Genomic DNA, 54,280 nt, shown 5'->3' with positions numbered 1-54,280 from the left:
CTTCGCCTTCTTCTGGGCCCTGGGCCTGCTGGTCTTCGGCCTTCCGGTCGGCGCCGTGCTGCACCGGCGCGGCCTGCGATCGCGGCGGGCGGGAGCGATCGCCGGCGCGATCCTGGTCGCGGTCGTCGTGGGTCTCTTCCGCCTCCTGGTCATGCTGTACGCGCCCAGCGGCCCCATCACCGCTCGCCACATCGCGGACGCCGTCCAGGGCGTGCTCCTGATGGGCCTGGCCGGCGCCGTCGTCGGCTGGGTCGTGGTCCGCGTCGCCTACGGAAAGGACGCCCCGCGATGAGCGACCATCACGACGATCCCTACGCCGTCCATTCCATCGCGCCGGACGCGGGCGGCGACGCGGCGAGCGGCCGCGTGGTCTGGGCGCCGGCGACCTCGCTCTGGCAGGGCGCAATGCTGACCGGGACCCTGGCCGCGCCGTTCTTCTTCAGCTGGAGCGCCCTGGCCGTCTTCGTGCTGACCACCGGCGCCACCCTGCTGGTCGGGCACTCGGTCGGCTTTCACCGGCGGCTGATCCACGGCAGTTTCGAGAGCCCGCGCTGGCTGGACTATCCGATGATGTGGCTGGGCACGCTGGTGGGCATGAGCGGGCCGCTGGGCATGATCGCCGCCCACGACCTGCGCGACTGGGGTCAGCGGCAGGCCGCCTGCCACCCCTACCTCTCCAACCGCGCCGGCTTCTGGACCGACTACGCCTGGAACCTGCACGGCCGGCTGGTGCTCGACGCGCCGCCGCGCCAGGAGATCCCGCCCCGCATCGCCGGCGACCGGTTCTACCGCTTCCTGGAGCGCACCTGGATGCTGCAGCAGGTTCCGGTCGCGCTCGTGCTGTTCGCCCTGGGCGGCTGGCCGTGGCTGCTGTGGGGCGTGGCGGCGCGGGTCTGCGTGTCGGTGACCGGCCACTGGTACGTCGGCCGCCTGGCCCATCGCACCGGGCCGCAGAGCTGGCTGGTCGAGACCTCGGGCGTCCAGGCCCACGACGTGCCCTGGGCGGCGATCCCGACCATGGGCGAGGCCTGGCACAACAACCACCATGCCTGGCCCGGCTCGGCCCGCATCGGCCTCTATCCCGGCCAGGCCGACTGGGGCTTTGCGCTGATCCGCCTGCTGGAGCGGCTGGGCCTGGCCTGGAACGTGCGGACGCCGGAGACCCTGCCGGAAAGGCCGGAGCTGGCGCGGGTGTAGGGGTCAGCGCCCCGCCGCGACGATGGCTTTCCAGACCGCCAGGGCCTGGCTCATCTCGCGGACGTCGTGGACGCGGACGGCCTCGACGCCGCAGTCGGCGCCGTGCAGGTGGACGGCGAGCGAGCCGCCCAGGCGGTCGCGGGCGTCCTGGGCGCGGGGGTCGATGGCGGCGATGAAGCGCTTGCGGCTGGCGCCCAGCAGCACGCGGTAGCCCAGGCCCACGAAGCGCGGCAGGGCCGACAGCAGGGCGAGGTTATGCGCCAGCGTCTTGCCGAAGCCGATGCCGGGATCGAGCCAGATCTTCTCACGCTCGACGCCGGCGGCCATGGCGGTCAGGGCGCGGGCCAGCAGGAAAGCCTCGACCTCGGCGACCACGTCGTCATAGCGCGGCTCGTCCTGCATGGTGCCCGGCTCGCCGCGCATGTGCATGAGGATCACCTCGCAGCCCAGCTCGGCGGCGACCTCGGGGGCGTCGGGCGCGAAGCGCAGGGCGGCGACGTCGTTCCAGATGTCGGCCCCGGCGGCGACGGCGGCGCGGGCCACGCCCGGCTTCATGGTGTCGATCGAGATCGCCGCGTCGCTCTCGGCGCGGATGGCGCGGATCAGCGGGACGACGCGGGCGATCTCCTCGGCCTCGGACACCGGGTCCGCGCCCGGCCGGGTACTCTCGCCGCCGATGTCGAGGATGGTCGCGCCGTCGTCGATCAGCCGGCGGGCGTGGGACAGGGCGGCGGCGGGATCGAAGAACCGGCCGCCGTCCGAGAAGCTGTCGGGCGTGACGTTGACCACGCCCATGACGCGCGGGACGGCATGGATCATGGGCGTGGGTTTAGACCCGTGGGTCGTTGTCGTCACCAGCCGATGAAGGTGGTGAAGTCGTCGATCATCGAGGTCCAGACGCCGAAGTCGTCTTCGAGCACGGCCGTGCTGCGGCCGGCGTTGATGTTGACGTCGTACTGGACGTAGGGGTCGCCTTCGTCGTCGATATAGGCCTTCAGATAGCGGTTCTGGCGGTTCCACTCGTTGATCTTGGCCGCCGACATCGGCTGCTTCAGGTCGAAGCTGGCGGCGAACTGCAGGGCCTTGCAGCGCGGCTTGGCGGTGCAGTCGTAGAAATAGACCGTGAAGTTCACGCCGCCGGCGGCGCTCTTGATCATCGGGTCGCCGGTCTCGTCCTTGGTCAGCTCGGCCTTGTAGCCGGCGTCCTGCAGCCACTTGGCGACCTCGGGGCCGGTCATGCCGTCGACATGGATGTCGCCCGGCGCCGCCAAAGCCGCCCCAGGGATGAGGAGAGGGGTGGTCGCGACCAGGGCTCCGGCCATCAGGCCCAGCATCGACGTCTTCATGCGCGTTCCCTTGCGTTTCAACTCCGAAGGGAAGCTGTACCACCCCCTCGCCCGGGAAGACCAGAACGGGGCCGCAGGAAGCGGTGGACGACCGGTGGAGCAAAACAAAAGCCGGACCCGACGAGCGGATCCGGCTTTCGCGGTCTTACAAAGGCTGGTTCGCGCCTTAGGCGGTGACGCCCGTGGGCGAGACCGGCACCGAAGCGACGGGACCCGTCGGCTTCTTCTCCTCGGTCTCCTCGCGGATCGGCGTGACGCCCTTGGTGACGCCGATGATCTCGTCGCCGCTCAGGGTCTCGAACTCCAGCAGGGCCTTGGCGACCGAGTGCAGGTCTTCCAGCTTCTCGGTCAGGATCCGGCGGGCGTCGTCCTCGCCGCCCTTCACCAGGCGACGGACCTCGGCGTCGATCTTGACCATGGTGTCAGGCGAGACGTTCTGGGTGCGCGCCACCGAGTGGCCCAGGAACACCTCTTCCTGGTTGTCGCCATAGGCCACGGTGCCCAGGTCGTCGGAGAAGCCCCAGCGGGTGACCATGTTGCGGGCCAGGTTGGTGGCCGCGCTGATGTCGCTCGACGCGCCCGAGGTGATCTTCTCCTTGCCGAAGATCAGTTCCTCGGCCACGCGGCCGGCCATCATGATGGCCAGACGCGAGGTCATCATGTCGTAGCTCATCGAGTAGCGGTCGCCTTCCGGCAGCTGCATGACCATGCCCAGGGCGCGGCCGCGCGGCACGATGGTGGCCTTGTGGACCGGGTCGGCGACCGGGACGTTCAGGGCCACCAGGGCGTGGCCGCCCTCGTGATAGGCCGTCAGCTTCTTCTCGTCCTCGCTCATGGCCATCGAGCGGCGCTCGGCGCCCATCATGACCTTGTCCTTGGCGTGCTCGAAGTCGTGCATGGTGACCATGCGGCGGTTCTTGCGCGCGGCGGTCAGGGCGCCTTCGTTGACCAGGTTGGCCAGGTCCGCGCCCGAGAAGCCGGGGGTGCCGCGGGCCAGGGTCTTGACGTCGACGTCGGCGGCCAGCGGCACGTTCTTCATGTGCACGCGCAGGATCTTCTCGCGACCGGCGACGTCCGGGTTCGGCACCACGACCTGGCGGTCGAAGCGGCCCGGACGCAGCAGGGCCGGGTCCAGAACGTCGGGACGGTTGGTGGCGGCGATCAGGATGATGCCTTCGTTGGCCTCGAAGCCGTCCATCTCGACCAGCAGCTGGTTGAGGGTCTGCTCGCGCTCGTCGTTACCGCCGCCCAGGCCGGCGCCGCGGTGGCGACCGACGGCGTCGATTTCGTCGATGAAGATGATGCAGGGGGCGTTCTTCTTGGCCTGCTCGAACATGTCGCGCACGCGGCTGGCGCCGACGCCGACGAACATCTCGACGAAGTCCGAACCGGAGATGGTGAAGAACGGCACGCCGGCTTCACCGGCCACGGCGCGGGCGATCAGGGTTTTACCCGTACCCGGAGGGCCGACCAGCAGGGCGCCCTTGGGGATCTTGCCGCCCAGGCGCTGGAACTTGGCCGGGTCCTTCAGGAAGTCGACGACCTCCTGCAGCTCTTCCTTGGCCTCGTCCACGCCGGCGACGTCGTCGAACAGCACGCGGTTCTTGTTCTCGGTCAGCAGGCGGGCCTTGGACTTGCCGAAGCCCATGGCGCCCTTGGTGCCGCCCTGCATCTGGCGCATGAAGAAGATCCACACGCCGATCAGCAGCAGGATCGGCAGCATGTTCAGGAACAGGCCGAGCACGTTGAACTTGTTCGGGTCCTGGATCTGGATGTCGGCGTTGCGCGCCTCCAGCCGCTTGATCAGGTCCTCGTTGTTCGACGGCGCGTTGACGACATAGACCGTCTTGCCGTCGGCGGCCGTGACCTTGACCTGCTGACCATTGATCTCGGCCTTCTTGACCTGGCCGTTATCGATGTTCTTCAGCAGCTGCGAATAGCTGGCGCCGCCTTCGCGGTGCACCGGGTTGCCCTGTCGCATCACGGTCCAAGCCATGATCAGGACGAACACGATGGCCAGCCAGATGCCCACGTTCCTCAGATTCATACGCGTCGTCTTCCCAAAGCTATCGCTCGTCGACCCAAGATAGGACGACTGACGGCGTTTCGCCACGCGCGCGATATCAGGTCGCGGGTTCTTGATCGATGAAGCCGCACGCGGCTTCGAACCTTTCCCGGATCAGCACGCTCGCACCGAACGCGCTATCCCTTGCAAGGATCGGGCTAGAGGCCTGTCCGGAAGCGTCGAGCGCCGCCGGCAGCACCGCGCGGACGGCGGCCGGAAAATTCTTCAGAACTAGGCGTTCGGAGGCCGGCAGACGGGCCGAAAGACCGCCGAGCGCGCGGATCGTCACCGGCTCGCGCGCCGTGACGAGATAGCGGCCGTCCCAGACGGCGGTCTCGCCGGCGGCCAGAACGAGGCTTTCCAGCCCCCCTCGCCTCGCCTCGCCGGCCTCGCGGACGAAGAGGACGCCAGCCTCGTCGGCGACGATGCGGGCGCCGGCCAGGGTGGCGGTGAAGGTCTCGCCCCCCGCCAGCCGCTCGACCAGCCGCGCCAGGCGATCGCCGCGCGGCGGCGTGGTGGAGCCGGCGGCGCACAGGCAGGCGGCGGCGACCTGGGCGGCGCAGGCCCCGCGCGGCAGGCGCAGGGCGTGCTCGCCCTCGACGGCGATCGGAGCCGGAAGGTCCTCGGCAAGGATGGGCGGCTCGCCCGCCGCCTCCTCGGCCAGGGCGGCGCGGGCCCGGGCGCGGGCGAAGCGGGGATCGGCGTTGGCGGGATCCTCCAGCCAGGCCTCGCCGTGCTCGGCCAGGAAGGCGCGCAGGGCCTGTCGGCGGATGTCGAGCAGCGGCCGCAGCAGGAAGACCCCTCGCCCCTGCGGCCAGACCGGCGACGGCGCCCATTGGCGCGGATCGGGCGTGGTCGAGCCCTCGGCCCGCATGCGCGCGGCCTCGGCCCGGTCGTCGGCGGTGTGGCCCAGCAGCAGGACCCTGGCCCCGGCCTCGCGGGCGGCCTGCGCCAGCAGGGCGTGGCGGGCGGCGCGGGCGGCGGCGGGCAGACCCGTCGAGGGCTTGTCGCCAGTCCAGTGCAGAGCGCGGGCGTCGGCTCCCAGCGCCTGGGCCTTGGCCACGGCGTCGGCGGTCCAGGCGACGCTGGCGGGATTGAGGCCGTGGTCGACGGTCAGGGCCAGCACCGGCCGTCCGCGTGGGATCGCCCAGTCGAGCGTCAGCCGTAGCAGGGCCAGGCTGTCGCTGCCGCCGGAAAAGCCGACGGCCAGGGGCGTGGTCGCCCCCGGCCGCAGACGCCGCTCCAGGACGGCGGCGAAGACGCTGGAAAGGTCGCGCTCTGCGGTCAGGCCGCGCACTTGGCCTGGACGCGGGTGCTCTTGGCCTTGCTGACCACGTCGGCCGGAGCCTTCGGATAGCGCTTGGTCAGCTCGTCCAGCGTGCGGCAGGCGTCAGCCGGCTTCTTCAGCGCGATCAGCGAGCGCGACAGCTTCAGCACGGCGTTGGGCGCCCAGCTGGTCTGCGGCCAGCCGCGCACCGCGCCCAGATAGGAACCGGCCGCGTCGCCATAGGCTTCGCGCACGAACTGGGTCTCGCCCAGCCAGTATCGGGCCTCGGGGGCCTTGGCGTCGTCGGGATAGCTGGCCACGAAGCCGCCGAAGGCGTTCTCGGCGCCGGTGTAGTCGCCATCCAGCAGCAACTGGCGGGCCTGCTTGAAGGCGGTCGCCGGATCGGCCGGGGGCGGCGGAGGCGGCGGCGGGATCTGGGCCGCGGCGGCCGTGGCGGCGGCGGTCTCCAGCGTGGTGATCTTGCCTTCCAGGGCGGCCAGGCGCTGCTCCAGCTGGTCGGCGCGGGCCTTCTGACCGTCCGAGGCGCGGCGGGCCACGTCGATGTCGTGGGTCAGGGTCTCGTTCTGGCCGTTCATCCGCTGGATGGTCTGCTCCAGGTCGGTGATGCGGTCATTGAGCGCGGCGATCTGGGCGTCGGTCTCGGCGGTCTGCACGACCACTGGCTTGCCGGTGTCGCGCCCCTGGAAGACGATCGCCCGCAGTTCGCGAACGACCTTCTCCATCTTCTCGATGCGCTTGGCCGAACGGTCGTCCAGCGGATCGGGCATCGGCGTCTGGGCCAGGGCCGGCGCGGCGGCGGCGATGGCCAGGGCGACGGGCAAGACGGAGGCGAGGAGCGCGGATTTCAGCTTCATGTCGACGATTATGCCCTGGTTGCGGACAAAAGTGCGGCCGGATAGTGGGGCCAGACGGAAAGAAGGCCCTCCCCCGGCGTGCGGAGAAGGGCCTTCGATCGGTCAGCCGAGAGGCTTAGCGCGCGCCGTCGGTGATGGCGGTGCGGCCGTTACGGTTCTTGGCCCAGGCGTTTTCGTCCGTGCCCGGATCCAGCGGACGCTCCTTGCCGAACGAGATCGTCTCGATGCGCGAGGCGGCGACGCCCTGGCCGATCAGGAACTCGCGGATGGCGTTGGCGCGACGGGCGCCCAGAGCCAGGTTGTATTCGCGGGTGCCGCGTTCGTCGGCGTTGCCTTCGATGCGGACGCGAACCGACTGGTAGCGGTTCAGCCACTGGGCCTGACCGGCCAGGACCGGCTGGGCGTCGGCGCGGACCGAGTATTCGTCGGTGTCGAAATAGACGCGGTCGCCGACATTGACGACGAAGTCCTGGATGGTGCCCGGCAGCGGACCTTGCGGGGTCGGATCCGGAACCGGAGCCGGCGGGGTGTAGGGCTGCTGCGGCGCCTGCGGCTGGGCCGGCGGCGTCGGCTCGACCGGACCCGTCGGCTTCGGCCGCGAGGTACAGGCGGCCAGCGAGGCCACGGCCAGGCCGATCAGCGCCAGTCGGGCGGCGCCCTTGGTGTCGAAGCTCATCCAGTATCTCCTCAAGTCTAGGTACGGCCTGGGTTCAAAACTCTTACCGGCGCTGCTCTTGCTCCGCCCCGCAAAAACGTTCCCTGGACCTCACAATGGCGTCAGTGTGATGCCGTTCCACCTCGTTTCACCTATCGGGTGAATGGCGGATGAACAGCCACGCTCCAACGCGCCGGGCCTGTGGAAAGTTGCGAAACCTTCGCGTTTCTCAGCTCCGAACGGGTAAAATCAGTCCAGAAGCGGCGACCAGGCGGGGTCGGACGCCGCGCCCGGATAGGCGGCCGGACGCAGGATTCGGCCGGTGATGTCGACGGTCCAGAGACGCGGATTGCCGGCGCTGCCCTCGCGGAAGAACATCAGCACGCGGCCGTTCGGCGCCCAGGTCGGGCCCTCGTCCAGATAGCTGGTGGTCAGCAGGCGCTCGCCGCCGCCGTCCACGGCCATGACGCCGATGTGGAACTGGCCGCCGGTCTGCTTGGTGAAGGCGATGTAGTCGCCGCGCGGGCTCCAGACAGGCGTGGTGTAGCGGCCGCCGCCGTAGGAGATGCGGCGCACGCCCGATCCGTCGGCGTTCATCACATAGAGCTGGGCCTGGCCGCCGCGGTCGGAGTTGAAGACGATCTTCGTGCCGTCCGGCGAGAACGACGGCGAGGTGTCGATGGCCGGGTCGGTGGTGATGCGGGTCGACTGGCGGGTGCGCAGGTCGAGCACGTAGATGTCGCTGTTGCCGCCCTTCTCGACCGAGAAGGCCACCTTCTTGCCGTCGGGCGAGAAGCGCGGGGCGAACACCATGCCGGGGAAGCGGCCGACCGTCTCCTGGCGGTTGGTCTGCAGGTTCAGCAGGTAGATGCTCGACCCCGTCGGCCGCAGGGCCATGTAGGTCAGCTCCTGGCTGGTGGCCGAGAAGCGCGGGGTCATCACGATCGACGAGCCGTCGGTGATGTACTGCGGGTTGGCGCCGTCCTGGTCCATGATGCCCAGGCGCTTGACGCGGGCGAGCTTGGGGCCGCTCTCGGCGACGAAGGCCACGCGGGTGTCGAAATAGCCCTTCTCGCCGGTCAGCCGCTCATAGACCGCGTCGCTGATCTTGTGGGCCACGCGGCGCCAGTTCTCGGCCGTCGAAGTGAATTGCAGGCCAAGAAGCTGCTGCTGGCTGAAGGTGTCCCACAGGCGGAAGTCGACGCGCAGCGAGCCGTCGGCGCCGACCGTCACCTGGCCGTTGATCAGGGCCTGGGCGCCGGTGGCCTGCCAGTCGGGAAAGCGCGGCTGGACGTTCACGTCGGCCAGCTTGTCGGTCACGCCGCCGACGTTCAGCGGCTGGAACAGGCCCGAGCGCTCGAGATTGCCGCTGATGACCTGGGCGATGTCGGCCCCGCGCTGGGCGCCGGCGAAAGCCGGGATGGCCACCGGCATCGGCTTGACCGCGCCCTTGTCGATGTCGATCTCGATCTGGGCGGCGGCGACGCCTGGCAGGGCGGCGGTCGCGGCGAAGCCGGCCAGGGCCAGGCTCATGGCCAGGAGCGGCGTGGCGAGGCGATGCTTGCGCTTGGTCATCGTCGGGCTTCCTTCCATCTCGTCTCTTCGGCGTCGTTCGACGTCTAACGCGCGGCGCAGGCGTCGCGCGCCTTGAAGTTCAGCGTGAGCTGCTGGTTGTAGTAGTCGGGCGGCAGGCCCTCGAACGGCGCCGACTGGAACACCGCGCGGATCGCCCGCTCGGCCTCGGTGCGCACGATGGTGTCGCCGGAGTTTTCGGCGCCGCCGGCGGTGACCTGGCCGGCCACGCGGCCGTTGGCGGCCAGCTTGAAGCTCAGCTTGATCTGCATCGAACCACCGCCCACGACCTCGCAGTTGGGGTTCCAGCGCCGCTGGATCTCGTCCTTCATGCCGCTGATGGCCGCCGCCTGCAGGGCCGTCATCTGGCCCGCGCCCGGACGGGCCTGGGTCGCGGTCTCGGCGCGGTTGGTCTGGCCCTGCTGCGCCGACGAGGTCGGCTTGCCGGCCGGCTTGGCCGTCTTCGACAGGGTCTTTTCCAGAGACGAGAAGAAGTCGGGCTCGGCCTTGGCCGGGGTCGGCTTCTGCGGCGTCGGCTTGGGCTGCGGCTGGGGCGGCTTGGGCGCGGGGCTGGGAACCGGCTTGGGCGGCGTCGGCTGCGGCTTCGGCGTGGGGGCCGGCTGCGGCTTGGGCGGCGCGGGCTGGGGCGTCGGCGCGGGCGTCGGGGCCGGCGGCTCGGGCGTGGCGTCGGGCGCGGGCTCGACGGTCTCGGCCAGCTGCTCGACGGGGTCCTCGATGGCCGGGCGCACGTTGGTGGGGCCCTCGGTGACGATGGTCACCGGCACGCTCTCGCCGATGACGATCGGCTTGGAGGTCTTCCACGGCCAGCCGATCATCACCGCCGCCACGACCAGGCCGTGGAGGACGACGGAGCCGATCAGCGCCGGCGACAGGTTGTTGCGTTCCTCGCGCATCAGCCTCGGATAGTCCTCATTGCGCCGGACGCAGGTCGCCGGCGCCGACCGGCTGGGCGTCCTGCGGCGCGGCGCCCGAATCGGGTCCGCCGGTGTCGGTGAGCAGGTTGATCTTGGTGAAGCCGGCCTTCGACAGGGCGGCCATCACCTGGGCGACCACCTCGTAGGGAGCCTTGCCGTCGGCGCGGACATAGATCGGCTTGTCGGTGGCGTCGCCGGCCTTGGCCGTGACCACGCTGGCGAAGTCGGCGAACGGGGCCTGGTCCTCGCCGATGAACACCGCGCCGTCGTGGCGGACCGACACGGTGATCGGCTCCTGCTCGTTCTTCAGCGCGCCGGCCTCGGTCTTGGGCAGCTCCAGCTCGACGCCCGAGGTCAGCAGCGGGGCGCTGATCATGAAGATGATCAGCAGCACCAGCATCACGTCGACCAGCGGGGTGACGTTGATCTCGGACAGGGCCCCCTTGCCGCGCCGGCGGCGACGGCGGCCCCGGCCGCCGCCCGAGGTGGCGAAGGCGTCGTTCGAAGACATCGCCATGGATCAGACCCGCTCGCTCAGGCGACGCTGGATGGCGGTGGACAGGTCGTCGGCGAAGTTCTCCAGGCGGCCGGCGTACTTGCCCGCGTCGGTCGAGAACTTGTTGTAGGCGATGTAGGCCGGGATGGCGGCGATCAGGCCGATGGCGGTGGCGAACAGGGCTTCGGCGATCGACGGGGCGACCACGGTCAGCGAGGTGTTCTTGGCCGCGGCGATGCTCTGGAAGGCGTGCATGATGCCCCAGACCGTGCCGAACAGGCCGACGAACGGCGAGGCGGTGGCGACGATGGCCAGGCTGCCCAGACCCTCTTCGGCCTTGGCGCTCTCGCGGGCGATCTGGGTGTCGAGCACGCGGTCGATGCGCTGGCTCAGCAGGGCCACCTGCCCCTCGCTCTGCACGCCTTTGGCTTTCGCTTCGCGCCATTCCTTCAGCGCCGCCTGCAGCATGCGCGGCAGGGCGTGGCGCGGGTTCGACCCGGCTTCGCCGGCGACGTCCTCCAGCGAGCGGCCCGAACCGACCTGCTCCTCGAAGCGATCGGCGGCGCGGTTGAGGGCGGAGAAGCGGAACAGCTTGTCGAGAATGACGGCCCACGAACCCAGCGAGGCCAGGATCAGCCCGATCATCACCAGCTTGACCACCCAGTCGGCGTTCATGAACAGCGTGATGAAGGAGAAGCTTTGCGCGCTGGCGGCGGCGTCCATGCGGTATCCTGCGTCAGTCTAGAAGTGATTGGTCAGCGCCTTACTGCATGAAGCGGCGCAATGTTGAAACTATGACGTCGCTACAGACGGCCCATTTTTCGACGATCGGCGATCTGCATTTGCGCGATGGGCGCCGTCAGCCTTCTTCCGGCGCGAGCCAGGGGGTCACCTTGGCGGTCATCTCGGCCGAGGGCTTGCGGGGACGGCCGTCCAGCGTGATGCAGACGGCCTCGACATTGGCGGCGCAGACCAGATCCTCCCCCCGCGTGATCCATTGCCGAGCCAGAAGGCGCACGCCCTTGATCCGGTTCCACACCGTGTGCACCACCAGGGCGTCGTCGACCCTTGCCGCGCGCTTGAAGTCGATCTCCATGCGGGTGATGGCGAAGGCCGTGTCGATGGCCGCCAGCTCGGTGTGCGACACCCCGATCATCCGGAAGAAGTCGCTGCGCCCGCGCTCGAAGTAGCGCAGGTAGTTGGCGTGATAGACGATCCCCGAGAAGTCGGTGTCCTCGTAGTAGATCCGGACGGGCAGCTGGTGCTCGCGTTCGACGAAGACGCCGGCGGTGGGTTCGGGTTTCTGACTCATCGTCCCCTCTTTTAACGGGTCTCGCCAATCGCGCGAGAGCGCCCGTCGAAGATCACGCAGTCACCTCTTCCACCGCCCCGCCCTTCAACACCTGCTGGGCGTGGGCGAGCAGGAGCACACGCTCGTCGCGATAGGCGTAGTTGGAGAAGACCACCGCATAGAGGCCCCATCCGCCCAGGAACAGGCACCACAGCACGAACAGGATCACATGGACGGCGGTCAGGCCGCCGGCCGCCGCCGCCATCGGGCCGAACACCAACCAGGCCGACAGGGCGGCCATGAGCGCGAGGCCGATGCTCAGCACCTGTGGGAAGCGCTTGCTTGGCGACCGCATCCGGCAGGTCAGCCGCGCTCCGTCGCCGTCGGCGACCCAGTCGATCCGCAGCGGGATCGGCGCGTATCCCTGGCCCTGGAAGTGATAGATCCTGGCCCAGTCCAGGCCGACCTGGCCGAGCACCGTTCCGATCCGGGTCTCTTCCGGACCGCCGACGCTGGCCGCCAGGCGCTCACGCGCCAGGCTTGGCGGGAACGGCGCGCGGAAACGCCAGGCGACCTCGCCAGAACTCTTACTCATCCCCGAACATCACCTATTGCCCCCGTCGCCAGCCTCGGCCTCAGGCGACGGCTTGATCATGGCGTGTCCGACGCGGTTGGGCCAAGGTCGTTGTAGTGATAGGCTGGCGGAATGAAAATCGAGCCGTCCCTGTTCGATGAGATCGACGAAGAGGTCGAGGCCGCCGCGGACGCGCGGGCCGAGGCCGACGTCGCCGCCGCTCGCCTGATCAGCCACGAGGCCGTCAGCCGCTGGCTGACTTCGTGGGCGGACGGCGCGCCGACGCCCAAACCCAAGCCCGGCGACTGATGTCGCGTGTCGTCTGGACGGCTGAAGCCGTCGACAACCTCGACAGCATCTTCACCTATGTGGCGTCCTTCAACGCTTCGGCGGCCATGCGGCTCGCCCAGCGCCTACAGGCGGCGGCGAACAGTCTCGACGCCAATCCCGAACGCGGCCGGCCGATCGCGAGAGGATTGCGCGAACTGGCGGTGATCTATCCCTATCTGATCCGCTACCGGATGACCGCAGACGCCGTGATCATCCTGCGCATTCGCCATGGAATGCGCCAACCCGACTAGGCCCTATTCATCCCCAAACAGTCCGCCCTGCGCCGCCGACGGCGGGGCGGCGGGCGGGGTGAGGCCCAGGTGCAGATAGGCCTTGCCGCAGGCCATGCGGCCGCGCGGCGTGCGCTGGATGAAGCCCTGCTGCATCAGGTAGGGCTCGATGACGTCTTCCACCGCGTCACGGGCCTCGGCGATGGCGTAGGCGATGGTCTCCACGCCTACCGGCCCGCCGCCGTAGTGCTCGATCATGGCCCGCAGGTAGCGGCGGTCCAGGCTGTCGAGGCCGCTCTCGTCGACTTCCAGCCTCGCCAGGGCCATGGCCGCGGCCTTGCGGTCGATGACCTCGGCGGCGTCGGCGGTGGCGAAGTCGCGCACGCGGCGCAGCAGGCGGCCGGCGACGCGGGGCGTGCCGCGCGCCCGCTTGGCGATCTCGTCGGCGCCATCTTCGGACAGCGGCGCGCCCATCTTGCGGGCGGCGTGCAGCAGCACGTGGCGCAGCTCGCGCGGGGTGTAGAACTCCAGCCGCACCGGAATGCCGAAGCGGTCGCGCAGAGGGGTGGCCAGCATGCCCGCTCGGGTCGTGGCGGCGACGAGCGTGAACGGCGCCAGGTCGATGCGGATCGAGCGGGCCGACGGCCCCTCGCCGATCACCAGGTCGAGCACGTGGTCCTCCATCGCCGGATAGAGGATCTCCTCGACGTTGGACGACAGCCGGTGGATCTCGTCGATGAACAGGACGTCGTTGGGCTCGAGATTGGTCAGGATGGCGGCCAGGTCGCCGGGCTTGTTCAGCACCGGGCCGGAGGTGGCGCGGAAGTTCACGCCCAACTCGCGGGCGACGATCTGGGCCAGGGTGGTCTTGCCCAGGCCGGGCGGGCCGAACAGCAGCACGTGGTCGAGCGACTCGCCCCGGCCCTTGGCCGCCTCGATGAAGATCCGCAGATTGGCCTTGGCCTGCTCCTGGCCGACAAACTCGGCCAGGGTTTGCGGCCGCATGGCGCGATCGGTCGCGCCGGGGATCTGCTCGCCGTGCTGGGCTTCGCCGGAGATGATGCGGGTCATTGGGCGCAGACCCCCTCAGTCGCTCCGCGACAGCTCCCCCAGAGGGGGAGCATCTTGGCGCCAGCGCCGAACGCGATCCTCCCCCCCTGGGGGAGGTGGCCCGGAGGGCCGGAGGGGGTGACGCAGGCTCTCATCGCCCAAGCTCCTGCAGACCCGCCTTGATCAGCGCCTGCACGGACGCCTCTTCACCGAGCTTCGCCGCGGCGGCCTCGACCACGCGGCGGGCGTTCACCTCGGCGACGCCCAGGCCCATCAGGGCGGCGACGGCGTCGCCAGTGGCGGCGGGCTTGGCGGGGGCGGACGGCGCGGCGGTCGCTGAGGGCGCGGCCATCAGCACCGGCCCGTCGGTGATCGGCTTGCCCTTCAGCTCGGTGACGATGCGCAGAGCGAGCTTGGGACCCACGCCGTTGGCGCGGCCGACGGCGGCCTTGTCTTCACGGGCGACCGCCGAGGCCAGCTCGGCCGGCGACAGCACGTCGAGCACGGCCATCGCGGCCTTGGGGCCGACGCCCTGGATCGCCTGCAGCAGCACGAAGGCGCGGCGGTCGTCGCGGGTGAGGAAGCCGTAGAGCCGCAGGCCCTGGCTTTCGCTCCACTGGCTCTCGATGTGGAGCAGCGTCTCCTCGCCCAGGGCCGGCAGGCGCTGGAGGGCGCGCTGGCCGCAGCGGACGAGGTAGCCGACGCCCATGACGTCGATCAGGGCCTCTTCCTCGCCGACCTCGGCGACGGCGCCGCGCAGGCGACCAATCATGCAACCCTCCGGGCGGTGCGGGCGTGGGCGTGGGCGATGGCGACGGCCAGCGCGTCGGCGGCGTCGGCCGTGGGCGAGCCGGCGGTCGGCAGCAGGCGGGCGATCATGAAGGCGACCTGGGCCTTGTCGGCCGCGCCGGTGCCGACCACCGCCTTCTTGACCACGGGGGCGGAATATTCGGCCACCAGCAGCCCGGCGCGGGCCGGAGCGATCATCGAGGCGGCGCGGGCGTGGCCCAGCTTCAGCGTCGACTGGGCGTTGGTGTTGACGAAGGTCTCTTCCACCGCCGCCTCGTCGGGGGCGTGCTGGTCGATCACCGCGCAGACGCCCTCGAACAGGGTCAGCAGGCGGTCGGAGAAGGCGGCCTTCTCGTCGGGGACGATGACGCCGTGGGCGATGTGAGTGATGCGCGAGCCGGCCACGCCGATCACGCCCCAGCCGGTTCGGCGGAGGCCCGGATCGAGGCCGAGGATGCGCAAGGGGCGATTCGCGTTCATCATGTGTTCTCGCAGTGTCGCCGGTTCCTGTCGCCAGGAAAAGCCGCGTCATCCTTAAGCACGGGTTAACGCCAGGCCCCGGTTTTCGCGCATGTGGCTTGCGCGCGGACGCGAAGCCCGCTCCTGTTCCGGCCACGTTTTACGACACTTGAAGGTCGGACCATGCGCCTGAAGGCCCTTTTCGCCACCACTGCGGCCCTCGCCGCCCTTCCCGTCCTGGCCAACGCCCAGCCGACGCCGGGCCCGCAGGTCACGCCGCGCCCCGACCAGAGCGCCTTCCGGGCGCTCTACAAGGAGCTGGTCGAGATCGACACCACGCTCTCCAAGGGCAGCTGCACCGCCGCCGCCGAGGCGATGGGCGCGCGCCTGAAGGCGGCCGGCTACGCCGACGCCGACGTGCAGGTGGTGGTCGAGCCCAAGCATCCGCGCGAGGGTAGCCTGGTCGCCGTGCTGCGCGGAACCGATCCGAAGTCCAAGCCGATCCTGCTGCTGGCCCACATCGACGTGGTCGAGGCCAAGCGCGAGGACTGGACGCGCGATCCCTTCACCCTGGTCGAGGAGAACGGCTACTTCTACGGACGCGGCACCTCGGACGACAAGGCCCAGGCCGCGATCTGGGCCGACACCCTGGTCCGCCTGAAGCAGAGCGGCTTCAAGCCCAAGCGCGACATCAAGATGGCCCTGACCTGCGGCGAGGAGAGCGAGGGCTACAACGGCATCGAGGACCTGGTGAAGAACCACCGTCCGCTGGTCGACGCCGAGTTCGCGCTCAACGAGGGCGCCGACGGCATGCTGGACGAGACCGGCAAGGCCGTGGTGCTCGAGGTGCAGGCCGGCGAGAAGGTCTATCAGGACTTCACCCTGACCGTGACCAACCCCGGCGGCCACTCCAGCCGCCCCGGCCCGGCCAACGCCATCTACCAGCTGTCGGCGGCGCTGGACCGCATCGGCGCCTATCAGTTCCCGACCCGCTTCAACGACGCCACGCGCGGCTACTTCACCCAGATGCAGGGGCGCGTGCCGGCCGAGCAGGCCGCGGCGATGAAGGCCCTGGTGGCCGATGTCGCCGATCCCGAGGCGCTGAAGGTGATCACCAAGGACGCCGGCTGGAACTCGATGCTGCGCACCACCTGCGTGGCCACCATGGTCAGCGCCGGCCACGCGCCCAACGCCCTGCCCCAGCGGGCCACGGCCAACGTCAACTGCCGCATCCTGCCGGGCACGCCGGTCGACGAAGTGAAGGCCAAGCTGACCGAGCTGGCCGCCGATCCGGCCGTCGCCGTCACCCTGGCCCACGAGGCCAAGCCCGCCTCGCCGCCCCCGGCCCTGACGCCGGCCATCATGGGCCCGATCCAGAAGGAAGCCGCCAAGCTGTGGCCCGGCGTGCCGATCGTCCCGATCCTGCTGACCGGCGCCACCGACGGCGTGCACACCAACGCCGCCGGCATCCCGACCTACGGCGTCAGCGGCCTGTTCGGAAACTCCGACGGCGACGGCGTCCACGGCCTCAACGAGCGCATGCGCGTGAAGTCGCTCTATGACGGGCGGGACTTCCTCTACGCGCTGGTCAAGGACTACGCGGGCGGGAAGTGATCTCGCTCTTCCACCCGTAAAACCCCCGCGAAAGCGGGGGCCCAGGTGTTTTATCGTTGAGCGCCGCGCGTTTCAGAAAAAGCCTGGGTCCCCGCTTTCGCGGGGATTTTACGGGGTGGAGGCGGCCCTCAGTGCATCGGCGCGGCCTTGAAGGCCTCGGTCGCCTCCGCCCGCGCCGACAACGCCGCCAGTTTCGGGCAGGCGAGCGGATCGGCGGCGTCGGGCAGGATGTGGCGCGCGAAGCTCCAGGCCACGGCGGCCGTGACGTCGGCCTGCATCGGCCGCGCGCCCAGCAGCCAGCTGTCCGCGACCATCTCGGCCTCCAGCAGGCGCCAGGCATGGGCAAGTTGGCCACGCACCCGATCGATCCACGGCGCGTGCTGCTTGTCGGCCGGCCGCAGATTGAACTCGTAGACCAGCTGCACGGTCTTCTCGCAGGCGGCCAGGGCCAGGCCGACGATGCGCAGCGAGCGGACCTGCTCGGCCAGGCCTCGCGGCTCCAGGCTGCGCCCGGCCGGCGCCAGCCGCTCCAGATGCTGCAGGATCAGGGTGGAGTCCATCAGCACCGCCCCCTCGTCCGTGACCAGGGTCGGCGCCTTGACCACCGGATTGACGGCCGCGAAGGCGTCGTAGTCGCGGAACACCGACACAGGCTCATGCGCATAGGGCAGGCCCAGCAACTCCAGCGACACGGCTGTCCGCCGCACATAGGGCGAATCCAGCATTCCGATCAGGCGCATCCGGCGGTCTCCAAAGCGATAGGCGCAGATTGCCGCCGACAGCTCCGAAAGGGCATGGCAAGTCATCGGCCAAAGCGCGATCCTACCGATGACTTCAAGGCGATGGAGCGATTGCCCGATGACCGCAGCGCTGGACGCCAAGGACCTGGCCATAGTCGAGGCCCTGCAGGCCGACGGCCGGGCCTCGCTGTCCGACCTCGGTCGCCGGATCGGCCTGTCGCAGCCGGCCATGTCCGAACGGGTCCGGCGGCTGGAGGAGCGCGGCGTCATCACCGGCTACGGCGCGCGCATCGACCCGCAGGCCCTGGGCCTGGTGATGAGCGCCTTCATCCGGCTGAAGACCACGCACGAGCACATCCGCGCCTGCCTCGAGCAGTTCGCCCGCCTGCCGCAGATCGTCGAGGTCCACCGCGTCACCGGCGACGACTGCTTCGTGCTCAAGGCGCTGGTCGCCGCGCCGGGCGACCTGGCCGTGATCGTCGATTCCATCGGCCGCTTCGGGCCGGTGACCACTTCGGTGGTGCTGAAGAGCGAACCACCGCGACCTCTGGACAGGGCGCTGATCGCCAGCGCCAGGCCCTAGGCCCCCGCCATCTCCACCCAGCCGAACAGGGCCTTGAGGATCAGGGCCCGCACGGCCGGGGCGTCCACCGAGACGCAGACCTCGGCGTTGGGTTCGCCCTCGACGCGTTCGATGCGGCCCTGGCGGTCGCCGTCGAGGATCACGCGCAGGCGGGCGGGTTCGAAGGTGAAGGCTTCGGGGGAAACCAGGCTGGCGGCGGCGACGGCGTCGTGGGGGTGGCAGCCTTCCGCGCCCCAGGCCTTCTGGTGGAAGGCGATATAGGGACCGGCCGCGCGGGTCAGGCGCGCAGACAGGGGACTGCCGCAACAGCGCGCGCCGCTGTCGAGTTCGGTGGCGGTGATCGTCACCAGGCTGGTGACGTCCAGCGGCACCAGGCGCGGCTTGACGCCGGCCTCCAGGATCCGGGCCAGGGCTTCGGGATCGCTCCAGCTGTTGAAGTCGGCGCCGCCGGCGGCCTTGCCCTGTACGGAAAAGGCCCCGGCCATGATCGTCGGCGACCAGCTCCGGAAGGCGGCCGGATCGTCCAGCAGGCCCAGGGCCAGGTTGGTCAGCGGCCCCAGAAACAGACCCTTCACCCGCCGGCGCGCCAGAAAGGCCAGCAGGCTGACCCCATGGCCGCGATCCAGCTCCGGCAGCTTCCAGCGTTGGGAGAAGCCCGCGCCGTTCAGGCCGTCGGGGCCGTGGGCCGGCCGCATCCGCTCGACCCGCCGCCGGGCCAGGCCCGCGCCGGCGCCGATATAGACCTCGGCCGGACAGCCCGCGAGGCGCAGCACCCCGCGCGCATTGGCGGCGGCCTGGTCGACATAGGTGTTGCCGAAGACGGCCGAGACCGTGCCCACCTCGACGACGTCGCGGGCCCGCGCCAGCAACGCCAGGGCCAGGGCGTCGTCCACGCCGCAGTCGGTGTCGATGTGCAGACGAAGCGCCATGTCGGGATCATAGCGCATGCACGTGACGCGGGAAGTCGTCGGCGAGCGCCGTTCGGCACTTTCGCGGCAGGATTTCCACCGCCGCCGCCACCCAAGGCCCTTCCGCCTCCAACGGGGGGAAGAGGCGGAAGGAACCCCGGCTCGCCCGCCTCCTGGCGGGGGACGGATCCGGCGGGCGCGCGGCTGGACGGTCCGGAGGACAGACCGTCGCCATGCGCGTAGCTACGAAGGCGATCGCGGACCGGATGCGCGCCGCGCGGAAAACCTAGCCCAGCCCGTTGACCATCGCGCGCAGGCGGCGGGCGACGTCCTGGGGGCGGTCGGCGATCTGGTCGAACAGGGCCTGGACCTCGGCCTCCTCGAAGCCGGCGGCGCGCAGGGTGCGCCAGGCGCCGAGCAGCACACTCAAGGCCACTTCCTGGCGGTCGGGAATGGTGACGGCGGCGGACATGGCGGAGGCCTCCTGGACAGCGGGGACGGCCACAATGTTCATTTTTTGTTCTCAATGGCAAGCCCCGGCGCCGAGGGGACGGCGCCGGGGCTACGTCATGCCCTAGCGGCAGACGGTGCGTTCGTAGACCGAACCGCTGCGACGGTCGTATTCGCGGGTGGTCCAGCAGTCGTCGCGGCGATAGCGCGGGCCGTCGTCATAGCCGTAGCCGTAGTAGCGCGGCGGCGGGGGCGGCGGATAATCGTAGCCATAGCCGTAGGCCGGGCGGCGATAGCGCGGGCGGTCGTTGTTGATCGACGAACCGATCGCCAGGCCGACGATGCCGCCGATCACGGCGGCGGCGGCCACGTCGCCGCTGTCGCGGCCGTGGTTGCGGTGGCGGCGCCAGTCGTCGGCCGAGGCCTGGGTGCTGGCGGCGATCATAGTCAGGGCGGCGAGGCCGGCTGCCACGCCTCCGACGGTCTTGAGCGGCTTGAAAGCCATGTCGGCCTCCTTCGAAAAAGCTTGTCCCAAGCCTGATCCCCCGCGCCTGAACCTCACCTGAACGCGGCTGTCAGACAGACGCAGCCGCACGAGGTGGGCCATTTCGTCGCAGGCCCGCCATGCGGCCAGCCGCGCGGGAACGCCTTTTTTGTTCACCTTTCCGCGCGATCATGGCTTCCGAACGCGGCCAGAAGGCCGTCGACGCGACGAAGGCGGACGAAAGCGATGTCGAACAACAACACGGCCTACACCCCCGGCGAAGCCCTGCAGGTTCTGTCGTTCGAAGTGGGCGCCCAGACCTACTGCGTGCCGGTCGGCACGGTTCGCGAGATCCGCGGCGTCACGCCCCCCACCCCGCTGCCCGACGCCCCGCCGCACGTGCGCGGCGTCATCAACCTGCGCGGCCAGGTGATGCCGGTCATCGACCTGTCGGCCCGCCTCGGCAAGGGTCCGGCCCAGGATGGCCCGCGCCAGGTGATCATCGTCGTCGAGAACGGCCGCGACGTCGCCGGCCTGCTGGTCGACGCGGTGTGCGACAGCTTCATCGTAGAAGCCAGCCAGATCAGCCCCCCGCCGTCGGTCGGCGACGAGGCCTCGGCCCTGGTCTCGGCCGTGATCACCACCGACACCACCATGGTGGTGCTGTTGACCGTCGACGCCATCCTGCCCGAGCGCCCGATCGCCATCGCGGCGTAGGCGACACTTCAAACAAATGTTTCGATAGCCTCTTCCGCTCGCCCCTCCGCCGGGGCTAGGGTCTCCGCAACCATAAGGCGGGAGACGAGCGGATGAAGGCGGCGGTGCTGCGCGAGGTGGGCAAGCCCCTCGTCATCGAGGACGTGGCGATCGGCAAGCCGGGCCCACGCGAGGTGCTGATCCGCACCAAGGCCGCGGGCGTCTGTCACTCCGACCTGCACTTCGTCGAAGGCTCCTACCCCCACCCCCTGCCCGCCGTGCTGGGCCACGAGAGCGCCGGGATCGTCGAGGCGGTCGGCGACGAGGTGCGCACGGTCAAGGTCGGCGACCACGTCATCACCTGCCTGTCGGTCTATTGCGGCCACTGCGAGGTCTGCCTCACCGGCCACATGAGCCTGTGCACCAGCTCGGAGACCAAGCGGCCAAAGGGCGGCGAGCCGCGCCTGTTCAAGGAAGACCTGAGCGGGGGCCGCGGGCCGATGGCCCAGTTCCTGAACCTGTCGTCCTTCGCCGAGCTGATGCTGGTGCACGAGCATGCGTGCGTGGCCATCCGCAAGGACATGCCGTTCGACCGCGCCGCCCTGATCGGCTGCTCGGTGACCACCGGCATCGGCGCCGTGATCCATACGTCCAAGGTGCAGCCGGGCGAGACCGTGGCCGTGATCGGCTGCGGCGGGGTGGGCCTGGCGACGATCAACGGCGCGGCCATCGCCGGCGCCGGCCGCATCATCGCCATCGACCGCCAGCCCTCTAAGCTGGCCCTGGCCAAGACCTTCGGCGCGACCGACGTGATCGACGCCAACGACGGCGACGTGGTCAAGCAGGTGCAGGAGCTGACCGGCGGCGGCGTGCACCACAGCTTCGAGGCCATCGGCCTGAAGGTCACCGCCGAGCAGTCGTTCAAGATGCTGCGCCGGGGCGGCACGGCCAACATCATCGGCATGATCCCGGTCGGCACCATGATCGAGCTGCACGGCCCCGACTTCCTCGGCGAGAAGAAGATCCAGGGCAGCTACATGGGCTCCAACCGCTTCCCGGTCGACATGCCGCGCTTCGTCGACTTCTACATGAACGGCAAGCTGAAGCTGGACGAACTGATCGCCCGCCGCATCAAGCTTGAAGACGTCAACGACGCCTTCGAGGAGCTCAAGCGCGGCGAGTTGGCGCGATCGGTGATCGTGTTCGATTGATCATGGCAAACCCTCTCTCTGAGAGAGAGGGAGGGGCCCATGGCGGAGCCATGGGAGGGTGAGAGGTTTCACCCTGTCCGATTGAAGCGCGACGATCGGGACTCTCAGTCCGCAGGGTCAGCTTGAGGCGTTAGGGCATAGGGGTTTCGAGGTTTCCCGGCCAGCGGTGAAACCTCTCACCCTCCCACCGCTTCGCGGCGGGCCCCTCCCTCTCTCTAAGAGAGAGGGTTTTTCAAGCCCGCCGCCCCTTGCGCGTCACCAGCCAGATGCCGGCGCAGACCAGGGCCAGGGCGGCGGCGTTCTTCCAGGCCAGCACGGGCTCGTGCAGGAACAGCGCCGACAGCAGCACCCCGAACACCGGGATCAGGAAGTTGAACACCGCCAGCATGCCCACCGGGTTGTGCTTGAGCAGCAGGCTCCACAGGGCAAACGCGGCCGCCGACAGGCCGGCCATGTAGGCCAGCAGGGCCAGGGAGCGAACGTCGAAGCCTTCCAGCCGGCCGCCGAACGCGAAGCCGATGGCCAGCAGCACCGCCCCGCCCACGCCCAGCTGCCAGCCGGTCATGACCATGGCGTCCATCTTCTGCGAGATCGACTTGCCCCAGATCGAGGCGGCGGCCAGCACGAAGGCGGCGATGACCACGAAGCCCTCGCCCAGCAGGGTGAACTCGAAGTCGAAGCCCTTCCCGCCGAGGTTCACCGCCAGCACGCCCATGAAGCCCAGCAGGCAGCCCAGCGCCTTGCGCGGGGTCAGGCGGTCGTTGCGGAACAGGAAGTGGGCCAGGATCACGCCGAAGAAGGCGCCCGTGGAATTCATGATCGACGACTTCACGCCGGTCGCGTGGGCCAGGCCGATATAGAAGAACACGTACTGCAGGGTGGTCTGGCCGACGCCGAGCATGGCGACCTTGGCGATCTGGTCGCGCGGCGGGACCAGGGATTTCCGCGACAGGGCCGCCAGCACCAGCAGGATCGATCCGGCCGCCACGAACCGCCAGCCGGCGAACAGCATCTGGGTCGCCGTGTCGGTCTTGGCCACGTGCAGCAGGGCGTAGCCGGCCTTCACCGCCGGAAAGGCGCTGCCCCACAGCAGGCAGCACAGCACCGCCATGCCGATGACGAAGCGCTTGTCGCGGTAAAGGTCGGTGCGGGGGGACGTCACGGAACGGGCCTTGTCGAAAAAAGCATCGCCGCCCCACGGGAAGCGGGACGGCGATCGGATGCTGTGGCGCGCTTCTAGGCTTCCGGCCGCCCGGCTTCAACCGCCTCGCCGACTGTCATGAGCGCGCCGCGCGACGCATGCTATCGGCCGCGTTGCAAACCGGAGGGATTCGCTTGTCCGTCATCGATCGTCGCGGCCTGCTTATGGGCGCGGCCGCCCTGCCCGCGGCCCTCGCCTCGTCGCTGGCCCGCGCCGCCGCCATCGACGCCGACGTCCGCAAGGGCACGATCGAGGACGTCCAGCACGTGGTGATCCTGATGCAGGAGAACCGCAGCTTCGATCACTATTTCGGAACGATGGGCGGGGTGCGGGGCTTCGGCGACCGCTTTCCGGTTCCGGTGCGCGACGCCAAGGGCCGCAAGGACGGTTCGGTCTTCCTGCAGGCCTATGGCCAGGACGGCGGCCCGGACGTCATCGCCCCCTTCGCGCTGAACACCACCCAGACCTTCGCCCACATGCGGGTGGAGGGTACGCCGCACAGCTGGGCCGACGCCCAGGACGCCTGGGACGAGGGCCGGATGGACCGCTGGCCGGTCGCCAAGCATCCCCATTCCATGGGCTTCTACACGCGGGCCGACATCCCCTTCCAGCACGCCCTGGCCAGCGCCTTCACCCTCTGCGACGCCTATCACTGCTCGACCCAGACCGGCACCAACACCAACCGCCTGTTCCTGTGGACCGGGACCAACGACGGCCTGGGCCAGGCCGGCGGGCCGTCGATCTCCAACTCGCACGACGACTTCGCCGACAAGGGCGGGGCGGCTGAATCCTACGGCTGGACGACCTATCCCGAGCGCCTACTCGAGGCGGGGGTCAGCTGGCGCATCTACCAGGACATGGCCGACAACTTCACCGACAACCCGCTGGCCGGGTTCAAGGCCTATCGCGACGCCCGGGCCGGGGCGCCGGGCTCGGACGCACGGCTGAAGGATCTCGCCCTGACCACCTGGCATCTCGACGGCCTGCGCAAGGACGTGCTGTCCCGCCAGCTGCCCTCGGTGTCGTGGATCATCGCTCCGGCCGCCGATTCCGAGCACCCCGGGCCGTCCAGCCCCGCCCAGGGCGCGCACTACCTCGCCCGGGTGATCGACACCCTGACCATCGACCCGGAGGCCTGGGCCAGGACGGTGCTGCTGGTGATGTTCGACGAGAACGACGGCTTCTTCGACCACATGCCGCCGCCGGCCCCGCCCTCCAAGACCGCGAACGGCGCCCTGCTGGGCGGCTCGACGGTCGACACGGCCGGCGAATACCACCTGGTGCGCAATCCGACCGAGGCCAAGGCCGAGCGCGACCACCTGATGGGCCGGCCCTACGGTCTTGGGCCGCGCGTGCCGATGTACGTGATCTCGCCGTGGAGCCGGGGCGGCTTCGTCAACAGCCAAGTCTTCGACCACGGCTCGGTGATCCGCTTCCTGGAGGCGCGGTTCGGCGTGGCCGAGCCCAACATCTCGCCCTGGCGGCGGGCGGTGTGCGGCGACCTGACCTCGTGCTTCGACTTCAAGACCCCCAACACGCGACCGCAGGCGCCGCTGCCGGAGACGGCGCGGACGGCCCGGCTGGCCGCCAGCCTCAAGAAGACGACAATCCCGCCGACGCCGACGACGCCCTTGGCGCCGATCCAGGAGCCGGGCTTCCGGCCCTCGCGCGCCCTGCCCTACCGCCTGGAGGTCGAGATCGCGATCCGCGACGGCGCCGCCAGCCTGGTGCTGACCAATCCCGGCGCGGCCGGGGCCGTGCTGCACGTCTATGACCGCCTGCGCCTGGACCAGCCCCCGCGCCGCTACACCCTGGGCGCCGGCGGACGGCTGGAGGACGCCTGGCTGGCGGGTCCCTACGACCTGTGGCTGCTGGGTCCGAACGGCTTCCATCGCGGCTTCGCCGGCGATCCGGCCGACGGGCTGGCGCTGCGGATCACGCCCGCGCCCCACGGCCGCTCGGTCACGGCGACCCTGACCAACACTGGCCCCGCTCCCCGCACGGTCACCGTCGAGGCGACCAGCATCGTCCCGACCAAGCCCTGGCGCGTAACGCTTACGGCCGGCGAGACCCAGACGCGCGACTGGCGCACTGATTCCGACTGGTACGACCTGTCGGCCCGCTGCGACGAGGCGCCGGCGTGGTTCCGGCGCGCGGCCGGACGGGCGGAGACGGGGCGGGACTCGATCAGCGATCCGCTGATGGGCCGGGCGGCGCGGCTGTCGCGGTGACCCTGCCCTAACCTCCCGTCATTCCCGCCCTTGTGGCGGGAAACCCTGGTTCCGCTTCCGCGTGAGGCGCAAGCGGACTGCTCAGCAGTCCGCTCCATCCGCCCTTGCGGCTGACAGAGGGGTTCCCGCCACAAGGGCGGGAATGACGGGATATTGGGGAAGAGCCGCAGCCCTTGGAACGGCCCTGAAAACTACCGCAGCCGGCCGTCGCCGCCGGCCTTCAGCTCGGCGAGAGCCAGGCGGCCGTTGTCCTTGCCGGAGGCCGGGACCACGGCCTGAGCGTAATTGCCGTCGGCGCGGCCGGCCTGGGCCAGCAGGGTGTCGAGGCGGGCGCGCTTGGCCTTGAAGGCCGCCAGCTCGCTGCCCGACAGCACCGTGCCCTGGGGCACCTTGGCGCCGATCGGGTTGATGCGCTGGCCGTTCAGCCAGACTTCGTAGTGAAGGTGAGGACCGGTCGCCAGGCCCGTGGAGCCGACATAGGCCACCACCTGGCCCTGCTGCACGTGAACGCCCGGACGGATGCCCTTGGCGTAGCGCGAGATGTGGCCGTAGCCGGTGTCCCACTGGCCCGAGTGGCGGATGCGCAGCCAGTTGCCGTAGCCCGACCAGCGGCGGGCCTCCAGCACCACGCCGTCGCCGGCCGCCAGGATCGGCGTGCCGGTGCCGGCGCCGAAGTCGATGCCCTTGTGGCCGCGGTTGTAGCCCAGCACCGGGTGGCGGCGCATGCCGAAGGTCGAGGTGATGCGGGCCCCGTCGACCGGGGTGCGCAGCAGGAAGCCTTTGATATTCTTGCCGGTCTCGTCGAAGAACTGGGTCTTGCCGCCGCGCTCGAAGGCGTAGAAGCGCTGGCCCTTGACCTCGGCGTATTCCAGATCGCCGGCCTCGATGGTGCGGCCGCTTTCGGTGACCTTGCGGTCGAACACCAGGCAGAACGGGTCGCCGTCCTTGATGTCGCGCGAGAAGTCGATCTTGTGCGAGAACAGCTTGGCGGCCTGGCTGACCACGGCCGGGCTGCCGCCGACGGCCGCAACGCTCTCGTAGAACGAGCCGTTCATGGCCCCGCACGAGACCTTGGTCTCGTCGCGGACCTCTTCCTCGATCTCGCGCAGCTTCAGGGCGCCGTCGAAGGTGCGCGAGACGGTGACGGTCGAGGACGGGCTGGTGCGCATCGACAGGCCGACCAGGCGGGCCGGACCGCGGTCGTTGTCGCGGCGGCGGGCGATGGCCGCCTCGAAGGCCATGCCGGCCTTGATGTTGACGGTGTCCATGGCGCTTTGCAGCGTGCTGACCACCTGCTGGGCCTCGTCGGCGCCGACGCCGGCGCGCTCGACGGCCCCCTGCAGGGTCTCGCCGGGCTTGACCTTGACGGGAACGGTCTCGGGACGGTCGAAGCCGGGCTGGGCCTCGGCCTGGGCGAAGGCGACATGCTGCAACGCCACCATGGCGGCCGCGTCGAGCGGCGCATGGGCGGCGACCACGGTCGAAGGCTGGTCCCCCGCCGTCAGCTTCCAGCCCAGGGCCAGGGCGGCCAGGCCGGCGACGGCGGTGAAAAGCCGCGGCGCGAGACGCATGGTCGGGCGTCGCGGATCAAATTCCTGCATCGGTCCCCCGTTAGGTAGCGATGCCGTTTTCGTACAGGAACGGCACGGCCGGGAAGCCCCCCAGCAATCGTCGGGCCGGAACATGACGGCGCGGCCGCCGTCGATCAAGGACTATCCGGTGCTTCGGACCTTTTGTCACGGACATGGTTAACGCCTTGAAACGCAAAGAAAAACGCCCGCTGCAAGCAGCGGGCGCTTTCTGTCGAATCTTGGGTTTCGCGCGGGCGAAATTTAGGCGGCGTTGACCTGCTCGTTCGGGTCGCGCAGCACGTAGCCGCGGCCCCAGACAGTTTCGATGTGGTGCTTGCCTTGAGCGGAGGCCGCCAGCTTCTTGCGCAGCTTGCAGATGAAGACGTCGATGATCTTCAGTTCCGGCTCGTCCATGCCGCCGTACAGGTGGTTCAGGAACATCTCCTTGGTCAGGGTCGTGCCCTTGCGCAGGGAGAGCAGTTCCAGCATCTGGTATTCCTTGCCGGTCAGGTGAACGCGGTTGCCGTTCACTTCCACCGTCTTGGCGTCCAGGTTGACGATGATGTCACCGGTCTTGATGACCGACTGGGCGTGACCCTTCGAACGACGGACCACCGCATGGATGCGGGCGATCATCTCGTCCTTGTGGAAGGGCTTGGTCATGTAGTCGTCGGCGCCGCCGGCGAAGGTCTTCACCTTGGTGTCGATCTCGGCCGTGCCCGACAGGATCATGATCGGCGTGTTGACCTTGGCCACGCGCAGGGTGCGCAGCACGTCGATGCCGCTCATGTCCGGCAGGTTCAGGTCGAGCAGGATCAGGTCGTAGTCGTAGATCTTGCCCAGATCGACGCCTTCTTCGCCCAGGTCGGTCGTGTAGACGTTGAAGCCTTCCGACTTCAGCATCAGCTCGATCGTCTGCGCGGTGGCGCTGTCGTCCTCAATCAGCAGTACCCGCATGGAACCCTCCCCGCCAATCGGCGGCGCTTAATTCGACAGTGGCGGGCATGCCGCCGATGAAACCCGTCCCCCAGTCTGGCGGACAGTTAATTTAAGACTGGTTAATGGTGAACGCGTCGTCTGGCGAAATGGTTAATATGATTTGCGAATCGGGTGCAAGCGGTCGGAAATCCGTTGCGCACATTGGTCGCAGCCCCATTTCAAGCGCTGCTTTAGACCTATGAAAATGCAGCAAACCCAAGGGTTAACAGGGCCTCGCGCACTACGGCCGCGTTAACAGGGTGCAAGCTCACGTTCTTACTTGCGGCGAGATTGCGGCGTTCTGTCGCGAGAATTCCGGGGATGTTTTTTCGCCTCGTGCGTGCGCGGCCAAGCGTGGCCAGGGGCGATCCGCGTCACCCGGTCGCGGCGGCGTCTTCCTCGGCCAGCCAGCCGGCGGCGCGCAGACGGGCCACTGAGGCCCGCGCGATGGGCGCGGCCTCGCCATCGGCCAGCCTCAGACGCAGATTTCGGCCGTCGCGCTCGACCCCGACCACCGCCCGCCGGGCCACCCACCACGAGCGATGCACCTGAAGGCCGTCGAGCCCGGAGAGATTCGCCAGCACCCGCGCCATGGGCCCGACCTCGAGTCGCGAGCCGGTCTCGGTGCGCACCCGAACATAGTGATCCTCCATCTTCAGATAGAGCACCGTGGCGGCGGCGAGGGGCGCGGGCGGCGGCGGCGCAATTGGCCCGTCGACGACCAGCGGCGCGGCGGCGGCGCGCTGGGCGGCGAGCCTGGCCCGCAGGATCGTGAAACCCACGGCCAGCGGCCCGGAGAAGGCCAAGCACTGGCCATACCAGTCCAGCGGCGACAGCTTGCTCAGGAACGGCCACAGCCCGGTCGCCGCCGGCGCGACCACCGCCGCCTGCAGGGCGCTGCCGACCAGGATCGCCGCGGCCACCAGGATCGGGGCCGGGATCCTCGCCCGCTCGGCGGCCACGGCGGCCAGCCGGATCAGCAGGCCGAAGATCAGGGTCCCGGCCCAGAAACAGCCGATCCAATAGATCGCGCGCACGAGGAAGGGGCCGTTGAAGTAGCTGCCGAAGGGCCCGACCATGCCCAGGAACGCCCCCATCGCCGTGGCGACGGAAAGGTCGATCGCCCATTCGCGGGCGGTTCCGAGCAGGGGGCGCGGGCCGGTCATGCCCGATCTATAGCGCCGTTCGCCGCTTCGCGAACCCGTTCGCCCGTTCACGCATGAGGCGTGGCGGCGCAAGGGCCGGGGCCGCATCGGAGGGTCATCGCCAACCGGAGCCTTCCATGTCGCCTCTTCGCCTTCTCCCTTTGCTCGCCGCCCTGGCCGTCGCCGGCGCGGCCCACGCCGCCGAGCCTCATGTCGGCTTCATGCGCGTCGAGGCGCCCGATCCGCAGGGCGCGCTAATCGAGGTCGGCATCTGGTACCCGACCGACGCCCCCGAGACCGGCCCGATCGGCGGCATGGAGAGCCTGTCCGTCGCCAAGGGCGCGCCGGCAGCCGGCGAGCGCCTGCCGCTGGTCGTCATGTCGCACGGCAATGGCGGCTGGTTCGGCGGCCACTACGACACCGCCGCCGCCCTGGTGAAGAAGGGCTTCGTGGTCGCCGCCCTGACCCACACCGGCGACAACTACCGCGACCAGAGCCGCGCCCTGGAAATGACCGAGCGCCCGCGCCAGCTGTCCGTCCTCATCGGCTACATGCTGGACGCCTCGCCGATGCACGCCCAGATCGACGCCGCGAAGGTCGGGGCCTTCGGCTTCTCGTCGGGCGGGTTCACGGTGCTGGCGGCGGCCGGCGGCGAGCCGCGCCTGGCGGCGACCTTCCCCGGACACTGCCTCAAGCATCCCACCAACTACGACTGCCGCCTGAGCGCCGGAAAGCCGCTGCCGGCCAGCACCCTGTCGCCGACCTGGACCCACGACGCGCGGATCAGGGCCGTGGTCTCGGCCGCCCCAGCGCTGGGCTTCACCTTCGGCCGCCAGGGCCTGAAGGGCGTGACCCAGCCGGTTCAGCTGTGGAAGGCCGGCGACGACGAGATCCTGCCCGATCCGGACTACGCCGAGGCCGTGCACCGCGCCCTGCCCCGCGCCCACGATTACCGCGTCGTCGCAGGGGCGCGACATTTCGACTTTCTGGTCCCCTGCGGTCCGCAGGCGGCCCAACGCCTGCCCAGCCCCTTGTGCGCAAGCGCTCCGAGCTTCGATCGGGCCGCTTTCCACGCCGATTTCAACGCCCGGGTTGCGACATTCTTCGCCACCCAACTGGGCGTCGGAGAACGCTGAATTTCATGTGCGATTAACCATGATGGCCGAGTCTGCGCGGGTCGCTTCCAGGAGCCGTCTTGCGCAGTCTCATCGCCGCCGTCGAACGTCTTGATCCCCTGACCATCTTCGGGCGCGTCGCGGCCGTGAACGGTCTGCTGATCGAGGCCCGGGGCGGGCTGACCCGTCTGGCCGTCGGCGCGCGCGTCGAGATCGAGCGCCTGAACCTGCCGACCCTGCCGGCCGAGGTCGTCGGCTTCCGCGAAACCCGCGCCCTGCTGATGCCCTTCGGCCCCGTAGAGGGCGTGGCCCCCGGCGCCGAGATCAAGATCATGCCGGAAGGCGCCGTGGTGCGCCCGACCAAGGCGTGGCTCGGCCGCATCATCAACGCCTTCGGCGAGCCGATCGACGGGCTCGGCCCCCTCCCGCAAGGCGAAGTGCCCTATCCCCTGAAGACCCCACCGCCGCCGGCCCACGCCCGCGGCCGGGTGGGCGAGCGCCTGGACCTGGGCGTGCGCTCGATGAACGTCTTCACCACCACCTGCCGCGGCCAGCGCCTGGGTATCTTCGCCGGTTCGGGCGTCGGCAAGTCGGTGCTGCTGTCGATGCTGGCGAAAGAGGCCACCTGCGACGCCGTCGTCGTCGGCCTGATCGGCGAACGGGGCCGCGAGGTGCGCGAGTTCATCGAGGAGACCCTCGGCGAGGAAGGCCTGCGCCGCGCCATCGTCGTGGTCGCCACCTCGGACGAGCCGGCCCTGACCCGCCGTCAGGCCGCCTACATGACCCTGGCCGTCGCCGAATTCCTGCGCGACCAGGACCAAGAGGTCCTCTGCCTGATGGACTCGGTGACCCGCTTCGCCATGGCCCAGCGCGAGATCGGCCTGGCCGCTGGCGAACCGCCGACCACCAAGGGCTATACGCCCACCGTCTTCACCGAACTGCCCAAGCTGCTCGAGCGCGCCGGCCCCGGCCCGATCCGCGCCGACGGCACCACCGCCGCCCCGATCACCGCCCTGTTCACAGTGCTGGTGGACGGCGACGACCACAACGAGCCGATCGCCGACGCCGCCCGAGGCATTCTCGACGGCCACATCGTCATGGAGCGCTCGATCGCCGAGCGCGGCCGCTTCCCGGCCATCAACGTGCTGAAGTCGATCAGCCGGACCATGCCGGGCTGCCAGCTGCCGCACGAGCGTGACATCGTCAAATCCGCCCGCCAGGTGCTGTCGGCCTATTCCAACATGGAAGAGCTGATCAAGATCGGGGCCTACCGCGCCGGCGCCGACCCGACGGTCGACCGCGCCATCCAGCTCAATCCCGCAGTCGAGGCTTTTCTCAGCCAGAACCCCGACGAAGCCACGAGTCTTGACGATTCGTTCAACTTCCTCGGCCAGATTCTCCAAAGCGCCGCTTAGACGCTTCGTACCGAGTAACCCGACATGACCAAGTGGGCCGCCTCCCTGATCCGCATCTCGAACCACGAGGTCGAGACGCTGCAGAAGCGCCTCTCCGAGGTGGTCGACCGTCGCGAAGCCGCCGAGATGCGGGTGGTGATGATGGACGCCGAGGCCGAGGCCGAGATCAAGCGCGCCGAGGGCGATGCGTCGGCCGGCTGGTACATGATCGGCTATCGCAAGGGCGTGCAGGTGCGCCGCGCCGAGGCGATGCTGGAAATCGACCAGATCAAGATCGAGGAAACCGGCGCCCGAGACGCGCTGTCGGTGGCCTTCGAGAACCTCAAGAAATACGAGCACGTCGCCGACGCCGCCAAGGCCGCCCTGGCCAAGAAGGTCGGCAAGATGGAAATGGCCGCGCTGGACGAGCTGGGCCTGCGCCGCGCGGCGATGGGCGGGCGCTGACCCCCTCCGGCCCTCTGGGCCACCTCCCCCAGAGGGGGAGGATCTAAAGGCGCCGCGCCACAAGATGCTCCCCCTCTGGGGGAGCTGTCGGCGAAGCCGACTGAGGGGGCCGCCGCAGGCGGCCTTCACCCTTCCGCAAACTCCCCGTGCTTCTCTCGCGACAGATCGCCGCGAGGGTTCCATGTCCGACGTCTCACGCCGCGCCGTGCTCGGCTCCAGCCTGGCGCTGGCCGCCTGCGGGCAGACGGCGCAGGGCCAGCCGGTTCCGGCCAACCTGCCGCAGCTGAAGAGCGTCGCCCCGTTCCGGATCGGCTCGTCGGTGCAGGCCCTGCACCTCGATGACCCGGCGCTCGCAGACCTGCTGCGCCGCCAGGTCAGCCAGCTGACGCCCGAGTGGCAGATGAAGATGGAATACATCGTCCAGCCGGACGGCTCGTTCCGCTTCGACGCCCCCGACAAAATCGCCGCCTTCGCCGCCGAGAGCGGCATGGCGCTGCTGGGTCACACCCTGGTCTGGTACGCCCAGGCGCCGGAGGCCTTCGAGCGGCTGGACGAGAACCGGGTCAGCTTCGAGCAGGCCTATCGCAACTACATCCTGGCCGTGGCCGGGCGCTATCGCGGCAAGGTGGTGGGCTGGGACGTGGTCAACGAGGCCGTCGCGGAGGATGGCGACGGCTGGCGCACGAGCCTGTGGTCCAAGCGCCTGGGCGACTTCGAGCATATCGCCCTGGCCTATCGCACCGCCCGCGAGGCCGATCCCGGCGCTGTCCTGCTGCTCAACGACTACAATCTCGAATACATGCCGAGGAAGCGGGCGACGTTCCTGAAGCTGGCCGAGCGCCTGCTGGCCTCCGGCGCGCCGCTGACCGGCATCGGGACCCAGATGCACGTCGCCGCCGACATCCGGCCCGGCGAGATCACCACCATGATGAAGGACCTGGCGAGTCTCGGCCTGCCGATCCACCTTTCGGAATTGGACGTCTCGCTGGTCCGCGCCCAGAACAAGTTCCTGTCGCGCGCCGACCTGGAACATCGCCAGGCCCGCACCTACGGCGAGGCCGCCGAGGCCTTCATGGCCCTGCCCGCCCGCCAGCGCTTCGCCTTCACCTTGTGGGGCCTGCGCGACGGCGATTCCTGGCTGAAAAAGGAAAACGCCTCCGACGCCCCCGCGCCGTTCGACGACGCGGGGCGGGCGAAGGCCGGCGCGGCGGCGCTGGTGGAGGCGTTCAGAAGGGCTTAGGCGTCCGCAGGCCGATACACAGGCCTATTTTCTCCGAGCATCCCCGCGCAGGCGGGGATCCACGCGGCGTCGGAGAAGGCCCCTTAGACCGCGCCAGATTCTGGAAATCAGCTTGGGTCCCCGCCTTCGCGGGGATCTTACGGTTGGAAATGGCCTCGCGACTTCACGCGAGGCGCGGTCCCAGACCTCAGGCGCCCGGACCACGCACGCTGGTGGCCACGGCGTGGTCGGCGTCGTTGGCCTGGCGCAGGGCGCGCAGGTCTTCGCTGATGCGGAAGACGGCGACGTAGAACTCGCAGAAGGCGCGCCACAGCAGCACCATGCCGGCGGCGACCAGCAGGCCGGCGATCAGCACCGGGAAGGCCAGCAGCAGCGAGGCGACGCCGCGTTCCTTCAGCGCCAGGCCCACGGCCGCGCCGACGACGGAAAAGGCGAACAGGGCCACGACGCCCAGGCCAGCCCAGTAGATCAGGTGGATGACCGGCCCCGTCACCAGTCGGTCGAAGGTCAACAGATCCCAGAACAGCGCGCTCGAACCGCGCCCCTTGGATTTCCTGGCCGGAGCCATCCGACGCACCTCATATCAGCGGACTGGCGGAGACCGCCTAAGTTTACGCTGCATCGCTAGCAGCGTGAGGCCCGCTCGGCAATGCCGGGCGGGCCTCGTGCGTGTTCGGAAGAAGGGACGCTGTTACTTCGGCCCCGTTACTTGGGCGCGGCCGCGCCGGCCAGGGCCGCATCGATCTGGGCCTTGGTGGCCGTGGTGCTGATGCTGCCGTCGGCGCCGGCGCTCAGGCTGGCCTTGGGCAGGGCGAACTTCTTCTCGCCGCTGCTGACCACGACATTGGCCGAACCGTCGGCGCCGGTCGCGGTGTCGCTGATCGTGCCGACCACGGCGCCGGACGGATCCTTGATCTCGGAGCCGACCTTGAAGTCGCCCGAGACGGTGGCCGAGGACGGGGTGCCGGCCGCGTCGGCGCCGGCGGCGGCCGAGGTGTCAGCCGGAGGCGTGGTCGTGGTGGTGGTCGAGGTGGTGCTGGTCGTCGAGGACGGCGGCTGCGCGGCGGCGGCCGGATCGGCCGGAGCCGTGGTGTTGGTGTCCTGCGCGGTGCTCTGCGCATAAGCGGCGCCGGCCATCGAAAGGGTCGCGGCGGCGGCGAGATAGGCGAACTTGGTCTTCATATTTACGCTCCGTCGGAGGGCCCCTGCCCGATCAACCAACGCAAGCTCGTTTGTAACGGTTCCGAAACAGCGCGTGATCAGCTCCTAGGAAAAACCCTAGCTTCGACCTACGGCGCGCCTCATGAGGAACCTTAGCCGCGCCTCAGGGCGCGCCTCATGGAAACCTTAGCCGCGCCTCAAGGCGCGGCGGGCGTGACCGGCGGCGCTTCCTGGATCGGGGCCTCGTCGTCCTTCAGCCCGGCCGCCTTCATCGCCGTCTTCAGGGTGTAGACCGAGGTGGCGGTATTGGTGGTGAAGGCCAGTTGGGCGGTCAGGGCCGGGTTCTCGGCCTCGTTGGCGAAACCGCCCTCGCGCACGGCGTTGAAGCTGATCGCATAGCTCTTGCCGGGCTTGGTGCGGCACAGCAGCACGAAGGTCTTGCCGTCGTTGAGCAGGCGCGGGGCGCGCACGCATTCGGGCCGCTCACCGCCCGCCGCATCGGCGTAGTTCCAGGCCAGCGGCGTCATCTTCTGGTCGAAGGCGACCTTCAGCACCAGGACGCCCGGGGCCACGGCCTCGCCGGCCGCCGGCCAGGTGGCGGTCACCTTCGGCGGCAGGGTCGGCGGCATCACCGTCACCGGCGAGACCGGCGTCGGCTCGGGCCGCTGGGCCGACTGGGCGAGAGCGGTCCCCGAGAAGGCGACGACGGCCAGGAGCGGGGCCAGGATCGGAAGGGCGGGAAGGAGCGCGCGCATGACCTCGACAATGGCGATCAAGCGCGACCTTCTCAAGGCGCCGCGCACGGGCGCGGTTACGTGAATTTTCGGACATGAAACCCCAGGATGGGCGCCATTCAGGTGGCGTTCACGGCGGTTGCGGCTAGCTTGGCCTCAATGAACAGCGGGCGGCGAAAGGCCGCCAGAACCGGGAGACTTCGCCATGCGCGCCGCCCTCGCCCTCATCGCCGCCGCCGGCGCCCTCGCCGCCGTGGCCGCCCCGGCCGCCGCCCAGGACCGCGGCTACGGCCGCCCCGACACGCCGCGCGGCTCCTATCAGGACAGCTGCCGCGACGTGCAGCTGCGTCGCGGCGAGATCAGCGCCCAATGCCGCGACAATCGCGGCCAGTGGGTGTGGAGCACCGCCAGCGCCGACTGTCGCGGCGACATGACCAACCAGAACGGCCGCCTGACCTGCCTGTCGGGCAGCGGCCGCCCCGGAACCCTGCCGCGCGGCTCGTACCTGGAAAGCTGCCGCGACGCCTCGGTTCGCGGCCGCGAGCTCACCGCCCAGTGCCGCGACGATCGCGGCCGCTGGAACTGGACCAGCGCCAGCGCCGAATGCCGTGGCGACATGACCAACCAGAACGGCCGCCTGGTGTGCTTCGGCGGCTCCGGTGGTCCGGGCGGCCCGGGCGGCGGACGCGGCCAAGCCGTGCTGTTCGAGGACGCCGGCTATCGCGGCCGCGCCGTCAACGTCGACGGCGACATCGCCGACCTCGGCGCCTTCGGCTTCAACGACCGCGCCTCGGCCATCCGGGTCGGCCGCGGCGAATGGGAGCTGTGCGACGACATCAACTATCGCGGCCGCTGCTGGCGGATCTCGTCGGACATCAGCCTGTTCTCGGGCGAGATGAACGACCGCGTCAGCTCGATCCGCCGTATCCGCTGATCCTTCCGTCGTAAACTCGACCTTGAAGCGGCGCGCGGGGCGGCTAAGCTCCGCGCGCCTTTTTCCACCATGAGATTTTCCATGCGCAAGTTCGTCGTCCTGGCCGCCGCCGCGGCCGCCCTGCTGGTCTCGGCCTGCAACACCGTCGAAGGCGTCGGCCGCGACGTCTCGGCCGCCGGCCGCGCCGTCACCGGCGCCGCCAGCGACGCCAAGCACTAGGCTCCGCTCACAGCAGCAGATCCGGCGCGCGTCGCCTCGAGCGACGCGCGCCACATACTGGCCGCAATGACGCGCCAGTTTTGCCATTGTCACGGCAAGTAAACTCCGGCGACCTCGTTCGTCATATCAAGCTTAACCGGAAGCGGCGTTTCATTAACCCTGCCGAACAGTTCATTCGCGCGCGATGAACGCGGAGGATGAATTCTTTCGGTAGTCGCCCATTCAGGGGCGCAATATCTGCTTCCAAAGCGCACATGCGACCGAAAGTGCTATTTGCACAAAGCGGCGCCGGAGCCATATGGACGCCATGACCGACCGACCCGTCCCCAGCGTCCTGACCGGAATGAAGCGAGGCGTCCGCCACCGTTGCCCCAACTGCGGCGAGGGGCGGCTCTATTCGCGCTATCTGAAGGTCGAGTTCGACTGCGAGGTCTGCGGCCATCACCTGGCCGCCTATCCGGCCGACGACGGCCCGGCCTATTTCACGATCCTGATCATCGGCCACCTGTTCGTAGCCCCGCTGCTGCTGTTTCCGTTCATCTGGCAGGCCTCGCCGTGGCTGGTCGCGCCGCTGACCATCCTGCCGCTGGCCGGCCTGACCCTGCTGCTTTTGCCGCGCGTCAAGGGCGCGGTGATCGGGGCCCTGTGGGCCAACGGCCTGCGCAAGCCCGAGGACGCCGCCGGCGGCTGACCGTCCAAGCCGGCGCGGAACCGTCGCCGCACGGACGGCATTCCCTCCCCCTAAGCCAGGGCGCCGAACGCGGCTGGCCCGGCCATCTGGGAGACGCGAATGCTCGGCACGATCCTCATCATCATCCTGATCCTGGCGCTGGTCGGCGCCCTGCCCACCTGGGGCCACAGCCGTTCGTGGGGCTACTTCCCCAGCGGCGGCCTCGGCCTCGCCCTGGTGATCATCATCATCCTGGTGCTCATCGGCAGGATCTGACGACTCCCGCTGAAAGCCCGCCCCAAAGGGGACTTTGAGCGCGACGACGTCTTGACCTAAGGTCCTCCTAACGGCTGCCCGACCCAGGAAGGGGGCCGACAGGGGGAACCAGGGATGACCGACGCCGTCGCGCCGCAGGACCAGCCTGCGCCCCCCTCGGCCCCATCGCTTTCGGCAGGCGCCCGCGCGCGGGCCATTCTGGGCGGCTCGGCCGGCAATCTGGTCGAATGGTACGACTGGTTCGCCTACGCCGCCTTCACCCTCTATTTCGCGCCGCACTTCTTCCCCAAGGGCGACCAGACCGTTCAGCTGCTGCAGGCGGCGGCGGTGTTCTTCCTGGGGTTCGTGGCGCGCCCCGTCGGCGCCTGGCTGATGGGTCACTACGCCGACCGGGCCGGACGCCGCGCGGCGCTGTCGGTCTCGGTGTCGCTGATGTGCGCCGGCGCGCTGATCATCGCCCTGACGCCGGACTTCAAGACCATCGGCCTGTTCGCGCCCGCCGTGCTGCTGGTCGCCCGCGTGCTGCAGGGCCTGTCGGTCGGCGGCGAGTACGGGGCCAGCGCCACCTATATGAGCGAGATGGCCGGCAAGCGGCATCGCGGCTTCTGGTCCAGCTTCCACTACGTGACCCTGATCGCCGGCCAGCTGATCGCCCTGGCCGTGCTGATCGTGCTGCAACGGACCCTGGCCAAGGAGGACCTGGCCGCCTGGGGCTGGCGCATTCCGTTCGTGATCGGCGCGGGCCTGGCCGTCGTCGTGTTCTGGATCCGGCGGGGCCTGGACGAGAGCGTCTCGTTCAAGACCGCCGACAAGCCGGCCGAGCGCATCGGCGCGGCCCAGCGCAATCTCGCCCTGCTGTTCTTCGGCCTTACCCTGGCGGCCGGCGGCTGGATCCTGGCCAGGCCCGGCCTCGTGCCGCAGGTGCTGGCGGGCGTGTTCCTAGTCGGCTTCTTCGCCACCCTGATCGCGCCGCTGATGCGCCGACACCCGCGCGAGACCCTGATGATCATGGGTTTGACCGCCGGCGGCTCGCTGACCTTCTACGTCTACACCACCTACATGCAGAAGTTCCTGGTCAACACCGCCGGGTTCGACAAGGCGCAGGCCTCGGAGATCAGCGCCATCAGCATGATCGTCTTCATGCTGTTACAGCCGCTGGCCGGCTGGCTGTCGGACCGGCTGGGCCGCAAGCCGATGCTGATCGCCGCCTTCGCCGGCGGAGCCCTGACCATCTGGCCGATCATGAGCGGCATCGCCGCCACAGACTCCGTGCCGGTGGCCCTCAGCCTGATCGTCGCCGGCATGACCTTCCAGTCGGCCTACACCGCCATCAGCGCCGTGGTGAAGGCCGAGCTGTTCCCCGCCCACGTGCGCGCGCTTGGCGTGGCTTTGCCCTACGCCGTGGCCAACGTGCTGTTCGGCGGCACGGCGGAGATGGTCGCCCTGGCCTTCAAGCACGCCCGCATCGAGAGCGGCTTCTACCTCTATGTCGCCGCGATCATGACTGTGGGCCTGGTGGTCTCGATCCTGCTGCGTGACACCGCAAGACATAGTCTCATCGCCGAGGATTGACCCCGGCGCTCGCCCCGATATCCCCTGTCGTAGACTCCCGTTTCCCCAACAGCGTTGCCCATGCCGATTCTCGACATCCTGGCCCTCAGCCTCTTCGTCTTCGCCTGGCTGTTCTACGAGCCGCTGCTGCGGCGACTGGGACAGGGCAAGAACCTGATCAACACCGACATGACGGTGATCCGCCGCCGGTGGATGTCCGAGATGGCGGTGCGCGAGGTCGCCCTGCTGGACGGCCAGCTTCTGGGCCACGCCATCAACTCGGCCAGCTTCTTCGCCTCGTCGAACCTGATCCTGATCGCGGCGGCGGCCGGCGTGCTGTTCGGCGGCGACGCGGCGCTCAAGAGCGTCGAGGGCCTGCAGGTGCTGGAAAAGACCGCGCCCTGGATGTTCCAGGTCAAGCTGGGCTTGGTGCTGTTCACCCTGGCCCGGGGCCTGCTCGACTTCATCTGGGCGCTGCGCCAGATGAACTACTGCCTGGCCGCGATCGGGGCGACGCCGATGTGGGCGCCGCCCAGCGTGCTGGCCGAATACGCCGAGGCCGCCGGCGGCATCCTCAACCCGGCCCTGTCGGCCTTCAACGCCGGGGTGCGCGGCTACTACTTCGCCCTGGCGGCGGCGGCCTGGCTGCTGGGCCCTTACGCCTTCCTGGCCGCCAGCCTCGGGGCCCTGGTGCTGCTGGTCTGGCGCCAGCGCCGCAGCCGCGCCTCGGTGGCGGTGCGCAAGGTGCGCCAGATCCTCGAGCGCCAGCCGGTGGTGCATGGCCCGCACATGCGCGGCCTGGCGGGCGATCCGCCGGAGGACCGGATTTAGTCCGGGGAGGACCCCCTCCGGCCCTTCGGGCCACCTCCCCCAGAGGGGGAGGATCTACGCCGCGAAATGCTCCCCCTCTGGGGGAGCTGTCGCGGAGCGACTGAGGGGGGCCGCGAAGCGGCTAAAGCCCCAGCTCCGCCCGGACCTTCTTCGTCAGCTTGGCCGCGATCAGCGCGTGGGCCGTCTGCAGCCAGTCGGCGACCTCGGCGTCGTCGAACGACGCCAAATCCTCCAGCTTCACCCACTTGGCCCGGGCCAGGTACGGCGCGGCGATCGCCCGCCCCGTCTCGGTCAGCACCTCGTAGGCGACGTCCGAGACCTTGAACGACGCGCCGCCGCCGTGGGTGACGCCGGTCCCGATGACGGCGAACATCTTGCCGCCGACCTTGTAGACTTGGTCGTCGCCCCACTGGACGGTCATGGTCGCCGCGGGCAGCGCCATGGCCGCCGCATGGAAGGCCTCCGGGCTCATCAGGCCTCGACGCCCACGCCGATCGGGCAGGTCACGCCGGTGCCGCCGATGCCGCAATAGCCGCCCGGGTTCTTGGCCAGGTACTGCTGGTGATAGTCCTCGGCGAAGTAGAACGGACCGGCGGCGGCGATCTCGGTGGTGATCGCGCCCAGGCCCTTGGCCGACAGGGCTTGCTGGTAGGCTTCCTTCGACGCCACGGCCGCGGCGGCCTGGGCGTCGTTGGTCGGATAGATCCCCGAGCGGTACTGGGTGCCGATGTCGCCGCCCTGGCGCATGCCCTGGGTGGGGTCGTGGTTTTCCCAGAAAGTCTTCAGCAGGGTCTCGTAGGTGACGGCCTTGGGGTCGAACACCACCAGCACCACCTCGGTGTGCCCGGTGCGGCCCGAGCAGACCTCTTCGTAGGTCGGGTTGGGCGTGATGCCCGCGGCGTAGCCGGCGGCGGTGACGTAGACGCCCGGGACCTGCCAGAACACCCGCTCGACGCCCCAGAAGCAGCCCATGGCGAACACCGCCGTCTCCAGACCGTCCGGATAGGGACCCTTCAGCGGGTGGCCGTTGATGAAATGGACGTCGGCGGTCGGGATGGCGGCCTCGCGACCCGGCAGGGCGGTGTCGACGGTCGGCATCTCGAGGAGCTTCTTGAACAGCATGGGACGGGGCCTTTCGGAGGCGGGAGTTTCTTAAGGCCCGATATAAGTCGTCGCAGACCCGTTTTCACCCCGTAACGGCGCTTGCTACGAGTCGCTGCCTGAGTATATTGCGCCCCTTCCCGCGCCGGGGGTCTCAACCACCCCCGACTCGAAGTGCGCTGGTGAGGTGGCCGAGTGGTTGAAGGCGCACGCCTGGAACGCGTGTATAGGGGAAACTCTATCGAGGGTTCGAATCCCTCTCTCACCGCCACTACCCTTTAGAACCCTTTGTATTTTCTCGAAAATCTAGAGCACCTTTCGCTCGGCTCCGTTTGCGGCCCCACTTTGGTGGGGCGTTTGGCGCACGTCGCCCAGTGAAGAATTTTTCTGGCGAGGGGTTCGGCCTGGCTCTACCCGCCATGCGGCGCACCTAGAGGTACGCTGCGCCTCAGCCCACCAAGAATCCCAATTAAGTGATTGCTTTTCCTCAGAAATACCGAGGACGGCAGGAGGCCTGCCCCACATTTTTCCCCACGGTTTTTCCAGGCTGCATTGGCTCCGATCGGAATCGCGTGGACCTCGCTGGGATAGTCCTGCGTAAAGCAGCTTGGGCTGGCTTTCTCAGAAAGCTCAACCGGTCGGCCACTCTGCGGCGCTAGCGACTTAGGCTCGCTCTAGGTTACCGCCCTCGCCCATACCTGGATTAAGACACTAGCTGCCGGATCACGTACGCGAAAATCAGGACAAAAATTCCAACAATTCCAGGAATCCACGACCCACCCCGCTGGCATCGACCGAGCCCTTGCCCCTGCAGCCCTCGCCGTCGATCGCCAGATAGTCGAACCGCCGCAACGCATTATCTTTGAAAGTAAAACAGAGACACTGAAAACAAAACAAGAGTTACAATGAATACACCGACCACCATCACATCCAATATTTTATTTCTATGCGTAGTTTTGTGAATTTTAAAAAAATATATAGTGTTCAATAAAAATAGCAGCATGCCGATAGGCAGGTATACCGTCGCATCAATTTCACTATTTGAAGGATAAAATCGTTTATACAAATTGATAATAAAGTTTATGAATAGCATTTGATGTAAAATAATTACGTAATTTGCAGCACCCTTACTAGCGGCAACATTTTCACCCTCAAATATTGGCGATATATTCATTCTAGATATTATATCAAAAATTCTTCCATATATGGGATAAGAAAAAGTCATCATAAAATCCTAATGGGAATTAGCTATTACGCTGCCGACAATATCACAACCGCAGCGATCTCCAGCCTCTCCGTTTGCCCGACTTACATCCCCACCAAACTTATTGGCCCCTCCTGGATAGAACGTCTCCAGAAGATAATATCCGCCAGCCACAACTGCGCCACCACCTCCTCCAAAGACACCCATTGCATCGAAGGAACGGTTCTCCATAAATTTACCCGCACTCAGATTCCCTTCAGCCAACTGGGTACTATCGATGACTACCCCAACTCCAAGCGTTGCATGAGCAGCAAGCTGACCCAATTTTGTTAGTTTTATTGCTTTCACGTATTGATTTCCACGGAACCCCTTCGTGGACCACTTGAAATCGCTTCTAATAGTGGTCTTACCTCCGAGATTTTCCGGTATAGATGCGGCCACATTCAACCCACCTGCGGTTACCGAAGCCCCCGCTGCAATTGCAGCTGAATTTTCTTTCTTTCCAGCTAGGGATACACTTCCCAGCTTTCGCGATGCGGCCGGAGACAGTGACAAACCACCGACGGCAATAGATTTGCAGTTGCTCGCGCTTGCGCCGTTGATACGGGATCCACAATTACCCGTCGGATCCGTGTTATTGAGCGGATCTTCACCGACGTAGGCGTAGAGGTTGAGGTCATCCTGGTAACCGATGGGGTCGGTTTGAAGGAACCAGCCGCGGGTTGGATCGTAAACCCGGGCCTTGTAATTGTAGAGTTTTAACTCCGGAACGGCGATCTGTCCGGTGTAGCGGAAGCGGCTACCCACCCCCCAGTTGTCGCCCGGCTCGCCGTATGGGCCGTAGGTGTAGACCGCTGCGCCGGTGCCGGTTGCCGAGGCGATCACCGAGCCCTGGCGGTCAACGTGAAGGCTGCGAGGATCCGAGAAACCCGCTCCCTCCCACCACAGGATCGCCTCGTCGACGCCATAGCTGGGCACGTAGCGACGCAGGACATTGCCCGAAGCGTCGTACTCGGCCACCAGCTTGTCGCCAGCGTAGAGAAACTGGGTGACGACCCCATTGATCGTGGTCTTGGCGAGCCGCCCTAGCGGGTCGTATTCGAGATTGGCACCAGCAGGACCGCTCATCATCGTCAGCCGGTTTTCGCCGTCGTAGGCGAAAGCCCTACCTGCGCCGTCGTTGGTCAGGTTGCCGTTGCAGTCGTAGCCCTTGCCCGACGCCCCGCAGTCGCCGCCGCCGATCGCGGCTATAGCCGCATCGCGATTGAGGCCGTCTGCAGTGGCGGTCAGGCCGACATTGTTGCCGGCCCAGACAAAGGCGTTGTTGGACACCGTCTGGGCCACCATCTGGCCCGCGGCGTTATAGCCAAAGCCGAAAGCGACGTCCTGAGCCGTACCCGCCAGATCGTGCGACAGGCTCGTCAGGCGGCCGCCCGCGTCGAACCCCCAGGTCGTTGATGTGCCGTTGAAGACGTTGCTCGCCGAGGTTCGTCGTCCCAGATCGTCGAAGCCATAGGTGACGAACGGTGTATTGGTAGTGAGCGCCACAGTCTTCAGACGGCCTGCCGCATCGACGGTGTTGGCGACGTAATTGCCATCGGGCCATGTCAACCGCGTCCGATTGCTGGCCTTGTCGTAGGCATAGCTTACGGTGCGGCCGAAAGACGTCTCGCTCGCTTGGCGGCCGGCGGTGTCGTAGGCATAGGTCACGCCTTGGCCGGTGGCGTAGAAATGCGCCGAGATTGGCCTACCGACCCCATCATAGAGATAGTTTACGGTGGCGAAACCGGGCCCCTCCTTGGCAACCAACCGGTTGAAAGCGTCATAGCCGTAACCAGTGACTGTGCCGTCACGCTTGCGCCATCCCACCCGATTGCCGTTTGGGTCGTAACCGTACTGCTCGAAGTCGGTCGTGCTCGAAGTTCCCGCTCCGCGGGTCGTCGACGGGTAGTTCCGCTGCACCAGACGATCGAAGCCATCATAGACCATAGTCGTCTTGTTGCCGTTGGCGTCGACAATCGTCTGCTGCATACCATTGGAAGTATAGGTGTAGGTCGCGTAAGTCCGCTGAATGCTAGTTCCCACGGCCTCAAGCGTTTGCAAGTGCTGACCGGCGGAGTCGTAGATCGTCTTGGCCAATCGGTCAGGGCCGTCCGCGCCCTCCGTTTGGATGGCGCAGGCATCCGGACGGTCGGTGGCATTGTAGAGGCTCGAAAAGACACCGCCATTCATCCGCACCGCCGTACAGACGGAACGGTTTACCGCATCGTAGCTGGTCTGGGTCAAACTCGCAGCCGCTGTTCCAGGAAAGGCATAGACTTGGGTCTTGTTTCCGACCGCGTCGTAACGGATTAGCATCGATTGGCCGACGACGAAGTTGCTGTAGCTGACTACGCCCGAGCTGACGGAGACGGCGTCCACCGTGCCCACGTCCATTTGCACGACACGCCCCACGGCGTCGTATGTGGTCTTTTCGGCGCGGCGCTTGAGCGCGCCCGAACCGTCGGGATCCGGACCGATCTTCATCGTCGGCCGCCGGCCGGCGTCATACTGATAGTAGGTGGTGTAGTCGCTGCCCGTCTGGGCCCAGGCGCCCGTCGCGGACAGCGCCGCAGCCAGACCCAAGGCGCTGCCTGCGCCCAGCCACATGGTCCGTCGCGTCTTCACGCTCGTCATCCTCACACGCGCGCTCACGGGCACACCCCCGCTCGCGGATCGGTTTCGCTGATCACGTTGCCCTTGGCGTCGAAGCTCTTGCAGCTGGTCGCCGCCACCCCGGTGGGATCCAGGGTCGAGCTGGTCGGATTGCCCTTGGCGTCATAGGCGGTCGTCGTGACCACGCCGGTCGGATCAGTGACCTTGGTCAGAAGGCCCAGCGTTCCGTACTCGTAGCGCCAGACCGGCCGCACGCCGTTGACCGGCGGCTGGGTCACGGTCTCGATCTCGCCCGCGCCGCCGCCCGAAGCCTTGTAGCTATAGTCGGTCTGCAGGTTGTAGGCGGAGTCCGAAGGGGTGTTGTTGCGCGCGTCGCGGATCCATAGCGGCTTGTTCCAGGTCGCGTCATAGGCGGCCGTCACGACGAGATCGGCCTGATTGTTGACCGACTTGGCGACATTGCGAAGCTCGATGACGTTGTCGCGATCGTCGTACTTCAGCTCGACGCGGTTGCCCTCGGGCAGGATGCGCGACGCCACGCGTCCAAGGCTGTCGTAAGTGCTGGAGGTCGTGCGGCTGAGCTCGTCGCTCTGTCGGATGACGCGGTCTTTCTCGTCATAGGTGATGCTGACGACGCCATTAGCCGCATCGACCGATCGCCCCTGCCCCAGACCGGCCGCCTGGATCTTCGCCGACGGACGGACGCCGGTCACGCCCAGGCGATCATAGATTTCGCGTGCACGATTCAAGTGGTCGTAGACGATCTGCTGCTGAGGAACGCTGGCGTTGTCCGGCGCATAGACCTTGGAGAGATAGGGGTAGGGCGAGGGCCGGTCGCCCGTCCCGGCGCGGCGCCATTCGAACGTCCACACGCCGCCGTCGGCGGCCGTGAAGGTCGTCGGCTCCAGGCTTTCCCAATCCTGGATGTTCAGCTGGGTCAAGGGGATCGGCATCGAGGACACGCGCCCGTCCGACGCGGTCGCCGTCAGGCGGTCGATATCGAGATAGTAGCCCAGGCTGTTGCTGACGCGGGTCAGGCGGTCACGGCAGCCGGACACCCGCTGCAGATAGACCATCGGCTCGGAGTCGCAGTAGCTGAAGGTGATCGTGACGCCCTTGGGAAAGGTCCAGGTCGTGGCCGGGAAGCCGAAGGCCTTGGCCTTCGGGTAGTGCGGCGTGGTCGTGCCCATCCAGCCGGGGTTCCATTCCCGCCAGTTGAACTGCAGCACGTCGCCGTTCTTGTTGCGTCGCGCGTAGGAGACCTGGTCGTAAAGCCAGGTCAGAGACCGCGCGCCGGGTTCCAGGGTCGTGCGCCGGCTCCCCGTCTGGGTCAGGACCGCCGCCGAGCCGCGCGGCGCGGCGTAGCTGCCGTCCACCAGGCGGACATAGGTCTCGTTGGACGCGCCCTGCGTCACCGTCACGACGTTGTTGGACAACTGGCGAGACATCCACCGCATCACCGCCGCGCCGGCCAGCTGGTTGGCGGCGGCGTTCGGGTTGTCGCGATAGAGCGCGAAGGCGCCTTCGAGCGCCGTCAGGGGACCAGCCAGAGCCAGAGGCGTGGTCGAACCCATGCCTTCCAGACCGCCGCCGGACGCCGCCGCCTTGATATCGAAATTGTGCGTCCAGCCGAAGCTGCAGCCGGGGCACTTCGGTCCGCCGGCCTGGAAGGTGCGCTGGAACGCCAGGCTGTAGGGGAACTCGCCGCCGCCGATCTTCAGGTCGGCCGGCGGCGTGAAGGTGAAGGCGCCCGTGCGCAGGTCCGCGCCGTTGATCGACGACCGGTCCTTGTACTGGTCCTTCAGCAGGTCGGCCTGCTTCTCGGGCTTGAAGCCCTCCTTCTTCTCGGCGTCATCCCCGGCGCCGCCGCCCTTCAGGCCGCGATCCAGCGACGTGACCATGTGGGCGATGTGGCTGCCGTCGGCCTTGAAAGCGATCCAGGCGCAGCCACGATGCATGGTGGCGTCGGTCTGCGGAACCCACGGATTGACGTTGCTCCAGACGCTGGGCACCGGGTTGGCTTGCCCGGGCCCGATCATGCGATCATTGGCCTGCAGCACCGCGAAGCCCTGGGTCGTCAGGGCCGATCCGGCGCAGGCCAAGCCCGAAGCCGCTCCGCCGGCGTTGTAGGTCGCCACGGCCGGCGCCGAGGCGCCCGCCGGGAACAGGTGATAGCGGATCGTGCCGCCCAGGTTCTCCTGGCCCCAAGGCAAACGCTGGGCGGTCGAGGCGGTGTCGACCGCGTCGAGCTGCTGCTCCATGACGCTGCCTTCCAGCATCGCCAGGGCCGCGGCCAGGGTGTGGCGGGTGGCCAGTTCATCGGCCGCGTCGCCGGTCACCCGCGACGTGCTGTAGGCCGAATCCATGTCGAGGCGCAGGCCGCTGTCCTTGGGCGACTCGCCCAGCATTTCACCAGGGTCCGCGATCCGGTTCTTGTTGCTGTCGTAGACGAAGAAGTGGGCCTGCGAGTAGGACACGCCGACGCTGTGATGGTGCTGCAGGCCCACGCCGGAGACGGTCTGCAACAGGTCCGCCGTGCGCGCCGCCTGGGCCAGCCAGCTGGCGCCGAGCTTGGACTTCACCGACACCTGAGTGGTGCCCGCGTCCGACTGGATGAAGACCGTGCCGTCGGGAACGTTCGACTCCTCGACTGGATCGGGGATCTTCTCGTCCCGCTCCTGATTAGCCTCCCCTCCGAGCTTTCCCTGGAGTTCGGTTCCCGTGTCGCCCCAGCCATGCACGATCACCACGTCGTCGTAGCGATCGACGTACTTGGTGGCGCTGGCGTCCATGTAGGCGCCGTTGGCCGCGGCGTATGGGTGATCGACGACCAGATCGATCTGAAAGGACTGGTTTGCGACGCCGTCGCCGCAACTCGCGCCGTTGATGATCCCGTCGACATAGATACCGCCGACCGCCGTGGTCGACGTGATCTGTCTGTGCAGCGTCAGACGGCGACCGTAGATCTCGTCGACGAAGAACTTGCGGCTGCAGGATCCGGCGCCGATCGACAGGGCCGTGCGATAGCGATCGGGCATCCCGCCCGTGAAGCTTTGCCGGGCGCTGAAGGTTCCGGTCGTCGGAGCCGCCTGGGGCGCATCGGCGAAACGGATGCGCCGCTTGCCGGTCAGGTCGTCGCTGCCGCGCTCCTTGTAGGTCGTGCGCAACTGGCTCAGCAACGTTCCGGACGCGCTTGCCAAGGCCTGTTCCAGGCCGCTGACGTTGACGCCAGTGACATAGGGCGCGCCGTTCTCGCTCTGCACGCTCGCACCGCTCAACGCGGTCGACACGAAGCTCGCCCGCGACAGACCCGCGACGGTCTTGGCGTCGATCACCAGTCCCGCGTCGCTGGGCTTGTAGGAAGGATCATAGGTCTTGGTGACCCCACCGACCTCGACCTGCACCAGGACGTGACCGAGCGTGACGCTGGTGACGTCGCCGGATCCGCTGATCGTGGCGGGAATGCCGCCGTTGGCCAGCAGGGCGGTGGCGGCGCTGACGGTCTTGACGCCGAGCCACTCGTTGAGCTGCGTCCCCGTCAGGGTCAGGTCGCCCAGGACGTAGCGCGCCGAGGGATAGCCAGCGGCGCGCAGCAGCTCGACCATCAGCTGGGCCTGGTCGAAGGCCGTGCCCGACCGATCGGTCAGCGCGCCCACCGCGCCCTTCTGCATGCCGTAGATCGGCACGATGCGGATGTTGTTGCGAACCAGGGCGAAGATCCGGTCCGGATCGTTGCCCAGCGCGGCGGCCAGTTCGGTGACCTCCGGCGGCCTGCCGCTGGCCCAGGCGTAGGTGACCGTGGCCGGCTGCGTGGCATAGTAGGCCTCGGCCGCCGAAGGGCTGAGCAGCTCCCCCGTGCCGAAGCGCACCCCCGCCGGGGTTCCGGTCTGGGCCTGGGCGGCGTTAGCCGCCAATGCCATCGCGATGGCCGCGGTGCTGGCGATGGCCAGCGCTTGAAGTCGGGTGTTCGTTCGACGAGAGGTCATGGCCGGAACCGGATCTTGAGGTTTGGCGAAGCGACGGGCGCGGCGGTGTGCGGGCGGCGACTGGCCGCCGATGCGGCCGTCAGCCCGACGTCTCCCGCGTGATGGTGACGGTGACGTTCGGGGTGTAGGTCACCGCGCCGTTGGAGCCCGTCACCTTGCATCGCCAGACCGAGATGAACTGCCCGGTGGCGGTCGTGCGGGACCAGGTCACCGAATTGCTGGTGGTGGACGATACGCTCGTGCTCGTGTCGCCCGACACCCGCTCCCAGGCGTAGGTGTACGGCGACACGCCGTTGGCCGGGGTGACGACGATCGCGGGGTCGATCTCCACCGGGTTGGGAACGTACTGAGTGCGGTTCCAGTTGGTCGCGCTGGTCGTGGCGCTGAACACCGGCGCGGCGACGGTGACCGACACCGAAGCCGTCGACGTGCCTCCGAAGGCGTCGGTGATGGTGTACTGGAAGCTCGCGGCGCCCGTGAAACCGTTGGCCGGCGTGAAGGTGACCGCGCTACCGCCAGAGACGACCGCAGGCGTTCCGCCCGTGCCCGCCGCCACCGAAGTCACGGTCAGGGCATGGCCTTCGGGGTCGGTGTCATTCGCCCGGACCTCGATCCAGACCGCCGTCTGGTAGGCCGTCGAGGCGGTGTCGTTCACCGCCGTCGGCGCCCGGTTCTGGACGTTGACGCTGACCGTCCCCTGCCCGCTCGTACCGCCTGGACCGGTCGCCACATAGGTGAAGCTGTCGGCGCCGACATAGGTCCCGCTGGGCGTATAGGTGGCCGTAGTTCCGGACAGGCTGACCGAGCCATGGCCCGGATTGCCGCTGATCGCCACGCCGCTCCAGACGCCGCCCGGCGCCAGGGCGACTTGGCCGCTGCTCATCGACAGCAGCGACAGACTCGCATTGCCGGCCGTCGGCGCCGGCGGCAGGCCGACCGAAATGCTCACCGTTCCGGGCGCGCTCGTCCCGCCCAGGCCCGAGGCGGTATAGGTGAAGCTGTCAGCCCCGTAGTAGCCGTTGGCCGGCGTGTAGGTGACCGTGTTTCCCGAAAGCGACGCAGAGCCGTGCGTCGGCGTCGAGGCTAGCGCTACGCTCGAATAGACCCCGCTAGGCGCCAAGCCGATGGCGGTCGCCGTATTGTAGGCGGTTGAGGCGGACACATTCCCCGCAACCGGGGCCGGCGTCTGGGGCGAGGAGGTCTGCTGCGTTCGATTGCCCGCAGCGTCATACGCGTAGGTGACGTTGGCGCCGTTGGCGTAAATCGCCTGCACCACCCGGCCAAGAGCGTCGTACCGGTAGGTTACAGTTTGAGCGACGGCCAGCTGCGCGCCCAAACATGTGGAAAACACACTTGCCAGCGCTAGCCGGCATACGCCCCGCACCATGAATGCCCCCTGAGGTCGCACAAATCACGACGCTCGACCAAGGCTGGCAAGGTGCACAAATCAGGTCAACGCATGGCAGAGCTTACACAACCTGAAATCTGTGGATAACGCCATGCTCAACGCAATGCCGCTTCGCCAAGCTCCGTGACGCCTGAAAGCAGCCCGGCCATGAGCAGCCCGACCATCCCGCCCAGCAGGACGATCAGCACCGGCCCGGCCATACGGCCGATCGCTTCGATCCGGCGCATGGCCGCCTCCTCTTCCAGGCGCCCACCGCGCGCCAGCATCGGCCCGAGTGCGCCCGAGGCCTCACCGACGGCGGCCAGCCGGGCGACGGCAGCGGGAAAACCCGACGTACGCTCCAGGGCCGACGACAAGGCCACGCCCTGGCGCACAAGCGGCGCCACCCCGGCCAGGCGCTCCCGCGCCGCGGCCGAGCCCACGCCGCGCACCGCCAGCCGCAAAGCATCCGACATCGGCGCGCCAGCCGCCAGCATGCCGCCCAGGCCGATCGCGAAACGCCCATAGACCAGCGGACGGACCAGAACCCGGGTCGGTCCGTTCATCAGCAGGCGGTCGAAGGGTCCGGCCAGCAGGCCCGCGCGACCAAGCGCCAGCAGGACCACGGCCGCGACGCCCAGCCCGGCCGCCAGGAACGGCCCGGCCGCCTGCAACCCCGCACTGGCCTGGATCAGCGCCCCGAGCACCAGGGGCGGCGGCCCGTTGGAGGTTTCGACCAGCGGCGTCAGGGTCGGCACCACGAACAGCAGGATGACCAGCATCGCCGCCACGGTGCTGATCAGCACGAACACCGGATAGGACAGCGTGGAGATCAGCTGCTCGCGCAGCTTGTCGCGCGAGGCCATCAGGTCGCTGGCCCGCTGCAGGCCGCCCGGCAGGTCGCCGGAGGCCTCGCCGGCGGCGATGAAGGCGGCGACGAAGGCGTCGCGGGACGGCAGGTTGCGCGCGAAGGCCGCTTCCAGCGCCTCTCCCCCGCCGATCTGGGCGGCGAGTTTGCGGCATAGGTCGCGAACGGCCGCGGGCGCGCCGGGGCCGCCGAGGATGCCCAGGGCCGAGCGGATGTCGGCCCCGGCGCGCAGCAGGTCGGCCAGACTGCCCAGCAGGGCGCCCAGCCGCCGGTCGTCGACGCCGCGGCCCGGGCCGGCCTTGCCGCCGCCGCCGACAGAATTGCTCGCTGGCCTCAGGCGCAGGGGCGACAGGCCGTCGCGCCGCAGGCGCTCGAACGCCGCCCCCTCCCCGCTGGCCTCGACCGAGCCCTTGACCCGGCGCCCCTGACCGTCGATCGCCAGATAGTCGAAACGTCGCGCCGCCTCAGCCATGCACCGCCGCCGTCACTTCCTCGAAGGTGGTCAGCCCCTCGGTCGCCTTGGCGAGCCCGTCGGCCAGCATCGAGGCCAGGCCGCGCCGGCGGGCGTGCTCGGCCAGCGCCCCGACCTCGCCGCCCTCGGCCACCGTCCGCAGCATCGGCTCGTCGGCGATGAAGGCCTCGGCGATGGGCAGGCGACCGCGATAGCCGCCGCTGCAAGCGCCGCAGCCGACGGCCCGGAACATGCGCTCGGCCGGCGCCGCCCCGGCGGCCGCCAGCATCGCCCGCCCCGCCGCGTCGATCGGAACCTCCTCGCGGCAATGCGGACAGAGCCGCCGGACCAGCCGCTGCGCCGCCGCGCCGCGGAAGGCGGCGGCCAGTTGGTAGGGCTCCACCCCCATGTCGCGCAGGCGGGGCAGCACCGCCAGGGCGTCGTTGGCGTGGACCGAGGCCAGCACCAGGTGGCCGGTCATGGCCGCCTGCACCGCCACCGCCGCCGTCTCCGGATCGCGGATTTCGCCGACCAGGATGACGTCGGGATCCTGGCGCAGGAACGAGCGCAGGGCGGCGGCGAAGGTCAGGCCCAGATGGGCGGCGACCTGGGTCTGGGAAACGTGCTCGAAGTGGTATTCGACCGGATCCTCGATGCTCAGCACCTTCTTGGCCGAGCCGGCGAAGCTCTGCAGCATGGCGTAGAGGGTGGTGGTCTTGCCGCTGCCGGTCGGGCCGGTGATCAGGAACAGGCCGTGGGGCGTGCGGGCGGCCTTGCCCAGCGCCTGGGTGACCTGGCCGGTCAGGCCCAGGGCGGACAGGTCGAGCGGTATGGCCGAGCGGTCGAGGATGCGCAGTACGGCCGCCTCTCCGAACACCGTCGGCGAGGTCGCCACCCGCACGTCGACCGCCTTGCCGCCGACCACGAAGCTGGTGCGGCCGTCCTGCGGCAGGCGCCGTTCGCCCAGGTTCAGGTTGGCGATGACCTTGATCCGCGAGACGGCCGGCGCGGCGAGATCCGCCGAGACGACCCGGTGCTCGATCATCCGTCCGTCGATCCGTAGGCGGACGGAGAGGTCGTGGCGGCGCGGCTCGAAATGGATGTCCGAGGCGCCGGCGGCCAGGGCGGCCTCGAAGACGGCGGCCACCAGGCGGGCTCCGCCGCCTTCGATCGCGCCGTCGGAGACCTGGTCGATCTCGCGCTCCAGGCGCCGCTCGTCCGGCGCGTCCGACACCGCGCGGCCGGCCTGGCCGAACAGATCGTCCATCGCCCGCCGCCAGTCGGCCGGACGCGCGACGAACAGGCTGACGGCCTCGCCGGTGGCGAAGACCAGGCCCGACAGCGCCTCGTTGTCGAGCGGGTCGCAGGCGGCGCAGACCAGTCCGCCGCGCGCCTTGCGCAGGGGCAGGATCCGCGACCGGCGCAGGAATTCCTCGGACACCCCGAGCGCGGCGAGATCGACGACGGGGGCCAGGCGCTCCGGCCGCCAGATCTCGCAGCCGGACACCTGGGCGTAGGCCTGGGCCAAGTCGTCGTCGGACAGGGCGCCCAGCTGGTTGAGCACCTGCTCCACCGGCGCTCCGGTGCGTCCGGCGACCAGTTCGGCGCGGGCCACGGCCGAGGCGTCGACCAGGCCGGCCTCGAGCAGGCCCTCCAGCAGGGCGGCGCGCTGGCGCACGCTCGGGTCGCTTTCCAGACGGGTCACATCGGCCATGCGCCGGCCTCCATCAGAAGGCCGACGGTCCAGGCGCCGGCCGCCAGGCAGGGACCAAAGGCCAGGCGGCCGTCGGCCGGTTTCACGACGAGCAGGACGATCAGGCCGGCGCCGGCGGCCAGGGCCAAAGCCCAGGGCGTGGCCGCGCCCAGCCACAGGGCCAGGGCCGCCGCCAGCTTGACGTCGCCGAGGCCCAGGGCCTGTCGCCCCTTCCGGCGAGCCAGAATCCAGCGCAGGCCCAGCAGCACGCCGCCGGCCAGCGCCGCACAGACCGCCCCCTCCGCCAGCCGCTCGGCCTGCCAGGCCAGAACGGCGCCGAGGCCGGCGATCGCCACGCTCAGGGGATCAGGCAGCCGCAGCACCGCCGCGTCGATCAGGGCCGCCGCCAGCAGGGTCAGGCCCAGCAGGGCCAGCGGAACCGCCTGGGGCCAGGGGGCGACCGCCAGCGCGGAGACCACGGCCAGAGCGCCGAGGGCCTCTCCAGCCGGATGCAGGCGCGAGATCGCTCCGCCGCAGCCCCCGCAGGCGCCGCGCCGCGCGACATAGGCCGCCAGCGGCAGGGTCTCGAACAGGCTCAGCGCCCGGCTGCAATGGTCGCAGCGCGAACGGCCGCCCAGCGCCGAGCCGGCGCCGGCGCGCGCCCTTACGGCCACCGTGGCGCAGAAGCTGCCCGCCACCAGACCCAGGGCCGCACCGACGGCCAGGAGAGGCCAGTCGGCGATCATTCCGGCCGGCGCACGTCGCGCTTGACGCCGGAGCCGCCTTCCTTGCGGTCGGCGCCGTAGCTGACGATCGCGAAGGCCTGGCCCTCGTCCTCGAGCTCATAGATCAGGGCCTGGCCCCACGGGTCCTTCAGGGTCTTGGCGTTCCTGACATAGGGCCCGGTCCAGGCGTCCTCGCCCGACGGCGCGGTGACCAGCGCGTCCAGGCCCTCGGCCTGCGTCGGATAGCGGCCAAGATCGCTGTGGAAGGTCTCGACCGCGGCGGCCACGGAGTCGAGCTGCAGCTCGGCGGCCTTCACGCGCGAGCGGCCAAGTTGGCCCATCAGACTGGGGGTCAACACCGCGGCGATCAGGCCGATGATGGCGATCACCACCAGCATTTCGGTCAGGGTGTAGCCGTCCTCGCCGCTAGAGCGCTCCGCATTCACGCGCGCTTTGTTCATGCGCCCAGTCCTCATGTGCTTTGCGCCTTCTTGCCAACGCATCGACCAGCGTCGTCCGCCTGTCGCTTGAAGCTTCGCCATATCACGGCCCCCGCCTGATCGTCGGCGCCCACGAAGCGCACCAGACGCTCGTCGGTCCAGCCCGAGGCCAGCCGGGCCCGCAGGCGCCACACCTGGCCCAGGCGCGATCCCGAGCCGCGCTGGCCCAGGCCCGCC

55 protein-coding genes and 1 tRNA gene (1 of these 56 cut by a window edge) are annotated in these 54,280 nt (G+C 68.8%); 20 read left to right on the top strand and 36 right to left on the bottom strand.

Annotated elements, in window-relative coordinates; all coding sequences use genetic code 11:
* Together AC2YHT_RS08120 and AC2YHT_RS08115 are read left to right on the top strand one after the other, a co-directional pair.
* Positions 1–292 carry the 3' portion of a hypothetical protein gene (locus AC2YHT_RS08120; protein ID WP_487289077.1) on the top strand. The gene continues 161 nt to the left of window position 1, outside the view, so the window shows 292 of its 453 coding nt (coding positions 162–453); the start codon falls outside the window, past its left edge; its stop codon occupies positions 290–292.
* The gene (locus tag AC2YHT_RS08115; RefSeq protein WP_487289076.1) at positions 289–1,197 is read left to right on the top strand and encodes an acyl-CoA desaturase; all 909 of its coding nucleotides are present in this window, start codon (positions 289–291) and stop codon (positions 1,195–1,197) included. The genes AC2YHT_RS08120 and AC2YHT_RS08115 overlap by 4 nt, the downstream gene beginning before the upstream one ends.
* Before the next feature lie 3 nt (positions 1,198–1,200).
* Here the strand turns inward: AC2YHT_RS08115 and folP are convergent, their stop codons facing one another.
* The 12 genes from folP to AC2YHT_RS08055 form a co-directional block, all read right to left on the bottom strand.
* Complete coding sequence (gene folP / locus AC2YHT_RS08110; protein WP_487289075.1) at positions 1,201–2,016, bottom strand: dihydropteroate synthase; 816 nt, start codon at positions 2,014–2,016, stop codon at positions 1,201–1,203.
* A gap of 32 nt (positions 2,017–2,048) precedes the next feature.
* Positions 2,049–2,543, bottom strand: a complete 495-nt coding sequence (locus tag AC2YHT_RS08105; protein WP_487289074.1) for a YbjN domain-containing protein — start codon at positions 2,541–2,543, stop codon at positions 2,049–2,051.
* 166 nt (positions 2,544–2,709) lie between these two features.
* Positions 2,710–4,590, bottom strand: a complete 1,881-nt coding sequence (gene ftsH / locus AC2YHT_RS08100) for an ATP-dependent zinc metalloprotease FtsH (protein WP_487289072.1) — start codon at positions 4,588–4,590, stop codon at positions 2,710–2,712.
* A gap of 76 nt (positions 4,591–4,666) precedes the next feature.
* Positions 4,667–5,896 (bottom strand): tRNA lysidine(34) synthetase TilS, encoded by a 1,230-nt coding sequence (gene tilS / locus AC2YHT_RS08095; protein WP_487289221.1) that lies wholly within the window; start codon positions 5,894–5,896, stop codon positions 4,667–4,669.
* A complete protein-coding gene (gene ybgF / locus AC2YHT_RS08090) occupies positions 5,893–6,750 on the bottom strand; it encodes a tol-pal system protein YbgF (RefSeq protein ID WP_487289071.1) in 858 nt (285 codons plus the stop codon). The genes tilS and ybgF overlap by 4 nt, the downstream gene beginning before the upstream one ends.
* Before the next feature lie 115 nt (positions 6,751–6,865).
* A complete protein-coding gene (gene pal, locus AC2YHT_RS08085) occupies positions 6,866–7,441 on the bottom strand; it encodes a peptidoglycan-associated lipoprotein Pal (protein WP_487289069.1) in 576 nt (191 codons plus the stop codon).
* 213 nt (positions 7,442–7,654) lie between these two features.
* Complete coding sequence (gene tolB / locus AC2YHT_RS08080) at positions 7,655–8,980, bottom strand: Tol-Pal system beta propeller repeat protein TolB (protein WP_487289068.1); 1,326 nt, start codon at positions 8,978–8,980, stop codon at positions 7,655–7,657.
* Positions 8,981–9,024: 44 nt separating this feature from the next.
* The gene (locus AC2YHT_RS08075) at positions 9,025–9,891 is read right to left on the bottom strand and encodes an energy transducer TonB (RefSeq protein WP_487289067.1); all 867 of its coding nucleotides are present in this window, start codon (positions 9,889–9,891) and stop codon (positions 9,025–9,027) included.
* 16 nt (positions 9,892–9,907) lie between these two features.
* Positions 9,908–10,429: an ExbD/TolR family protein gene (locus AC2YHT_RS08070; protein ID WP_487289066.1), complete on the bottom strand. Its 522-nt coding sequence runs from the start codon at positions 10,427–10,429 to the stop codon at positions 9,908–9,910.
* A 3-nt stretch (positions 10,430–10,432) separates the two neighbouring features.
* Positions 10,433–11,131: a protein TolQ gene (gene tolQ, locus AC2YHT_RS08065; protein ID WP_487289065.1), complete on the bottom strand. Its 699-nt coding sequence runs from the start codon at positions 11,129–11,131 to the stop codon at positions 10,433–10,435.
* Between the two features lie 136 nt (positions 11,132–11,267).
* Positions 11,268–11,720, bottom strand: a complete 453-nt coding sequence (locus AC2YHT_RS08060) for a YbgC/FadM family acyl-CoA thioesterase (protein ID WP_487289064.1) — start codon at positions 11,718–11,720, stop codon at positions 11,268–11,270.
* Between the two features lie 52 nt (positions 11,721–11,772).
* Entirely contained in the window at positions 11,773–12,294 is a 522-nt protein-coding gene (locus AC2YHT_RS08055) for a hypothetical protein (RefSeq protein ID WP_487289063.1), read from the bottom strand.
* 111 nt (positions 12,295–12,405) lie between these two features.
* Between AC2YHT_RS08055 and AC2YHT_RS08050 the strand changes: the two genes are divergently transcribed.
* The gene (locus AC2YHT_RS08050; protein WP_487289062.1) at positions 12,406–12,582 is read left to right on the top strand and encodes a CopG family transcriptional regulator; all 177 of its coding nucleotides are present in this window, start codon (positions 12,406–12,408) and stop codon (positions 12,580–12,582) included.
* Positions 12,582–12,854 carry a type II toxin-antitoxin system RelE/ParE family toxin gene (locus AC2YHT_RS08045; RefSeq protein WP_487289061.1) on the top strand — a complete coding sequence of 91 codons (273 nt, stop codon included), beginning with the start codon at positions 12,582–12,584 and terminating at the stop codon, positions 12,852–12,854. Before AC2YHT_RS08050 ends, AC2YHT_RS08045 begins: the two co-directional genes overlap by 1 nt.
* Before the next feature lie 3 nt (positions 12,855–12,857).
* On the opposite strand, the gene ruvB is transcribed toward AC2YHT_RS08045, so the two are convergent.
* From ruvB to ruvC, 3 genes are all read right to left on the bottom strand, one after another.
* Positions 12,858–13,904 carry a Holliday junction branch migration DNA helicase RuvB gene (gene ruvB / locus AC2YHT_RS08040; protein ID WP_487289060.1) on the bottom strand — a complete coding sequence of 349 codons (1,047 nt, stop codon included), beginning with the start codon at positions 13,902–13,904 and terminating at the stop codon, positions 12,858–12,860.
* A 130-nt stretch (positions 13,905–14,034) separates the two neighbouring features.
* Entirely contained in the window at positions 14,035–14,655 is a 621-nt protein-coding gene (gene ruvA / locus AC2YHT_RS08035) for a Holliday junction branch migration protein RuvA (protein ID WP_487289059.1), read from the bottom strand.
* A complete protein-coding gene (gene ruvC, locus AC2YHT_RS08030; RefSeq protein WP_199228340.1) occupies positions 14,652–15,167 on the bottom strand; it encodes a crossover junction endodeoxyribonuclease RuvC in 516 nt (171 codons plus the stop codon). Before ruvC ends, ruvA begins: the two co-directional genes overlap by 4 nt.
* A gap of 147 nt (positions 15,168–15,314) precedes the next feature.
* Here ruvC and AC2YHT_RS08025 point away from each other — a divergent pair, with 147 nt between their 5' ends.
* Positions 15,315–16,745 carry a M20/M25/M40 family metallo-hydrolase gene (locus AC2YHT_RS08025; RefSeq protein WP_487289058.1) on the top strand — a complete coding sequence of 477 codons (1,431 nt, stop codon included), beginning with the start codon at positions 15,315–15,317 and terminating at the stop codon, positions 16,743–16,745.
* Positions 16,746–16,873: 128 nt separating this feature from the next.
* Here the strand turns inward: AC2YHT_RS08025 and AC2YHT_RS08020 are convergent, their stop codons facing one another.
* A complete protein-coding gene (locus AC2YHT_RS08020; protein WP_487289057.1) occupies positions 16,874–17,485 on the bottom strand; it encodes a glutathione S-transferase family protein in 612 nt (203 codons plus the stop codon).
* Positions 17,486–17,603: 118 nt separating this feature from the next.
* Between AC2YHT_RS08020 and AC2YHT_RS08015 the strand changes: the two genes are divergently transcribed.
* Positions 17,604–18,068, top strand: coding sequence for an Lrp/AsnC family transcriptional regulator (locus AC2YHT_RS08015; RefSeq protein WP_487289056.1), 465 nt, complete (start codon positions 17,604–17,606; stop codon positions 18,066–18,068).
* Here AC2YHT_RS08015 and AC2YHT_RS08010 read toward each other — a convergent pair.
* The 3 genes from AC2YHT_RS08010 to AC2YHT_RS08000 form a co-directional block, all read right to left on the bottom strand.
* Positions 18,065–18,997, bottom strand: a complete 933-nt coding sequence (locus tag AC2YHT_RS08010; protein WP_487289055.1) for a nucleoside hydrolase — start codon at positions 18,995–18,997, stop codon at positions 18,065–18,067. The genes AC2YHT_RS08015 and AC2YHT_RS08010 overlap by 4 nt on opposite strands.
* Before the next feature lie 265 nt (positions 18,998–19,262).
* Entirely contained in the window at positions 19,263–19,448 is a 186-nt protein-coding gene (locus AC2YHT_RS08005; protein ID WP_146218110.1) for a hypothetical protein, read from the bottom strand.
* A 102-nt stretch (positions 19,449–19,550) separates the two neighbouring features.
* Positions 19,551–19,931, bottom strand: a complete 381-nt coding sequence (locus AC2YHT_RS08000) for a hypothetical protein (protein WP_487289054.1) — start codon at positions 19,929–19,931, stop codon at positions 19,551–19,553.
* A gap of 225 nt (positions 19,932–20,156) precedes the next feature.
* Here AC2YHT_RS08000 and AC2YHT_RS07995 point away from each other — a divergent pair, with 225 nt between their 5' ends.
* The gene (locus AC2YHT_RS07995; protein WP_110118471.1) at positions 20,157–20,627 is read left to right on the top strand and encodes a chemotaxis protein CheW; all 471 of its coding nucleotides are present in this window, start codon (positions 20,157–20,159) and stop codon (positions 20,625–20,627) included.
* 92 nt (positions 20,628–20,719) lie between these two features.
* On the top strand, positions 20,720–21,817 hold the full coding sequence (locus tag AC2YHT_RS07990) for a Zn-dependent alcohol dehydrogenase (RefSeq protein ID WP_487289053.1): 1,098 nt from the start codon (positions 20,720–20,722) through the stop codon (positions 21,815–21,817).
* A gap of 232 nt (positions 21,818–22,049) precedes the next feature.
* Here the strand turns inward: AC2YHT_RS07990 and AC2YHT_RS07985 are convergent, their stop codons facing one another.
* Entirely contained in the window at positions 22,050–22,928 is an 879-nt protein-coding gene (locus AC2YHT_RS07985) for a DMT family transporter (protein ID WP_487289219.1), read from the bottom strand.
* A 188-nt stretch (positions 22,929–23,116) separates the two neighbouring features.
* Between AC2YHT_RS07985 and AC2YHT_RS07980 the strand changes: the two genes are divergently transcribed.
* Entirely contained in the window at positions 23,117–25,249 is a 2,133-nt protein-coding gene (locus tag AC2YHT_RS07980; RefSeq protein ID WP_487289052.1) for a phosphocholine-specific phospholipase C, read from the top strand.
* Between the two features lie 191 nt (positions 25,250–25,440).
* Here AC2YHT_RS07980 and AC2YHT_RS07975 read toward each other — a convergent pair whose 3' ends face one another.
* From AC2YHT_RS07975 to AC2YHT_RS07965, 3 genes are all read right to left on the bottom strand, one after another.
* Positions 25,441–26,850 (bottom strand): peptidoglycan DD-metalloendopeptidase family protein, encoded by a 1,410-nt coding sequence (locus AC2YHT_RS07975; protein ID WP_487289051.1) that lies wholly within the window; start codon positions 26,848–26,850, stop codon positions 25,441–25,443.
* Positions 26,851–27,081: 231 nt separating this feature from the next.
* On the bottom strand, positions 27,082–27,777 hold the full coding sequence (gene ctrA / locus AC2YHT_RS07970; protein WP_109100859.1) for a response regulator transcription factor CtrA: 696 nt from the start codon (positions 27,775–27,777) through the stop codon (positions 27,082–27,084).
* A 395-nt stretch (positions 27,778–28,172) separates the two neighbouring features.
* Entirely contained in the window at positions 28,173–28,964 is a 792-nt protein-coding gene (locus tag AC2YHT_RS07965) for a LytTR family DNA-binding domain-containing protein (RefSeq protein WP_487289050.1), read from the bottom strand.
* 116 nt (positions 28,965–29,080) lie between these two features.
* Here AC2YHT_RS07965 and AC2YHT_RS07960 point away from each other — a divergent pair, with 116 nt between their 5' ends.
* The 4 genes from AC2YHT_RS07960 (at position 29,081) to AC2YHT_RS07945 (ending at position 33,157) form a co-directional block, all read left to right on the top strand.
* On the top strand, positions 29,081–30,079 hold the full coding sequence (locus AC2YHT_RS07960) for an alpha/beta hydrolase family protein (RefSeq protein ID WP_487289048.1): 999 nt from the start codon (positions 29,081–29,083) through the stop codon (positions 30,077–30,079).
* 59 nt (positions 30,080–30,138) lie between these two features.
* Complete coding sequence (gene fliI, locus AC2YHT_RS07955; RefSeq protein ID WP_487289047.1) at positions 30,139–31,473, top strand: flagellar protein export ATPase FliI; 1,335 nt, start codon at positions 30,139–30,141, stop codon at positions 31,471–31,473.
* 24 nt (positions 31,474–31,497) lie between these two features.
* Positions 31,498–31,917, top strand: a complete 420-nt coding sequence (locus AC2YHT_RS07950) for a flagellar export protein FliJ (protein WP_487289046.1) — start codon at positions 31,498–31,500, stop codon at positions 31,915–31,917.
* 181 nt (positions 31,918–32,098) lie between these two features.
* Positions 32,099–33,157 (top strand): endo-1,4-beta-xylanase, encoded by a 1,059-nt coding sequence (locus AC2YHT_RS07945; RefSeq protein WP_487289045.1) that lies wholly within the window; start codon positions 32,099–32,101, stop codon positions 33,155–33,157.
* 187 nt (positions 33,158–33,344) lie between these two features.
* Here the strand turns inward: AC2YHT_RS07945 and AC2YHT_RS07940 are convergent, their stop codons facing one another.
* The 3 genes from AC2YHT_RS07940 to AC2YHT_RS07930 form a co-directional block, all read right to left on the bottom strand.
* Positions 33,345–33,725, bottom strand: coding sequence for a DUF4282 domain-containing protein (locus AC2YHT_RS07940; RefSeq protein ID WP_110118484.1), 381 nt, complete (start codon positions 33,723–33,725; stop codon positions 33,345–33,347).
* A gap of 137 nt (positions 33,726–33,862) precedes the next feature.
* Positions 33,863–34,339, bottom strand: coding sequence for a hypothetical protein (locus tag AC2YHT_RS07935; protein ID WP_487289044.1), 477 nt, complete (start codon positions 34,337–34,339; stop codon positions 33,863–33,865).
* Positions 34,340–34,515: 176 nt separating this feature from the next.
* Complete coding sequence (locus tag AC2YHT_RS07930; protein ID WP_487289042.1) at positions 34,516–35,094, bottom strand: hypothetical protein; 579 nt, start codon at positions 35,092–35,094, stop codon at positions 34,516–34,518.
* A gap of 163 nt (positions 35,095–35,257) precedes the next feature.
* Here AC2YHT_RS07930 and AC2YHT_RS07925 point away from each other — a divergent pair, with 163 nt between their 5' ends.
* The 6 genes from AC2YHT_RS07925 (at position 35,258) to AC2YHT_RS07900 (ending at position 39,533) form a co-directional block, all read left to right on the top strand.
* Complete coding sequence (locus AC2YHT_RS07925) at positions 35,258–35,986, top strand: beta/gamma crystallin-related protein (protein WP_487289041.1); 729 nt, start codon at positions 35,258–35,260, stop codon at positions 35,984–35,986.
* 81 nt (positions 35,987–36,067) lie between these two features.
* Positions 36,068–36,205, top strand: coding sequence for an entericidin A/B family lipoprotein (locus AC2YHT_RS07920; protein WP_487289039.1), 138 nt, complete (start codon positions 36,068–36,070; stop codon positions 36,203–36,205).
* A 298-nt stretch (positions 36,206–36,503) separates the two neighbouring features.
* On the top strand, positions 36,504–36,896 hold the full coding sequence (locus AC2YHT_RS07915; RefSeq protein ID WP_110118488.1) for a DUF983 domain-containing protein: 393 nt from the start codon (positions 36,504–36,506) through the stop codon (positions 36,894–36,896).
* A gap of 99 nt (positions 36,897–36,995) precedes the next feature.
* A complete protein-coding gene (locus AC2YHT_RS07910; protein ID WP_487289037.1) occupies positions 36,996–37,151 on the top strand; it encodes a DUF3309 family protein in 156 nt (51 codons plus the stop codon).
* Between the two features lie 114 nt (positions 37,152–37,265).
* On the top strand, positions 37,266–38,723 hold the full coding sequence (locus AC2YHT_RS07905) for an MFS transporter (protein WP_487289035.1): 1,458 nt from the start codon (positions 37,266–37,268) through the stop codon (positions 38,721–38,723).
* Positions 38,724–38,783: 60 nt separating this feature from the next.
* Positions 38,784–39,533 carry a DUF599 domain-containing protein gene (locus tag AC2YHT_RS07900; RefSeq protein WP_487289034.1) on the top strand — a complete coding sequence of 250 codons (750 nt, stop codon included), beginning with the start codon at positions 38,784–38,786 and terminating at the stop codon, positions 39,531–39,533.
* Between the two features lie 121 nt (positions 39,534–39,654).
* Here AC2YHT_RS07900 and AC2YHT_RS07895 read toward each other — a convergent pair whose 3' ends face one another.
* Together AC2YHT_RS07895 and msrA are read right to left on the bottom strand one after the other, a co-directional pair.
* Positions 39,655–40,005: an MmcQ/YjbR family DNA-binding protein gene (locus tag AC2YHT_RS07895; RefSeq protein WP_487289033.1), complete on the bottom strand. Its 351-nt coding sequence runs from the start codon at positions 40,003–40,005 to the stop codon at positions 39,655–39,657.
* On the bottom strand, positions 40,005–40,655 hold the full coding sequence (msrA, locus tag AC2YHT_RS07890) for a peptide-methionine (S)-S-oxide reductase MsrA (protein ID WP_110118494.1): 651 nt from the start codon (positions 40,653–40,655) through the stop codon (positions 40,005–40,007). The genes AC2YHT_RS07895 and msrA overlap by 1 nt, the downstream gene beginning before the upstream one ends.
* A 160-nt stretch (positions 40,656–40,815) precedes the next feature.
* Between msrA and AC2YHT_RS07885 the strand changes: the two genes are divergently transcribed.
* A tRNA-Ser gene (locus AC2YHT_RS07885) sits at positions 40,816–40,905 on the top strand.
* Between the two features lie 963 nt (positions 40,906–41,868).
* On the opposite strand, the gene AC2YHT_RS07880 is transcribed toward AC2YHT_RS07885, so the two are convergent.
* From AC2YHT_RS07880 to AC2YHT_RS07845, 8 genes are all read right to left on the bottom strand, one after another.
* Positions 41,869–44,505, bottom strand: a complete 2,637-nt coding sequence (locus AC2YHT_RS07880) for an RHS repeat-associated core domain-containing protein (protein WP_487289032.1) — start codon at positions 44,503–44,505, stop codon at positions 41,869–41,871.
* 23 nt (positions 44,506–44,528) lie between these two features.
* Positions 44,529–48,479, bottom strand: coding sequence for a transglutaminase domain-containing protein (locus AC2YHT_RS07875; protein WP_487289031.1), 3,951 nt, complete (start codon positions 48,477–48,479; stop codon positions 44,529–44,531).
* Positions 48,480–48,558: 79 nt separating this feature from the next.
* Positions 48,559–49,866 carry an Ig-like domain-containing protein gene (locus AC2YHT_RS07870; protein ID WP_487289030.1) on the bottom strand — a complete coding sequence of 436 codons (1,308 nt, stop codon included), beginning with the start codon at positions 49,864–49,866 and terminating at the stop codon, positions 48,559–48,561.
* Between the two features lie 116 nt (positions 49,867–49,982).
* Complete coding sequence (locus AC2YHT_RS07865; protein ID WP_487289029.1) at positions 49,983–51,206, bottom strand: type II secretion system F family protein; 1,224 nt, start codon at positions 51,204–51,206, stop codon at positions 49,983–49,985.
* Positions 51,199–52,899 (bottom strand): GspE/PulE family protein, encoded by a 1,701-nt coding sequence (locus AC2YHT_RS07860; RefSeq protein ID WP_487289028.1) that lies wholly within the window; start codon positions 52,897–52,899, stop codon positions 51,199–51,201. The genes AC2YHT_RS07865 and AC2YHT_RS07860 overlap by 8 nt, the downstream gene beginning before the upstream one ends.
* Positions 52,887–53,624 (bottom strand): prepilin peptidase, encoded by a 738-nt coding sequence (locus tag AC2YHT_RS07855; protein WP_487289027.1) that lies wholly within the window; start codon positions 53,622–53,624, stop codon positions 52,887–52,889. The genes AC2YHT_RS07860 and AC2YHT_RS07855 overlap by 13 nt, the downstream gene beginning before the upstream one ends.
* Positions 53,621–54,064, bottom strand: a complete 444-nt coding sequence (gspG, locus tag AC2YHT_RS07850; RefSeq protein ID WP_487289025.1) for a type II secretion system major pseudopilin GspG — start codon at positions 54,062–54,064, stop codon at positions 53,621–53,623. The genes AC2YHT_RS07855 and gspG overlap by 4 nt, the downstream gene beginning before the upstream one ends.
* A gap of 11 nt (positions 54,065–54,075) precedes the next feature.
* The coding region (locus AC2YHT_RS07845) for a hypothetical protein (RefSeq protein ID WP_487289024.1) at positions 54,076–54,280 on the bottom strand (205 nt) is incomplete at its 5' end.

It is taken from the genome of Caulobacter sp. SRI_008, assembly GCF_057586355.1.
This window is presented reverse-complemented; position numbering and strand designations above follow the sequence as displayed.

Bases quoted from the DNA above. Each gene is read 5' to 3' on its own strand.
- AC2YHT_RS07985 (WP_487289219.1), bottom strand. From the start codon at position 22,928: ATGGCGGTGCTGTGCTGCCTGCTGTGGGGCAGCGCCTTTCCGGCGGTG.
- AC2YHT_RS07980 (WP_487289052.1), top strand. From the start codon at position 23,117: ATGCTATCGGCCGCGTTGCAAACCGGAGGGATTCGCTTGTCCGTCATC.
- AC2YHT_RS08025 (WP_487289058.1), top strand. From the start codon at position 15,315: ATGCGCCTGAAGGCCCTTTTCGCCACCACTGCGGCCCTCGCCGCCCTT.
- AC2YHT_RS07860 (WP_487289028.1), bottom strand. From the start codon at position 52,899: ATGGCCGATGTGACCCGTCTGGAAAGCGACCCGAGCGTGCGCCAGCGC.
- AC2YHT_RS07940 (WP_110118484.1), bottom strand. From the start codon at position 33,725: ATGGCTCCGGCCAGGAAATCCAAGGGGCGCGGTTCGAGCGCGCTGTTC.
- AC2YHT_RS07905 (WP_487289035.1), top strand. From the start codon at position 37,266: ATGACCGACGCCGTCGCGCCGCAGGACCAGCCTGCGCCCCCCTCGGCC.
- folP (WP_487289075.1), bottom strand. From the start codon at position 2,016: ATGATCCATGCCGTCCCGCGCGTCATGGGCGTGGTCAACGTCACGCCC.
- AC2YHT_RS07870 (WP_487289030.1), bottom strand. From the start codon at position 49,866: ATGGTGCGGGGCGTATGCCGGCTAGCGCTGGCAAGTGTGTTTTCCACA.
- ctrA (WP_109100859.1), bottom strand. From the start codon at position 27,777: ATGCGGGTACTGCTGATTGAGGACGACAGCGCCACCGCGCAGACGATC.
- AC2YHT_RS07960 (WP_487289048.1), top strand. From the start codon at position 29,081: ATGTCGCCTCTTCGCCTTCTCCCTTTGCTCGCCGCCCTGGCCGTCGCC.
- AC2YHT_RS07920 (WP_487289039.1), top strand. From the start codon at position 36,068: ATGCGCAAGTTCGTCGTCCTGGCCGCCGCCGCGGCCGCCCTGCTGGTC.
- ftsH (WP_487289072.1), bottom strand. From the start codon at position 4,590: ATGAATCTGAGGAACGTGGGCATCTGGCTGGCCATCGTGTTCGTCCTG.
- AC2YHT_RS08060 (WP_487289064.1), bottom strand. From the start codon at position 11,720: ATGAGTCAGAAACCCGAACCCACCGCCGGCGTCTTCGTCGAACGCGAG.
- AC2YHT_RS07995 (WP_110118471.1), top strand. From the start codon at position 20,157: ATGTCGAACAACAACACGGCCTACACCCCCGGCGAAGCCCTGCAGGTT.
- AC2YHT_RS08050 (WP_487289062.1), top strand. From the start codon at position 12,406: ATGAAAATCGAGCCGTCCCTGTTCGATGAGATCGACGAAGAGGTCGAG.
- AC2YHT_RS07950 (WP_487289046.1), top strand. From the start codon at position 31,498: ATGACCAAGTGGGCCGCCTCCCTGATCCGCATCTCGAACCACGAGGTC.
- tolB (WP_487289068.1), bottom strand. From the start codon at position 8,980: ATGACCAAGCGCAAGCATCGCCTCGCCACGCCGCTCCTGGCCATGAGC.
- AC2YHT_RS07975 (WP_487289051.1), bottom strand. From the start codon at position 26,850: ATGCAGGAATTTGATCCGCGACGCCCGACCATGCGTCTCGCGCCGCGG.
- ybgF (WP_487289071.1), bottom strand. From the start codon at position 6,750: ATGAAGCTGAAATCCGCGCTCCTCGCCTCCGTCTTGCCCGTCGCCCTG.
- AC2YHT_RS08070 (WP_487289066.1), bottom strand. From the start codon at position 10,429: ATGGCGATGTCTTCGAACGACGCCTTCGCCACCTCGGGCGGCGGCCGG.
- AC2YHT_RS07865 (WP_487289029.1), bottom strand. From the start codon at position 51,206: ATGGCTGAGGCGGCGCGACGTTTCGACTATCTGGCGATCGACGGTCAG.
- AC2YHT_RS07855 (WP_487289027.1), bottom strand. From the start codon at position 53,624: ATGATCGCCGACTGGCCTCTCCTGGCCGTCGGTGCGGCCCTGGGTCTG.
- AC2YHT_RS08000 (WP_487289054.1), bottom strand. From the start codon at position 19,931: ATGGCTTTCAAGCCGCTCAAGACCGTCGGAGGCGTGGCAGCCGGCCTC.
- AC2YHT_RS07925 (WP_487289041.1), top strand. From the start codon at position 35,258: ATGCGCGCCGCCCTCGCCCTCATCGCCGCCGCCGGCGCCCTCGCCGCC.
- AC2YHT_RS08075 (WP_487289067.1), bottom strand. From the start codon at position 9,891: ATGCGCGAGGAACGCAACAACCTGTCGCCGGCGCTGATCGGCTCCGTC.
- AC2YHT_RS08045 (WP_487289061.1), top strand. From the start codon at position 12,582: ATGTCGCGTGTCGTCTGGACGGCTGAAGCCGTCGACAACCTCGACAGC.
- AC2YHT_RS08010 (WP_487289055.1), bottom strand. From the start codon at position 18,997: ATGGCGCTTCGTCTGCACATCGACACCGACTGCGGCGTGGACGACGCC.
- AC2YHT_RS08055 (WP_487289063.1), bottom strand. From the start codon at position 12,294: ATGAGTAAGAGTTCTGGCGAGGTCGCCTGGCGTTTCCGCGCGCCGTTC.
- gspG (WP_487289025.1), bottom strand. From the start codon at position 54,064: ATGAACAAAGCGCGCGTGAATGCGGAGCGCTCTAGCGGCGAGGACGGC.
- AC2YHT_RS08105 (WP_487289074.1), bottom strand. From the start codon at position 2,543: ATGAAGACGTCGATGCTGGGCCTGATGGCCGGAGCCCTGGTCGCGACC.
- tolQ (WP_487289065.1), bottom strand. From the start codon at position 11,131: ATGGACGCCGCCGCCAGCGCGCAAAGCTTCTCCTTCATCACGCTGTTC.
- AC2YHT_RS07895 (WP_487289033.1), bottom strand. From the start codon at position 40,005: ATGAGCCCGGAGGCCTTCCATGCGGCGGCCATGGCGCTGCCCGCGGCG.
- AC2YHT_RS08005 (WP_146218110.1), bottom strand. From the start codon at position 19,448: ATGTCCGCCGCCGTCACCATTCCCGACCGCCAGGAAGTGGCCTTGAGT.
- AC2YHT_RS07910 (WP_487289037.1), top strand. From the start codon at position 36,996: ATGCTCGGCACGATCCTCATCATCATCCTGATCCTGGCGCTGGTCGGC.
- AC2YHT_RS07945 (WP_487289045.1), top strand. From the start codon at position 32,099: ATGTCCGACGTCTCACGCCGCGCCGTGCTCGGCTCCAGCCTGGCGCTG.
- AC2YHT_RS08115 (WP_487289076.1), top strand. From the start codon at position 289: ATGAGCGACCATCACGACGATCCCTACGCCGTCCATTCCATCGCGCCG.
- AC2YHT_RS08020 (WP_487289057.1), bottom strand. From the start codon at position 17,485: ATGCGCCTGATCGGAATGCTGGATTCGCCCTATGTGCGGCGGACAGCC.
- AC2YHT_RS07965 (WP_487289050.1), bottom strand. From the start codon at position 28,964: ATGACCGGCCCGCGCCCCCTGCTCGGAACCGCCCGCGAATGGGCGATC.
- AC2YHT_RS08015 (WP_487289056.1), top strand. From the start codon at position 17,604: ATGACCGCAGCGCTGGACGCCAAGGACCTGGCCATAGTCGAGGCCCTG.
- AC2YHT_RS07900 (WP_487289034.1), top strand. From the start codon at position 38,784: ATGCCGATTCTCGACATCCTGGCCCTCAGCCTCTTCGTCTTCGCCTGG.
- msrA (WP_110118494.1), bottom strand. From the start codon at position 40,655: ATGCTGTTCAAGAAGCTCCTCGAGATGCCGACCGTCGACACCGCCCTG.
- ruvB (WP_487289060.1), bottom strand. From the start codon at position 13,904: ATGACCCGCATCATCTCCGGCGAAGCCCAGCACGGCGAGCAGATCCCC.
- ruvA (WP_487289059.1), bottom strand. From the start codon at position 14,655: ATGATTGGTCGCCTGCGCGGCGCCGTCGCCGAGGTCGGCGAGGAAGAG.
- AC2YHT_RS07935 (WP_487289044.1), bottom strand. From the start codon at position 34,339: ATGAAGACCAAGTTCGCCTATCTCGCCGCCGCCGCGACCCTTTCGATG.
- AC2YHT_RS07875 (WP_487289031.1), bottom strand. From the start codon at position 48,479: ATGACCTCTCGTCGAACGAACACCCGACTTCAAGCGCTGGCCATCGCC.
- AC2YHT_RS07990 (WP_487289053.1), top strand. From the start codon at position 20,720: ATGAAGGCGGCGGTGCTGCGCGAGGTGGGCAAGCCCCTCGTCATCGAG.
- AC2YHT_RS07915 (WP_110118488.1), top strand. From the start codon at position 36,504: ATGGACGCCATGACCGACCGACCCGTCCCCAGCGTCCTGACCGGAATG.